Origin of the sequence: Streptomyces sparsogenes (assembly GCF_001704635.1) — a bacterium.
Lineage (GTDB): Bacteria > Actinomycetota > Actinomycetes > Streptomycetales > Streptomycetaceae > Streptomyces > Streptomyces sparsogenes.
The window spans coordinates 1-56,541 of sequence record NZ_MAXF01000141.1; the positions used below are offsets into that span (position 1 = coordinate 1).

The following is a 56,541-nucleotide window of genomic DNA, read 5'->3' on the forward strand; positions in this document are numbered from 1 at the left end:
TGCACGGCGGAGCCGGCCCATGCTGGCCGCGGCGTCGATGCCGTGCCCGACCACGTCGCCGACCGCCAGCGCCACCCGCGCGCCGGACAGCGGGATCACGTCGAACCAGTCGCCGCCCACGCCGTGGCGGACGTCCGTGGGCAGATAGCGCGACGCCACCTCGAGGGCGGGGCTCTCGGGCAGGTCGTGCGGCATCAGGCTCCGCTGGAGGGCCAGGGCCGCGGTGTGCTCGCGGGTGTAGCGGCGGGCGTTGTCCACGCACAGGGCGGCCCGTGCGACCAGCTCCTCGGCCAGCATCAGGTCGTCCTCCTCGAACGGGACCGGGTGGCGGGTGCGGACGAAGGAGGCCACGCCCAGGATGGTGCCGCGCGCGCTGATCGGCGTGACCATCAACGAGCGCATCCCGAACTCGCGGACCTTGCCGGCCCGGGCCGGATCGGGGTTGTCGCCGGTCCACGCGGTGACGGAGACGTCCATGACCGGGTCCAGGATGGCCTCACCGGAGAAGAAGCAGGAGGCGAAGGGGGAGCCGGGGGAGATGGCGATGACGTCTCCGGGCACCGCGATGGCCTCCGGGGTGCCTTCGTGGATGGAGGTCTGGCCCGCCCGCCGGAAGACCGGCAGCGTCCGGCGCGGTGAGGCCACCGGCTCCTCGCCGCGCAGCACCGACTCCAGCAGGTCGACGGTCACGAAGTCGGCCAGCCGGGGGACGGCGAAGTCGGCCAGCTCCTGGGCGGTCCGCAGCACGTCCAGGGTGCTGCCGATCTTCGCGCTGGCCTCGCTCAGCAGGGCCAGCCGTTCCCGGGCCCGCCATCGGTCGGTCACGTCCATGCCCATGTAGCACACGCCCACCGGGTTGCCGTCGGCGTTGTCGAGCCGGAAGAAGGAGGTGGAGTACGCGTGCTCGTGGTACGGATCGGCCAGGGTCCAGCCCCGGTACTCGTAGTCGATCACCGGTTTGCCGGTCTCCAGCGCCTTCCGCATCTGCGCTTCGAGGGCGTCGGTGTCCAGGCCGGGCAGGAACTCCCCCATCCGGTGGCCCAGCCGCTGCTCGCGCGGCACCCCGCCGTAGCGCTCCAGCATGTCGTTGAGCCACACGTACCGCAGGTCCGGGCTGAGGACGGCCATGCCGATGGGGGAGCGGACGAGAAACGCCTCCAGCAGCGATCCGCTCAGCGCCCACGAGGGGATCTTCGAGAGGTCGACCGCGGAGATCAGCCAGCACCTGCGGCCGCAGAAATCGGACATCGCCGAGATCCGCACCCCGGCCTCGACCGGGTGGCCGGCGCGGTGCCGGAGCGTCACCAGGCCGCCCCAGCTGCCCTGCCGGCGGCACTGGTCCGCGATGCCCTCCGCCTTCGCCGCGTCCTCGGGGGTCGCCAGCAGCACGGTGGCAGGCTTCCCCACCACCTCGGCCGCCGGATAGCCGAGGAGCTGCTCCGTGGCGGTGGTCCACCCGACGACGATGCCCGCCGCGTCGATCACCGCGGTCGCCGCGTCGGCCATGTCGAACGGGACGTGCGCTTCTGTGGGAACGATTCCCTCGGGACTGGTCATCGCCCGCCCCATCTGCGGAGACATTTCTGTTAATACTATGACTCCTGCGCCTCGCCAGTGGTGAGCCGGGCCACGATCAGGGCGAGCAGGATGATGCCGCCGTAGATCGCCTGGATCCAGAAGGACGACACCTGGGCAAGCGTGAGCAGGTTCTCCAGCATCCCCAGCAGCAGCGTGCCCAGCAGGGCGCCGAGCAGCGAGCCGCGGCCGCCCCGCAGGCTGATGCCGCCGATCACCGCGGCCGCGAACACGGTGAAGATCATGCCGCTGCCCTGGTCGGCGTTGACCGCGCCGACCCGTCCGGCGATGACCAGGCCCGCGACGGCCGACAGGGCCCCGCCCACCACCAGCACGGCCCAGCCCACCCGCGCCACCCGGATGCCCGCCGCGCGGGCGGCCGGGGCGTTGCCGCCGACCGCGTACACCGCGCGGCCGAAGCGGTGGTAGCGCAGGCAGAACCCGGCCACCGCGAAGCATCCGGCGGTCAGCCACACGCAGAGCGGCAGCCCCAGCCAGGTGTCGGAGCCCAGCGCGAAGAAGGCGGCCGGGGCGTCGAAGAGCGTCCTGCCCGAGACCAGTCCGATCAGCAGCCCGCGCAGCACGATGTTCATCGCGAGGGTGACGATGAAGCCGTTGAGCCCCAGCCCCACGATCAGGGCGGCGTTGACCGCGCCCACGCACGCCCCGGCCACCGGGATGATCAGCAGGCCGAGCCACGCGGGCCAGAGGGTGCCGAAGCCGCCGGAGGCGGCGGGCATGACGACCAGGAAGCCGAGCGCGGGCGCCAGGCCCGCGACGGACTCGAGCGAGAGGTCCATCCGGCCGCTGAGCAGGATCATCGCCTCGGCGAGCACCAGCAGCCCCAGCGCCGAGGAGGCGCCCAGGATGTTGATCAGGTTGTCCCGCTCCAGGAACGTGTGGTCGGTCACCGCGCCCACCACCACCAGCAGCACCACCGCGGGCAGCAGCGCCAGGTCCCGCACCCGGAACAGGGCGGCGCGGCGGGCCGGGCCGGCCGGCGAGGCGGCCGGGTCACCCATGGCCGGGCGTCACCCCTTCGACCGCGGCGAGCAGATCCGCGTCCCGCCACCCCGCCGGGTACTCGGCCGACACGAAGCCGTTGAACATGACCAGGACCCGGTCGCAGACGCGCAGGTCCTCCAGCTGGTCGGAGACCACCAGCACCGCGCGTCCCTCGGCCCGGGCCCGCAGCGCCGCCGCCAGCAGGGTCTGCTTGGCCCGTACGTCCACCCCGGCCGTCGGGTCGATGAGCACCAGCACCCTGGGGTCGGTGGCCAGGGCGCGCGCCAGGACCACCTTCTGCTGGTTGCCGCCGGACAGCCGGCTCAGCGGCTCGGCGGGCCCCCGGGTGCCGATGTCGAGATCGGCGATCGCCCGCCGGGCGACCGCGTCCCGGGCCCGGGGGCTGATCAGGCCAAGCGGCCCGAGCCGGCCGCTGATCGGCATGGTGATGTTCTCGGCCACCGACAGCCCCGCGACCAGCCCCTCGTGGTGCCGGTCGCGCGGCAGACAGCCGACCCCGGCGGCCAGGGCCGCGGGGACGCTTCCGGTGCGCAGCGGGCGGCCGAAGATCCAGGCCCGGCCGCCGGTGGTCCGGTGCAGCCCGGCCAGCGCGGCCCCGAGCTGATGGCTGCCCGAGCCGGCGAGCCCGGCCAGGCCCACCACCTCACCGGCCCCGACGGTGAGGCTGATGTCATGGAAGCGCGGGCTGCTGAGGTGCTCCAGGCGCACGGCGGCGGGGGCCGGGCCGGCCGGCCGCGGCCGCTCGGCGGGCGGGGCCGGCGGCCCGCCGCGCCCGCCGGTCATCGCCTCGATCAGCTTGCCCGGGGGCATCTCGCCGACCGGGGCGGTGACGATCCGCCGGGCGTCGCGCAGCACGGTCACGACCTGGCACACCTCGTACACCTCCCGCAGGTGGTGGGAGATGTAGAGGAAGGTGACCCCGGCCTCCTCGAGCCGCCGCATATGGGCGAACAGCCGGCCGGCCGCCCGGCTGTCGAGCTGGGCCGTCGGCTCGTCCAGGACGATGAGGCGGGTGCCGCGCGAGAGCGCCCGCGCGATCTCCACCAGCTTGGTGTCCTCGACGCTCAGCCCGCCGGCCCGGGCCGTCTCGTCCACCGGCACGCCCCACTCGTCCAGGAGCGCGCGGGCCCGGCGCCGCATCAGCCGCCGGCTGATCACCCGGCCCCGCGGGGTGACCGGCTGACGGCCCAGGAACAGGTTCTCCGCCACCGACAGCTCGCCGACGACCGTCGACCGCTGGTAGACGCACGCCACCCGGCGCCGCCAGGCCGCCCGGTCCGCGAGGGGTGGCGCGGGTTCGCCGTCGTACCGCACGGTGCCGCGCTCCGGCCGGGTGAGGCCGGTGAGGACCGACACGAGCGTGGACTTGCCCGCGCCGTTGCGGCCGACGAGGGCGTGGGAGGCGCCCGCCTCGACGGCGAGGTCCGTGTCCAGCAGGGCCACCGTGGGCCCGTACCGCTTGGTGATCCCACGGGCCTCGACGAGCGGGGGTCGGGCGCGGGTCATCGGCGGTTGCCCCACAGCGCCGGGTCGTCGACGTTCCGCCGGGTCACCAGGGGCGCGGGGAGCTGGTCCTGGAGGATGCCGCCGGGCAGCTCGACGACGGTGCTGCCGTGGCCCGTGCGGCCCGGGTGGAAGGTCTTCCCGGCCATCGCCCGCTTGATGTAGTACATGGCGTACTTGGCGTAGAGGTCGGCGGGCTGGGAGACGGTGGCGTCGAGGAAACCCTGGCGGATGGCCCTGAGTTCCTCGGGGATGCCGTCGTTGGAGACGATCGTGATGTGCCGGGGGCGGCCCGCGCGCACCAGAGCGTGGTGCCGCTGGAGGGTGCGCAGGGTCGGCGCCAGATACACCCCGCCGGCCTGCAGATAGATGCCCTTGATGGTGGGGTTGGCGCTGTACAGCGCCTCCAGGCCGGCCGCGGCCCTGTCCGCCTGCCATCCGGCGGGGATGTTCAGCACCTTGATCGCCGGGTGGTGCCGCGCCATGCACCGGGAGAAGGCGGACGTGCGGTCGCGGCCGTTGGCCGAGGCCAGGTCGCCCTGGATCTGCACCACCTTGCCCGTCCTCACGGCCCGGCCCAGGACCTGGCAGGCCTTGCGGCCGTAGGCGCGGTTGTCGGCCCTGACCACCATCGCCACCTTCCCCTTCTCGGGGGCCACGTCGACCGCGACCACGGGGACGTTCCGGCGCTGCGCGGCGCGCAGGCCCGCGACGACGGCGGCGGAGTCGATGGGCGAGACCACCAGGCCCTTGACGCCCTCGGACAGCAGGTTCTGGATGTCGGCGATCTGTTTCGCGGCGTCGCCGTCGGAATTGACCGTGGGGAGCACCCGCACGCCCTGGGCGGCGGCCTGCCGCGGGATGTCCTGGTTGTACGCCTGCCAGAACGGCGAGGTGAGGAACGGCAGCACCACCCCGACCCGGCCGCCGGCCGACCCGCCGCCCCCGCAGCCCGCGGCGGCCGGGGCCAGCGCCAGGACGAGGACCGTGGCGGCGGCCCGGCGGCGCCCCGCGCCCCTCACGCCACCCCCTGCGCCCGCTCGGCGAGCCAGACGGCGCCGTGGGGGTAGGCGTACGCGCGCAGCGACTCGGGGCGCAGGGTGGAGCTGAACCCGGGGACGGAGGGGGCCGTGTACCGCCCCCGGGCGATCACCGCGGGATCGGTGAAGTGCTCGTGCAAATGGTCCACGTACTCGACCGTCCGGTCCTCCCGCGTCCCGGAGACCGCCACGTAGTCGAACATGGCCAGGTGCCGCACCAGCTCGCACAGTCCCACGCCCCCCGCGTGCGGGCACACCGGGACCCCGAAACGGGCGGCGAGCAGCAGGATCGCCAGGTGCTCCGAGACCCCGCCGACGCGGCAGGCGTCCAGCTGGAGGATGTCCAGGGCCCCGGCGAGCAGCAGCTGTTTGAAGACCACGCGGTTGGCCGTGTGCTCGCCGGCCGCGACCTTCACGGGTGCGACGGCGCGGCGGATCGCGGCGAGGCCGAGAATCTCGTCGGGGGAGGTGGGTTCCTCGATCCAGTACGGGTCGAATCCGGCCAGCGCCTGGACCCACGCGACCGCCTCGCCCGGCTCCCACCGCTGGTTGGCGTCCAGCGCGATCCGGATGTCCGGGCCGACCGCCTCGCGGGCGATCCGGCAGCGCCGCAGGTCCTCCTCCAGGTCGGCGCCGACCTTCAGCTTGATCTGGGTGAAGCCCTCGGCGACGGCCCGGCGGGCGGCCGAGGCGAGCCGGGCGTCGGAGTAGCCGAGCCAGCCCGGGGAGGCGGCGTAGGCGGGATAGCCCTCGGCCCGCAGCCGGGCCTCGCGCTCGGCCTTGCCGGGTTCGGCGCGGCGCAGGATCCGCAGCGCCTCCTCGGGGGTCAGCGCGTCGGTGAGGTAGCGGAAGTCGACGAGGGCGACGAGCTGCTCGGGGGTGAGGTCGGCCAGCAGCTTCCACAGCGGCTTCCCCGCCCGCTTGGCGTACAGGTCCCACAGGGCGTTCATCACGGCGCCGACGGCCATGTGCGTGACGCCCTTGTCCGGGCCCAGCCAGCGCAGCTGGCTGTCGCCGGCCAGCGCCCGGTACACGGCGCCCAGGTCGGCCGGGGCGGCGCCCAGCTCCGCCCCGGTCAGGTGCGGGCGCAGGGCGTCGATCGCCGCGACCGCCACCTCGTTCCCCCGGCCGATGGTGAAGCAGAAGCCGTGTCCCTCCAGGCCGTCGGGGGCGTCCGTGCGCAGGATCACATAGGCGGCCGAGTAGTCGGGGTCGGGGTGCATGGCGTCCGAGCCGTCGAGCCGCCGGGAGGTGGGGAAGCGGATGTCGCGGGTGTCGACGGCCGTGATGCGCGCCCTGGTCAGCCGCTGTGTCATGCCTGATCACGCACCCGTCGCTCGTGCCCTCGGCAACGCCGCTACGCCTCGCGAAGAAACTCAACATAGAGCATAAACCCGGCAAAAGCCTCAGAGTGTGCGATCGGACGCTCCTTGTCGCGGAACTATTGACAACGGTTCCGTGGCGAGCTGAGGATCGGCCCGTGAACCTGTCAGACAGCCAGACAGCTCTATCCGTCCCCCGCCGAGTCAGCGCCTTGGAGGCCGTGCTCACGCACCTTCGCCAGGCCATCGAGGGGGGCGAGTACGCGGTCGGGGACAAGCTTCCGTCCGAGGCGGAGCTCTGCCGCCGGCTGGAGGTCAGCCGGCCGGTCCTCCGGGAGGCGCTGCGGGCCCTGCAGACCATGGGGCTCACCGCGTCGCGCACCGGCAAGGGTACCTTCGTCATCTCCAGCGGCCCGGTGGCGGACCCCACCTTCGGCGACTACACGGCGAGCGACCTGCTCGAGGTGCGGCGGCACGTCGAGATCCCGGTCGCCGGGTACGCGGCCACCCGCCGCACCGCCGAGGACCTCGACCACCTGGGCCATCTGCTGGACCGGATGGAGCGGGAGACCGACACCACCGCGTGGGTGGCGATGGACACACTTTTCCATCTGGCCATTGCCCAAGCGGCCCGGAACCCTGTATTCCGCAAGGTGATCGAGGAAATCCGCGACGCCCTGGCACGGCAGTCCGCGTTCCTCAACGAACTCGGCGGCCGGCGCGAGCAGGCCAACCGGGAACACCGGGCGATCGTCGAGGCGCTGTCCGACGGCTCCGAACCCGACGCCGTGGCGGCGATGACCCATCACCTCCAGCGCGTCGAAAAAACCCTCACCTCCATCGTGCGGGCCGCCCCCGGGGCGGACCGCACCGCAATACCCACGGAAGGCGGACAGCAGGAGTGAGCGAGCAGTCCCTCCGGCACGAAGAACGCCGTCAGCAGCACACCGACACGTCCCCCGCGCACATCGACGCGGGGGACGCCGGGTACAGCAAGTCCCTCAAGGCCCGGCACGTCAACATGATCGCCATCGGTGGCGCCATCGGCACCGGGCTCTTCCTCGGAGCCGGCGGGCGGCTCAACGACGCCGGACCCTCGCTCTTCGTCGCCTACGCGGTCTGCGGAGTCTTCGCCTTCCTGGTGGTGCGGGCCCTGGGCGAGCTCGTGCTGCACCGCCCCTCCTCGGGCGCCTTCGTCTCGTACGCCCGTGAGTTCCTCGGCGAGAAGGGCGCCTTCGTCGCCGGCTGGATGTACTTCCTGAACTGGGCCACCACCGGGATCGCCGACATCACGGCCGTCGCGACCTACACCCACTACTGGGGCATGTTCACCGACATCCCGCAGTGGGTGATCGCCCTGATCGCGCTCGCCGTCGTGCTGGCGGTGAACCTCATCTCGGTGAAGATCTTCGGCGAGATGGAGTTCTGGTTCGCGATCATCAAGGTCGGCGCGCTCGTCGCCTTCATGGCGATCGGCATCTTCCTGCTGGTCACCCGCCACCCCATCGACGGCAACGACCCCGGCCCCGCGATGATCTTCGACCACGGCGGCGTCTTCCCGCACGGGGTGCTCCCGATGCTGCTGGTCATCCAGGGCGTCATCTTCGCCTACGCGTCCGTCGAGCTCGTCGGCGTCGCGGCGGGGGAGACCGAGAACCCCGAGAAGATCATGCCCAAGGCGATCAACTCCATCATGTGGCGCGTCGCCCTCTTCTACGTCGGCTCCGTGGTGCTGCTCTCCATGCTGATGCCGTTCACCTCCTACTCCGCCGACCAGAGCCCGTTCGTGACCGTGCTGTCCAACATCGGCGTGCCCTCGGCGGGCGGGGTGATGAACCTCGTCGTGCTCACCGCCGCCATGTCCAGCCTCAACTCCGGGCTCTACTCCACCGGCCGCATCCTGCGCTCGATGGCCATGTCCGGCTCCGCCCCCAAGTTCACCGGTGTGATGAGCCGCACCCACGTCCCGTACGGCGGGATCCTGCTCACCGCCTTCTTCTGCGTGCTGGGCGTGGGCCTGAACTACGTGGTGCCCAGCAAGGCCTTCGAGATCGTGCTGAACTTCGCCGCGATCGGCATCCTCTCCACCTGGGCCATGATCATGCTGTGTCACCTGCTCTTCTGGCGGCGCTCCCGGGAGGGACTGGTCGAGCGCCCCGGCTACCGGCTCCCCGGATCGCCGTACACCGAGATCGTCACCATCGGCTTCCTCGCCTCCGTGCTGGTCCTGATGTGGGCCGACGGCGGGCCCAGCCGGCTGACGGTCATGGCGCTCCCGGCGATCGTGCTGGCCCTGGTCCTCGGCTGGTTCGGCGTACGGAACCGGGTGACCGGACGGCGATGACCGCCCCGGACCCCGGCGACCCCGCCACCTCCCCGCCCCCTTCCTCCCACCCCACCCCTACTACCGTCGCGAGCACCTTGAACACCTCCTCCGCCTCCGCCTCCCCGCACTCCGACACCCACCACCCGCTGCCCGCCGAGGCCCCCGAGATCCGCGAGCCACGCCACGTACCGCTCGTCCAGGTCATACGCGGCGGCCTGGTCGAGGGCGTCCACCACGGCTCGGCCGTGGTCCTGGCCGCCGACGGCCGGGTGCTCGTCCAGGCCGGCGACCCCGACGTCGCGTTCTACCCCCGCTCGGCCCTCAAGCCCGTCCAGGCCGTCGCCATGGCGCGGGCCGGGCTGCCGCTGGACGGCGAACTGCTGGCGCTCACCGCCGCCAGCCACTCCGGCCAGCAGCGGCACCTGGCCGGGGCCCGGCGCATCCTCGAGCAGGGCCGGCTGGCCGAGGACCTGCTGCGCAACGTCCCCGACCTGCCCTACGGCGCCCCCGAGCGCGAGGCCTGGCTGCGCGCCGGACGCGGCCCCTCCCGGCTCGCCCAGAACTGCTCCGGCAAGCACGCCGCGATGCTGCTGACCGCCCAGCTGTGCGACTGGCCGCTGGAGGGCTACCTCGACCCGGCGCACCCGCTGCAGCGGCTGATCGCCGAGACCGTCGAGGACCTCACCGGGCAGCGGATCGCCCGGGTGACGGTCGACGGGTGCGGCGCGCCGCTGTTCGCCGTCTCGCCGCGCGGGCTGGCCCGCGCCCTCGCCCGGATCGCCACCGCCCCCGCCGGCACCCCCGAGGGCCGGGTCGCGGCCGCCATGCGCGAACACCCCGAGATGGTCGCCGGGACCGGGCGGGACGTCGCCCGGCTGATGCGCGCGGTGCCCGGCCTCATCGCCAAGGACGGCTTCGAAGGCGTCCAGGTGGCGGCGCTGCCCGACGGGAGCGCGCTCGCCGTGAAGATCGCCGACGGCGCGGACCGCGCCCGGATGCCGGTGACCGCCGCGGCCCTCGCCCACCTCGGCATCGCCCCCGAGCGGCTCACCGAGTTCGCCGAGGCCCCCGTCCTCGGCGGCGGCCGGCCCGTCGGCACCCTGCATGCGCTGAACGTGTTGTCGCAGCGGCTCGCCTGACGCGCCCCCCACCCACGCCACCCTCACCCCCCACCCCAACCCTCACCCCGTCTCACCAAGGGATACCGCACACCGATGACTGCCACCGGCTTCCGCCGAGAACACGACCTGCTGGGTGACCGCGACGTGCCGGCCGGCGCGTACTGGGGGATCCACACCCTGCGCGCCACGGAGAACTTCCCCATCACCGGCACCACCATCGCGGCCTACCCGCACCTCATCGGTGCGCTGGCCGCCGTCAAGGAGGCCGCCGCCCGCGCCAACCAGGACCTGGGGCTGCTGGAGCCGCGCAAGGCCGACGCCATCGCGGCCGCCTGCCGGGAGATCCGCGAGGGCAAGCTGCACGACCAGTTCGTGGTGGACGTGATCCAGGGCGGCGCGGGCACCTCGACCAACATGAACGCCAACGAGGTGATCGCCAACCGGGCGCTGGAGATCCTCGGCCACGCCAAGGGCGACTACACCCAGCTGCACCCGAACGAGGACGTCAACCTCAGCCAGTCCACCAACGACGTCTACCCGACCGCCGTCAAGGTCTCCACCATCCTCGCCGTGCGGGGGCTGCTGGCCGCGATGGAGGTGCTGCGCGAGGCGTTCGCCGCCAAGGCCGAGGAGTTCCGCGACATCCTGAAGATGGGGCGCACCCAGCTCCAGGACGCGGTGCCGATGACCCTGGGCCAGGAGTTCTCCGCGTACGCGGTGATGCTGGAGGAGGACCAGAGCCGGCTGCGGGAGGCCCAGAGCCTGGTCCACGAGATCAACCTCGGCGCCACCGCGATCGGCACCGGCCTCAACGCCCCCGCCGGCTACGCCGAGGCCGCCCGCCGCCACCTCGCCGACATCACCGGCCTGCCCGTGGTCACCGCCGCCAACCTGGTCGAGGCCACCCAGGACTGCGGCGCCTTCGTCCATCTGTCGGGCGTCCTCAAGCGCATCGCCGTCAAGCTCTCCAAGAGCTGCAACGACCTGCGGCTGCTCTCCTCCGGCCCGCGCGCCGGGCTGAACGAGATCAACCTGCCGCCGGTCCAGGCCGGGTCCAGCATCATGCCCGGCAAGGTCAACCCGGTCATCCCCGAGGTGGTCAACCAGGTCGCCTTCGAGGTGATCGGCAACGACGTCACCATCACGATGGCCGCCGAGGCCGGGCAGCTCCAGCTCAACGCCTTCGAGCCGATCATCCTGCACTCCCTGTCGGAGAGCATCACCCACCTGCGGACGGCCTGCCTGGTGCTCGCCGAGCGCTGTGTGTCCGGCATCACCGCCAACGCCGAGGTCCTGCGCGCGGCGGTGGAGAACTCCATAGGCCTGGTCACCGCGCTCAACCCGCACATCGGCTACAGCGCGGCCACCGCCATCGCCAAGGAGGCCCTGGCCACCGGCCGCGGCGTGGCCGAACTGGTCCTGGAGAAGGGGCTGCTGCCCGCCGACCGGCTCGCCGCCGTCCTCAGCCCGGAGCAGGTGGCCGGCCGCGGCTGACCCCTCTCAGACCGGCTCCCGGAGACGGGCCACGGCCGGCGCCGCGCTGAACGGCAGCAGATCCTCGCGGCGGTCCGGGCGCCGTACGTCGACGCGGAGCTGGTCGGCGATGCGGTAGGGGCGGTGCGCGAGCACCGCCCCGAAGCTGCGGCGCAGCCGGGACATGGCGGCGCGCACCGTCACCGTCCGCGTCGGGTCCCCGAACAGGTCGTCGGCGAGCTGCGCCGCCGTCCGCCCGCCGGGGGACGCGGCGAGGACCAGCAGCACCTCGGCGTGGCGGGCGCTGAGCTGGTGGGTCCAGGTGCCCGAGGGCCCGGCGAAGGTCAGCGACCACTCGTGCGGGCGGCGTACGTCCAGCACCAGGCGGCCGGCGCCGCCCGGCTCGTACAGCTCGCCCGCCTCGTCCGCCCCGGTGTCCAGCACCCGCAGCAGATGGCCGCCCGGCAGCGGCTCCACCGCGCAGGCCCCGAGCGTGGGCAGCCATACGGGCCCGTCGAGCGCCGTCTTGGGCAGCAGCAGCCGGCGGTCCCGCGGGGTGACGCCGGTGACCCCGGCCACCCAGCCGTGCGGGTCGACCGCGACCGCCTTGCCCCGGATCCGCGCCAGCACCGGGGCGGCGACGGCCCGCAGCCGGTCCAGCTCCCGGCTGTGGGCCAGCCGCAGCTCGCCCTCCGCCCACCGGGCCGTCGCGGTGACCAGCGACAGTACGGTCGGGTGGGCGCCGGCGGCGGGGCCGCTGATGTCCACGATGCCCAGCAGCCGCCCGTCCCTGGGGTCGCGGACCGGGGCCGCGGCGCAGCTCCAGGTGTGGAAGGCGCGGACGAAGTGCTCGGCGGAGTGCACGCGCACCGGCGCCCGGACGGCCAGCGCGGTGCCGATGCCGCTGGTGCCGGCGACGTCCTCGGCCCAGTGGGCCCCCTCGGTGAGGGCGATGCCGTCGGCGTGCCGGCGTACGCCGCGGTGGCCGTCGATCCACAGCACCCTGCCGTCGGCATCGGTGATGATCATGATGTGGCCGGCCGCCTCCGCGGCCTCCAGCAAGCCACTGTGCAAGGTGGGCAGCACATCCGCGAGCCGGGTCCGCTGCCGCCGCCGCTCCAGCTCCTCGATGCCCAGCAGCCGCGGGGCGCTTCCCCGCTCGGGGTCCAGGCCCAGGCGCAGCATGCGGTCCCAGGACTGCCCGATCACCGGGCGCGCGGGCAGCGGCAGCCGGCCCCGGCTCAGCGCGGCCTCGCGCATGACCGACATGAGGCGGGCCGATTCGGCGGGGCTCAGGTCGGCCAGCGGACCGGTGCCGAGCGAGGCTCTGCTTCGCATGGAGATGCGGCCTTTCGTTCCTCGGGTGCCAGGCGCCGCGGCCGAACAGGCTTTGTTTCACCGGTGATTGTATGGCCCGCCCTCACTCGACCGGGCCCCGCAGCGGCTGTTCGGCCCAGATCGTCTTGCCGGTGGCCGAGTGGCGGCTGCCCCAGCGGCGGCTGAGCTGGGCGACCAGGAGCAGTCCGCGGCCGCCCTCGTCGAAGACGCGGGCGCGGCGCAGATGGGGCGCGGTGTTGCTGCCGTCGGAGACCTCGCAGATGAGGCTGCGGTCGTGGATCAGGCGCAGCGTGATGGGGCCTTCGGCGTGCCGGATGGCGTTGGTGACCAGCTCGCTGACGACCAGTTCGGTGGTGAACACCGCCCCGTCCAGGCCCCAGGCCAGGAGCTGGTCGGCGGCGTCCTGGCGGGCCCGGGCCACGGCGGCCGGGTCCGGGGGCAGGTCCCAGGTGGCCACCTGGGACGCGTCGAGCGCCCGGGTGCGGGCCATCAGCAGGGCCACGTCGTCGGCGGGGCGGCCGGTGACCAGGGTGGCGAGCACGGCCTGGCACAGCTCGTCCAGGGGCCCGGCGGGCCGGGAGAGCGCCGTGCGCAGCGCGGCCACCGCCTCGTCGACATCGCCGTCGGGGGCCTGGAGCAGCCCATTGGTGTAGAGGGACAGCAGGCTGCCCTCCTCCAGCTCCACCTCGCGGGACTCGAACGGCAGGCTGCCCAGGCCCAGGGGCGGCCCGCCGGGCAGGTCGAGGAAGTCGGCGCGGCCGTCCGGGCGGGTCAGCACGGGAGGCGGATGGCCGGCGCGGGCCAGGCAGCAGCGCCGGGACACCGGGTCGTACACCACATACAGACAGGTGGCCCCCAGGCCCCCCGCGGCGTCCGCGCCCGGCTCGCCCCCCGCCTCGGCCGACAACTGGGCCACCAGGTCGTCGAGGTGGGTGAGCAGCTCGTCCGGGGGCAGATCGACATCGGCCAGGGTGCGCACCGCCGTCCGCAGCCGGCCCATGGCGGCCGACGCCTGCACGCCGTGGCCCACCACATCGCCCACCACCAGGGCGACCCGGGCGCCGGACAGCGGGATCACATCGAACCAGTCGCCCCCGACGCCCGCCCGCGACCGGGCCGGCAGATAGCGGGAGGCGGTCTCGACCGCCGCGCGGCGCGGCAGCTGCCGCGGCAGCAGGCTGCGCTGCAGGGTCAGGGCGGTCTCGCGCTGCCGGGTGTAGCGGTGGGCGTTGTCGATGCACACCGCGGCCCGGGCCGTGATCTCCTCGGCGAGCAGCAGATCGTCCTGCTGGAACGGCTCGGGGCGCCGGTGGCGGGCGAACGCGGCCACGCCCAGCGTCGTCCCCCGGGCGCGCAGCGGGACGGTGATCGTGGAGTGGAAGCCGAACCGGCGCGTCGAGTCGGCCCGCGCGGGGTCGTCCCCGGCCCACCGGGCGACGGCCTCGGGGGTCACCTCCGTCAGCACCCCCCGCCCGGCGGCCAGGCACTCGGCCGCGGGGGAGCGCTCCGCATAGACGGCCAGCTCACCGAGTCCGATCACCACGTCCGGGCTGCCCTCCAGCACCGAGCGGGCGGCGACGCGGCGCAGCACGACCGTGCCGGGCACCGGCCCGGGGGGCGGCTCGTCGCCGCCGGGGTGGACGGAGGGCAGCAGATCCACCACGGCGAAGTCCGCGAACGCCGGGGCGGCCACCTCGGTCAGCTCCCGCGCGGTGCGCGCGATGTCCAGCGTCGAGCCGATGCGGAGGCTCGCCTCGTCGAGCAGCGCCAGCCGCCGCTGCGCCTCGTACCGCTCCGTGACGTCGTGCGCCGACAGGATCACCCCTCGCGGCCGGCCGTCGGCGCCGCACAGCGGGGCCAGCGAGGTGGACCAGGCCGGCCTGCCGGGGGCGGGTGGGAGCCGCAGCGAGCGCGGCAGGCCGCTGTCCAGCACCTGGCGCATCAGCCGCTCGGCCTCGGCGCCGCGCGAGTCGGCCACGATCTCCGACATGCGCAGTCCGCGCATCTGGTCCTGGGTGAGCCCCATCGCGCGTTCCATGTCCGCGTTGGCCCACCGCAGCAGCAGCCGCCGGTCGTAGACCGCCATCGTGCAGGGCCCCTGGGCGAACGAGGCCTTGACCAGCCAGTCGTCCCCGGCGGTCGGCACCGTCCGGTCCAGCGGCGAGACCAGCAGCCACTCGGCGCCGCCGCCCGCCGCCGCCCGGTGGTGCGCCAGCAGACGGACCCGCAGGGGGTGGCCGTCGCGGTGGAGCAGCGTCAGCTCCCCGGCCCACCGGCCCAGCCGCCCCCGGGCGCCGGGGAGGTCGGGGCCCGCCCCGCCTACGAGCAGCAGCGAGGCAGGCCTGCCCAGCACCGCCGCGCTCGGGTGGCCGAGGAGCCTGCGGGCCCCCTCGCTCCACCCGGTGACGATGCCCCGCTCGTCGAGGGTGGCCCTGGCCGTCGACGGCTCGTCAACGAGGCCGTCCCACCGGACGGGGAGATCCCGCACGGTGTCCGGTCGCCTCATGGTCGTTCATCCCACGCTGCCTGGTAGATCCGGCCGAGATCGTGAGGTCATGCGCGCCGTCGCCGCGCCCGCGGCGGAAGAAACGCCTGGATGCTCACATCTTCAAGTATGACTCGGCTGCCCATCCACCTCCCTCCAGGGAAACACCCCCGGCCGGCGAACGCGCCCGTCGGCCCTCAGGAACGCGGCGCGGGGCCGGGGCGTCGGTGCTCCGCCCCGGTCAGCCCCTGTCGCCCATCGCCTTGCGGATCGTGTCGCGGGCGCGGTCCATCACGGCGGCCACGGGCCCGGCCATGATGTTTTTTGGCGCGGTCTCCACCCCGGGGTGGGGACGGGTGGGGGCCATGGCCTCGGCGGCCTTGACCGCCTTGGCCATGGCGGCGAGCCGGCGGGGGTCAGAGCGGCGGCGCAGCTGGGCGAACTCGTAGCGCTCCTCGGCGCGGGCGTGCCGCATCACCTCGGTGCGCAGTTCCCGCAGGGCGGGCAGGAAGTCCGGCTCGGCCGGGTCCATGTCGTCCAGCCGGCTGAGCCTCTCCTTGGCGTCCCTCTCCTCCCGCAGCCGGTCCTCCACCACCTGCTCGCCGCCGTCGAAGGCCCGGCGGGCCGAGGGGTGGACGACCTCCTCCTCGGCCGTCTCGTGGACGGCCAGGAGCTGGACCAGCCTGCGGAACGCCGCCCGCCGCTCCTCGCCCTCCGCCCGCTCCACCTCGTCGAAGAGATTGCGGATGTCGCCGTGCTGCCGCATGAGCAGCGCGACCACGTCCTCGCCCCCGCCGGTGACATCGCTCCTGGCTTCGTGCGTCACGCCGGCCTCCCCGCGCTCTCCACCCGGTAGTCCCGGCCGTACAGGTGCTGGTGCTGCTCCATGACCAGCTCGCTCGGCGGCCCGCCGTCGCTGTTGACGGTCCGCTGCATCGCCTCGAACCGCTCGTGGGCCTCGCGCACATAGCCCGCGCCCAGCGTGGTCAGGTCGATCTGGGTGTCCAGCAGCCCGCGCAGGTACTCCTTGTTGGGCTCGAAGGTGAGCACGTCGGGCAGGCGCGGGGCCACCACCTGCTCGGGGTCCCGGCCGTCGTGGCGGCGCATCAGGTCGCAGGCGATCCGCAGGTGCTCCAGCTCCATGCCGAGGTGCAGTTCCCAGATGGCCTTCACCCTCGGGTCCGGCTCCTGCTCCATGAAGGAGTAGTAGAGGTAGCACTCGTTGTACTCGTGGTTGACCAGCTGCTCCCACCAGGTCTCGCCCGGGTCGACCAGGGACTCGTAGTGGGTGACGTGCTCCTCCTCGACCAGCCCGATCTCCTGGTACAGGCGGCGGGCGATCGGCTCCATGTACTGCGGGCCGACGTTCATGTAGAAGTTCATCGTCTGCTGCTCGGCCGACATGATCGTCAGCGCGTGGAGCTTGGAGAGCGGGTCGGCGCGGTCCCGGTCGTACGGGTCGCGCACGTTGTCCACGGCGTCGCGGTGGTGGTACGGGGTGGGCCGGCCCGGCATCACCTCGGTGAGGCCCTGGACGATCTCCTCCGCCTTGCGGTGCTCGATCATCTCGTACAGGTTCGCGTACCGGTAGAGATGGTCGAAGTCCTCCAGCACGCCGAACTGGTAGGCCTGCTTCAGATACGGATCGGGCTCCATGCGGGCCACCCACGCCGTCAGGTCCACCGCCACCTGCTCATAGGCGATGGTGGTCTCCAGCACCGAGGACACGCCCGGCAGCAGCCAGTTCACGACCTTCTGCTGCTGCTGTTCGATGTACCGGGTCCGCGCCAGTTGCCGCCTGACGTCCTGGTCGGGGCAGTGGCGGGCCATCTGGTGGCTGAACAGCACCGCCTCGATCTCGATGCCGTTCATGGTGATGATCCGGCACCGGGTGTAGGGGTCGCAGCGGTCGGGGTCGATGGGGGCGACGTCGAGCTCTCGCCAGTTGCGCAGCTGGCGGTCCAGCGGGATGCCCCGCTGTTCCAGCGGATTGAACGTCATGGGCGTCTCCTGGCAGCGGGGTGGGGGCTCGGGGGCCGTGGAGCGGAGGCCGGGTGCCCCGCGGCACAGGGCACCAACCAGAGGGCCGGGAGGACTCCCCGAATGGCCGAATCCGGCGCGCCGGGCCCCGGGACGTCCGGTAAGGAGCCCGGGTCAGCGGCCCGGCACGGCGGTGCCGGGCGTGGCGACGCGCGGGCCCGGCCCCGCGATGACGCGCCCTCCCCGGGGGCAGTGGACGAGGCGCGGGCCGAGCCCGCGGCGCCGGGCCTCGGCGAGGAAGTGGCCGAGGGGCGACTTCATGACGGTGTACTCCTCGTAGTGGACGGGCAGCACCAGCGGCGGATCGAGCAGCTCCACCAGATCGCAGCCCATGGCGGCGTCCATCGTGACCAGGAAGCCGCCGGGGAGCGTGGTGCCGCCCAGGTGGACCACGGCCAGATGGATGTCCGGGTGGTCCTCGGTGATCATCTCCAGGCCCTCGAACGGGAGGGTGTCGCCGGAGAGGTAGAGCCGCAGGGTGACCTGCCCGTACGCGTCCATGAACTCCACCACGCTGCCCATGACCGGCGGCAGGAACGCTTGCAGCGCCCCGCGCGCGTGCCGCCCGGGGACGGCCGTGACCCGGACCCGCGCGCCGTCCTTCACCAGGTCGTGGCTCTGCCGGTTGCGCAGCCCGGTGGCCCGGTGGAAGCCGTGGAACGCCTGGAGCCGGCGTGCGGCGTGCGGGGTGGTGATGACGGGCACGCCGCGGTCCAGGTGGCGGCGGGCGACCCGGTCCCAGTGGTCGCCGTGCAGATGGGACAGGACGACGGCGTCCAGCCCCACCGGCAGCCGCGTCACGGGCAGCGCGGGCTCGGTCAGGCGGCGCGACAGCAGGCCGTGGCCGAGGTACGCGTGCTGCCCGCGGTGGAGGAAGTTCGGATCGGTCAGCAGGGTGAAGGGCCCGTAGCGCAGCAGCAGGGTCGCGTTGCCGATGAAGTGGATCTCCACGGCGCCTTCGGGAGGGCTCGTGTTCATGGCGTGACCTCCGGCTCGTCCGGACGACGGCAGGGCGACCGAGTACCCCGGATGCGCGCCCCTGCCCTGCGGTAGGGTGGGAGAACGATAGTTCTCGTGTGTTCGGGTGCGGCCGTCGGCCGCTGGCGGCCGGGGCAGGGTGGATGAGGCAGGGGTCGACGACGCTGGAACTCGAGGCGACGAGGGAGCGGGTCCTCGACGCCGCCGAGGAGCTCTACTACGGCCGCGGTGTCCAGGCCGTCGGCATGGACGCGGTACGGACCGCCTCGGGCGTCTCCCTCAAGCGGCTCTACCAGCTCTACCCCTCCAAGGCCGCGCTGGTCGAGGCGTATCTGCGGCGCCGCGACGCCCGCCTGCTCGACGGGCTCGCGCGGTACGTCGAGGCGGCGCCGGGGCCGCCCGAGGAGCGGGTGGCGGCGGTCTTCGACTGGCTGTACGAGTGGTTCAGCGAGCCGGACTACCGGGGCTGCGCCTTCATCAACTCCTACGGCGAACTCGGCGCCACCACCCCGGAGGTCGCCGCGGCCGCCCGCGCCCACAAGGAGGCGTTCCAGCGGTATCTGGCCGGTCTCGTGGAGGCCGCGGACCTGCCCGCCGCGCTGGCCGCCCAGCTCGCCCTGCTGGCCGAGGGCGCGATCACCACGGCCGCCATATCCGGCACCCCCGAACCGGCCCGCCAGGCCCGCGCGGCCGCCCGGGTCCTGATGGACGCCGCCCGGGGCGCTGTCGGACCCCCGCTGTAGGGTCCTGCGCAGTGACAAGCGTGACCCGGCGCGCCGGGTCGTCAGCGGTGCGGGGGAAGCGTGACAGCGGAGGTCATCACGGTGCCTGAGGGCAAACTGCCCCCGGCGATCACCGACGAGCACACCCGGCGGTGGCTGAGCGGCGGGGGCCTGCCGGGCGGCGGCGATCTGATGCGCTTCCGCCCGCTGGCCGAGGGCCCGCCGGTGCCGGTCCCGCGGCTGCTCGCCGACTCCGCCGACCCGGCCCAGCTCGACCCGCACATCAGCGGCCTGCTGGCCATCGGCCACCTCCTCGTCGAAGGCGAGGAGGCCGATGTCGTCGTGCTGGACGGGGCCACCGGTCGCGTCTCCAGCATGCTGCTCTTCGAGGAGGACCCCGGCCTGCTCGAGGTCCTTCCCCTGGCGCCGTCCGTGGAGGCCCTCGCGCGCTTCCTCGACGCGGCGGCCGACCTGGCCGGGCTCCGCGGCCGGTTCGCCCACCTCGCCGGAGGCTACGGGACGCGGGCGGTGGCGGAGGCGTCCGCGCTGTATCTGTCGGTCCTCGAAGCCGAGGACTGGGACGGCGGCTGGGGGAGCGCGGGCGACGTGGCGGAGTGGGACCACGCCCTCCCCGCGTTCTGGCGCACCGTCGCGCTCATACGGCCGTTCGCGCTGCTCGCGGGCCCGGGCGGCGGTCTGCGGCTCGATCTGCCCGAGGGGGTGCTGGAGGAGGAGTTCGGGGCCGAGGAGATCGTGCGCTTCGACCCGGCCGAGCTGCCCGACACCCTCGTCCACGAGCCGACGCGGCGCTTCCTGGCCCGCACCGGGCTGCCCGAGGACGGCCTCATGTTCCGCCTGGACACCGAGGCGCCGACGCTGCCCACCCTCGCCCGGTGCCGCGAGGAGCACGAGCGGGGGGAGGCCTTCTACGGCTTCCCCGAGGACATGGCCGTGGCCCCCGAGCGGCTGCTGCGCCTGGGATACCTCGTCGAGGACACGGACGTCGTCATCGACGGGGACAGCGGCGCGATCCACGCCTGGAACATCCCCGACGCCGCCCTGCGCCCGCTCAACGCCGACGTCTCCACGCTGGCCTTCACGGCCTGGGCGCTGCACCGCGAGCGCGCCATCGACGAGGAACACAAGCTGACCGACGACATGTACCAGCCCCTGGCCGACACCATGACGGCCGTGCTGGCCTCGGTGGACCCGGTGGCCTGCCGGCCGACGGGCGAGCCGGACGACTGGCGCTACTGGCCGGAGGTCTTCCACGACGAGGCGGGCGGGGTGCTGTAGCGGGGAGGTCCGCCGCGAAGCGACGCCCCTAGGCTGCACGGACCGCGGCATCGGCCGCATCGCGGCCCGAACCGCCGCGTCGAGCAAGGAGAGTGAGCCCCGCGTGCCCCACGACGACGACCTCTGCTTCCTGCCCGCCCTCGAACTCGCCGACCTCCTGCGCCGCCGCGAGGTGTCCGCGCGCGAGCTGCTGCGGGCCCACCTGGACCGGATCGAGCGGGTCAACCCCGCCGTCAACGCGATCGTCACCCTCGTCGCGGAGCGCGCGTTCGACGCCGCGAAGGCCGCCGACGAGCGACTCGCGGCCGGGGCCGGCCCGGGAGATGTCGGCCCCCTCCACGGGCTGCCGATCGCCCACAAGGACACCCACAACACCGCCGGCATCCGCACCAGTCACGGCTCGCGGCTCGCCGACGGCGTGCCCGACCAGGACGACCTGGTCATCGAGCGGATCAAGGCCGCCGGGGCGATCACCCTCGGCAAGACCAACGTGCCCGAGTTCGCCGCCGGTTCGCACACCTTCAACCCCATCTTCGGCGCCACCCACAACCCGTACGACCTGGGCCGCAGCGCGGGCGGCAGCAGCGGCGGCGCGGCCGCCGCGCTGGCCTCCGGAATGGTGCCGCTCGCGGACGGCAGCGACACCGGCGGCTCGCTGCGCAACCCGGCCTCGTTCTGCAACGTCGTGGGCCTGCGCCCGTCGCCCGGCCGCGTCCCCACCTGGCCCACCGCGGCCGCCTGGAACACGCTGCCGGTCAAGGGCCCCATGGCCCGCACGGTCGGCGACGCGGCGCTGCTGCTGTCCGCCATGGCGGGCCCCGACCCGCGCTCGCCCATCGCCCTGGAGGAGCCGGGCGCCCGCTTCGCCCGCCCGCTCGACCACGATCCGCGCGGACTGCGGGTGGCCTGGTCGCCGGACCTGGGCGGGCTGGTCCCGGTCGAGCCGGCCGTGGCCCGCGCCGTCGAGTCGGCGGTCACGGTGTTCGAGGACCTGGGGTGCGTGGTGGAGGAGGCGTGCCCGGACCTGGCCGAGGGCGAGGAGGTGTTCCGTACGCTGCGCGCCTGGCTCTTCGAGATCTCCTTCGGCCCGCTGATGGACCGCTGTCCCGAGGACCACCCCGACGCGCTGAAGCGGACCATCCGGGAGAACACGGAGGAGGGCCGCCGGCTGACCGGGCCCGCCCTCGGCCGGGCCGAGGTGGCGCACGCCAGGCTCTTCCACCGGGTGCGCGAGTTCTTCGAGCGGTACGACGCGCTGCTGCTTCCGGTCAGCCAGGTGGTGCCGTTCGACGTCACCGCCGAATACCCGACCGAGGTGGCCGGAGTGCCCATGGAGGACTATCTGGACTGGATGCGCTCGGCCTATCTGATCTCCTCCACCGGCAGCCCCGCGCTGTCCGTACCGGCCGGGTTCACCCCCGAGGGGCTGCCGGTCGGCCTGCAGATCGTCGGCCCCCACCGGGCGGACTTCGCGGTCCTCCAGCTCGGCCACGCCTTCGAACAGGCCACCGGGCACTGGCGGCGGCGCCCGCCGCGCTGAGCCGCACGCCGCGCTGAGCCGCCCGCCCCGGAAACCGGCCGGCGGAAATCCGGGGGGCCGGTGACTGGCGGGCCGGCGGCGGGCAACCCGTGCCGAGCGCGGTCCCCGCGACGCGGACCGCCGACGGGACGGAGGTGAGCGATGTCCACCACCGCGGGCGAGGCCCGGCCCGCCGCGCCCCCCGGCCTCCGGCTGCCGGGGATCGTGCTGGGCGTGGGCATGGGCGGGTTCGTCGACGGCATCCTGCTGCACCAGCTCCTGCAGTGGCACCACATGCTGACCAGCACAAACGACGACAACATCGGCGTGAAGTACTACTCGGCCCACACCGTGTCCGGACTGCGGATGAACACCGTCTGGGACGGCGTCTTCCACACCGTGTGCTGGCTGGCGGTCCTCACCGGACTGGCCATCCTGTACGCCCGCGTCACCCACGACCGCCGCCGGGTGTGGACCTCACCCGTGCTGTGGGGCTGGATGCTGGTCGGCTGGGGGCTGTTCAACCTGGTCGAAGGGGTCCTGGACCACCACGTCCTCGGTATCCACCACGTGCGCGCCGGGCCCGGTCAGATCTGGTGGGACCTCGGCTTCCTCCTCCTCGGGGCGCTCCTGGTCGCCCTCGGCTCGCTGCTGCGCCGCCGGGGCCGCCCCCTGGACCCCGAACCCGCCGGCGCCCCGGCCGCCCCGGGACCCCCGGGTCGGCCAGGGCGGTCCGGGCCCCCGGGTCAGCCGGGTCGGCCGGGGCGGTCCGGGCCCCCGGGGCAGCCGGGCCGGCCGGGGCAGTCCGGGCCCCCGGGACCCCCGGGACGCCCGGGGCCTGCGGGGCAGACGCGAGGGCGCCCCTGATGCCCGCCCACCATCCCGCCACCCACGAGCCGCACACGGGCGCCGAGGCGCTGGAGACGCTGCTGCCCGTGGCGGCGGTCCTGGTGCTCGCCTGCGGCTACCTCCTCCTCGCCCGCCGGGCCCGCTCCCACCACCCGGGCCGCCCCTGGGCGCGGTGGCGGACGGCGAGTTTCCTGGCCGGCTGCGCGCTGCTCGCCGTGGCCCTGCTGCCGCCCCTCGCTCCGTTCGCCCACGGCGACTTCCGCGGCCACATGGCCCAGCACCTGCTCATCGGCATGTACGCCCCGCTCGCCCTGGTCCTCGGCGCGCCGGTCACCCTGCTGCTGCGCACCCTGCCCGCCCACCGGGCCCGGTGGGCGGCCGGTCTGCTGCGCAGCCGCCCCCTGCGGCTGCTCGCCCACCCGGCCACCGCGCTGGCGCTGAGCACCGGCGGCCTGGTCGTGCTCTACTGCACCCCGCTGTACGACGCCACCGCCCACCGGCCGCTCGCGCACGGGCTGCTGCACGCCCACTTCCTGCTCTCCGGCTACCTGTTCGCCTGGGCCGTCGCCGGGCCCGACCCCGGCCCGACGCGCCCCGGGGTCCCCGTCCGGCTGGTGTTCCTCGGCGTCGCCGTCGCCGTCCACGCCACCTTGGCCCAGCTGATGTACGGCGGGTTCCTGGTCTCCGTGCACGCGCCGATCCCGCAGGTCCGGGGCGCGGCACAGCTCATGTACTACGGCGGCGACATCGCCGAACTCCTGCTCGCCGCGGCCCTCGTCGCCACCTGGCGCCCGGCCCGCCGGCGGCCCGGGGCGCGGGCGCCGGGCCCGTCCTACCGCGCGGCCGGGGCGTGATGTCCTCGGAAGGCCGGGTGGTCGCCCAGGCGGCGCACATAGGACCGGAGGCGGTCGTGCCGGGACACCAGGCGGGCGGCGTCGGCCGTCAGGCGGGGCCGGTCCACCGCGTCCAGGTGGACCAGCGCCACCCACAGGTCCACGTCCGCGGCGGTCAGCTCGTCGCCCAGCGCGTACGGCCCCCCGGCCAGCCGGCCGTCGAGCTGGTCGAGCGCCCCGAGCAGCGTCTCCAGCGCCTCCGCCCGGCCCTGGGGCGCCCGGTCCGTGGCGGCACGCCGGGCGGCCTGGACGATCCGGGTGTCGATGAGTTCCCCGAGGGCGTCGATGTCCGCGGCGAGGGCCCGCGGGCGCAGCCGGGGAAGGCCGGCGCCTCCCTGGTCGCCCAGGTGGTCGGCGAGGTCGCGGAGGATGTCGGGCGTGTGGTTGCTGACGACCCGCCCGCTCCACCTGTCGCACAGCGCGGGCACGGTCAGCGGGCCGTCGTAGCGGTGCCGGGTGGCTTCGTACGCGCCGCGCAGGCTCCCGGTGGCCGCGGGGGAGGGGAGGAAGACGGTGGTGACCGAGTCGCCCAGCCGGAGCAGGTCCAGGGTGAGGGAGACGCGCAGCGAGCGCGGACAGCCCCGGGAGAGGAACACCTGATAGCGGTGCGGCGCGGGATAGAAGCCGCCGGCGACATCGACGCCGATGCGGCTGCTGAAGTCGTCGGGGCGCGGGCGGGTGGCAATGAGGGGGCCGGCCTGGGCGGGCCAGCGGTCGAGCAGCGCCGCCGGGGCCGAAGCGCGCGGAATCGTCTCGGGCATGGCTCTCCAAAAGCGTGATGGCGCCCCGGTGGCCGGTGCGGCGCCGGTGGCGGGATGGCCTGGAGGGAGCGGGGTGGCCTGGAGGGAGGAGGGCGGGAGGAAAGCCCGGCGTCCGGCCACATCCGGCCCCGGGCTCGGTGACCGCGCGCTCCGAAGAGCGCCGCCGACCGGTCTCCGTCGACCGGTCTCGGTCAGACGGCCGGACTGCCGGCGGTGCAGACGCGCAACAGGTCGATGTGCAGGCGCCGGGTCAGGGAGCGGGAGAAGGGCGGGAACGTCGGCCGCGGAAGCCGCCGGGCTTCCTCGTTTCCGCCGACAGTCGAGGGCATCTCCACCGGTCCCATCATCGAGGCTCGCGAGGCGCGAAACCGTCGCCCACAGTGTCGTAGTGCCGCGCGAGGCCGTCAAGGAGTGAGGCCGGGCCTCTGAGAAGTGGCCGAGCGGCGGCGCAACCGTCCAGCATGCGACCGGCGGTTGACGTGGCGAGCGATGTACTGCTGAATGATTGCCATGAACGCCGAGCAGCGTCTGGTCACGCGCGGCCACATCGACTTCGGTCGGGTGTGGTCCGCGGCGTGTTGCGCCTGACCCGGTAGCGGTCCGCCGTAGCGGTCCGCCTCCGCTCGTGACCGTCGCGGTCCGAGCCTTCCCCCCCGCGTCGCCCCCGTACGTGAGCTCCGCCCCGCGTGCGTGCCGCGCCGCCCTCCCGTACCCGCGCCGGGCCTGCCTCGTGGTGTCGGCGCGTCAGGGCCACTCCCGTGTTCCGCGCCGCCCCTGTGGCGCCGTCATGTCGCCCGGCGCCCAGGGCAGTCGCGGGCCGCCCGCGTGCGCTCCCCGTCCACCTCCCCGAAAGGCCATTCCCATGCCCGTGGAACTCCTCGGCACCGCCGCCACCCCTGACGGATCCGGGACCACCTGCGCCACCCGTGCCGCCCGTGCCTCCCGCGCCGCTTGCGGCAAGGGCGACCGGGGCCGGACCGCCGTACGGGAACTGGCCCGGGAGCGCGGATGACTTCCGTCACGCGACCGCCCTCCTCCGCCCCGGCCCCGGCTGGCCTGACGGTTATTCAGGTCTCGGTGTCCGATCCGCGCGTACGACCGCTGCTGCGCGAACTGGGCCACGAGTACTCGACCCGCTACGGCAAGGACGCCCACGCCGAGCTCGCCCGCTACCCCGACGAGGAGTTCACCACGCCGCGCGGCGGGGTGCTGCTGCTGTTGCTGGAGGACGGGGAGCCCGTCGCAGGCGGGGCGTTCCGCCGGTACGACGGGACCACGGCCGAGCTGAAGCGCATCTGGACGCACTCCGCGCACCGGCGGCGCGGCCTCGCCCGCCGGGTGGTGGCCGAGCTGGAACGCGAGGCGGCCGCCCGGGGCTACCGGCGGATCTACCTGACCACCGGGCCGCGCCAGCCCGAGGCCCGCGGGCTGTACCTGGCCACCGGCTACACACCGCTGTTCGACACGGAGGCCGACCCGGAGACCATCGGCCCGCTCCCCTTCGAGAAGCACCTCACCGCCGCGGCCGCGGCCGACCGGGGCCGCCCCGACGCCATCGAGGCCGACGCCATCCCGCCCGACGCCATCCCGATCGACGCCATCGAGGCCGACCGGGCCCGCCCCGACCACGCTCGCCCCGACCACGCTCGCCCCGACCATGACGAGCTGGCCTCGCTGAAGGTCGTGCCCACCCGCCACTACGCCCGCTGGGCCGCCGCGCTCGCCGTCCTCGTCGTCAGCGTCCAGTTCCTCCACGGGCTGGTCACCAACCCCGTCTGGCAGTGGCGGGTCTTCGGCGAGTACGTGCTGTCCGAGACCATCGTCACCGCCGTGGGGGTGACGTTGCAGCTCACCGTCTATTCGATGCTGCTCGGCTTCGCCCTCGGCACCGTGCTGGCGTTCATGCGGCTGTCGGCCAGCCCCGTGCTGCGGACGGTGGCCTGGACCTATGTGTGGATCTTCCGGTCCATCCCGATGATCGTCCAGCTGGTGTTCTGGTTCAATCTGGGCGCCCTCTACCGGGAGTTGGGCATCGGCATCCCCTTCGGCCCGGTGTTCTGGTCCGTCAGCAGCAACGACCTGATCGGGACCATCGGCGCGGCCCTCATCGGCCTGTCGCTCCACCAGGCGGCCTACTGCGCGGAGATCGTCCGCGGCGGTGTCCTCTCGGTCGACCAGGGCCAGCTCGAGGCCGCGGCGGCCCTCGGGATCCCCAGGCTGCGGCAGATCCGGCGGATCGTGCTGCCCCAGGCCATGCGGGCCATCCTGCCCACGGCGGGCAGCGAGATCATCAGCCTCCTCAAGGGCACCTCGGTGGTGTACGTGATGGCCATCGGCGAGCTCTTCTACCAGGTCAAGGTCATCTACGGGCGCAACGGCATGGTGATCCCGCTGCTGATGGTCGCCACCGCCTGGTACGTGTTCCTGACCTCCGTGCTCTCGGTGGCGCAGTACTACGTCGAGCGCCACTACGCCCGGGGCGCCGAGCGCACCCCGCCCCCCACGCCGCTGGAGCGCGCCCGGCGCTTCCTGGCCGGCCTGCGGGCCGCCGCCGCACAGCGCCGCCGCCCGGCCGCACCCCTGGGAGGCGGTCATGGGTGAGGTGATGGTGGAGGTGCGCGGGGTCCACAAGAGCTTCGGGCCGCTGGAGGTGCTGCGCGGCGTGGACCTCCGGGTGCGCGCCGGCGAGGTGACCGTGATCCTCGGCCCCTCCGGCTCCGGGAAGTCCACCCTGCTGCGCACCATCAACCACCTGGAGAAGGTGAACCGCGGCTGGATCAGCATCGACGGCGAGCTGATCGGCTACCGCAGGTCCGGGAACAGGCTGCACGAGCTGAGGGAGCGGGAGGTCCTGCGGCAGCGCACCCACATCGGCTTCGTCTTCCAGGACTTCAACCTCTTCCCGCACCTCACCGTGGAGGAGAACCTCGTCGAGGCCCCGGTCTCGGCGCTGCGCCGCCCGCGCAGGGAGGCCGTGGCGAGTGCCGCGCGGCTGCTGGAGCGGGTCGGCCTCGCCGACAAGGCGGGCGCCTATCCCCGGCAGCTGTCCGGCGGGCAGCAGCAGCGCGTGGCCATCGCCCGCGCGCTGGCCCTGGAGCCCAAGGTGCTGCTGTTCGACGAGCCCACCTCGGCACTCGACCCGGAACTGGTCGGTGAGGTCCTGGACGTGATCAAGGATCTGGCGCGGACCGGTACGACCATGATCATCGTGACCCACGAGATCGGCTTCGCCCGCGAGGTCGCCGACACGGTGGTGTTCATGGACGGGGGCGTCGTCGTGGAGCAGGGACCGCCCGCGACCGTCCTCGACGCCCCGCGCCACGAGCGCACCCGCGCCTTCCTCTCCAAGGTCCTGTGACGGCCTCCCTCCCCGCGGCCGCCCCCGTTTCCCCCGAAGCAAGGAGAACCACCGTGTCAGCCAGCCTCACCCGCCTCACCCGCCTCACCCGCCGCTCCGCCGCGGCCGCCCTCCCGCTCGCCGCGGCCCTCGTCCTCACCGCCTGCGGCAACCCCTCGGACGGCGGCACGGCCGAGGTCAAGGCCGGGAACGGCACCCGTACGAAGATCAACCTGAGCGCGGACCAGAAGCGCGTCACCACCCCCAAGGTGGACTCCATCGCCGCGCAGGTGCCCGCCGGGATACGCAAGAGAGGCACCCTGGAGATCGTCGACTCCTCCGACTCCTCGGCGCCGCTGACCTTCTACGCCACCGACAACAAGACCGTCATCGGCGTGGAGCCCGACCTCGCCTACCTGGTGGCCGATGTGCTGGGCCTCAAGCCGCACCTCAACACGGTCTCCTGGGAGAACATCTTCGTCGGCCTGGACAGCGGCAAGTACGACGTCGGCTTCAGCAACATCACCGACACCGAGGAACGCAAGGAGAAGTACGACTTCGCCAGCTACCGCAAGGACGACCTGGCCTTCGAGGCGAAGAAGGGCAGCGGTCTGAAGGTGACCGGCCCCGAGGACGTGTCGGGGAAGACCGTCGCCGTGGACACCGGCACCAACCAGGAGAAGCTGCTGGTCGAGTGGAGCAAGGAGAACGTGAAGGCCGGCCGCGAGCCGGTGAAGATTAAGTACTACCAGAACCAGAGCGACACCTACCTCGCGCTCGCCTCCGGCCGGATCGACCTCTTCCTGGGCCCCAACCCGACCGCCGCCTACCATGTGGCCTCCGCCGGTCAGACCGAGGTCGTCGGCACGTACTCCGGCGCCGGCGAAACCCTCCAGGGCCTCATCGCGGCCACCACCAAGAAGGACAACGGACTGGTCAAGGCGGTGAACTCGGCGCTCAACGAGATCATCGACAACGGCAGTTACGCGAAGGTGCTGAAGCGCTGGGGCCTGTCGGGCGAGGCGATCGAGAAGTCGGAGATCAACCCGCCGGGCCTGCCCAAGACCAACAAGTGATGCGATCCGGGGCGCGAGGGCGCACGGCTCTCGCGCCCCACCTCGATTTGGCACCGGTCAGTTACAGAACGGCTATCCCAGGCACACTGTTGTGTACAAGGATTTGGGGGTGTCGCCACCGATCTGATTTCACGGAATGTACGGGGGATTCCATGCACCGTTCCATCGCTGCCGCCGCGGCGGTCGTCGCACTCACCGCCACTCTCACCGCTTGTCATGGGTCGGACGGGGACGGCGACAAGGCCGGGACGACAAAGAAGGGCACCCACTCCAGCGCCGCCGCCGAACCCGGCGGTGAGAAGTCGCCGGAGGCCGCGCCCAGCCAGGCGAGCTCGACGACCGGCAAGCTCGGCGACACCCTCTCGCTCGTAGGAATCGTGGGCCTGGGTGAAACGACCGCCCCCACGGCCGAGGTCACGCTGAACAAGTTCGTGGACAACGCGAAGGCCCAAGGCCCCTACTTCGATCCCGCCAACGGAAACCGCCTGGTCGCAGCGGAGTTCACGATCGTGAACACTGGCACGGTCACCTACAGCGACGCCCCGTACACCCCCCCGACGGTCGTCGACACGACAGGAACGGCGCACAACGGCAAACCCGGGGATCCCACCGTCGGCGAGTCCCTGAGCATCACGATGACTCTCTCGCCGGGGGAACGGGCCACCGGCTGGGTGATCTTCGACGTGCCGAAGAGCGCGAAGATCGCGAGCGTGACGTGGCAGATGGACCGCACAGGGCTCGACGCGGAACGCATCGGGACGTGGACCCTCTAGGGGCACGGCCCGCCGTGATCCGCCCAAGGGCCGGGTGAGGCCGCGAGCCGCCCTTGGGGTGGCCTGCCGTGGGTGCGGATACTGGGCGGTATGCGTATCGAATTCGAGCCCGAGGCCGTAGGCCGCACTCCCTTCTACAAGCTGCTGACCTCGGTGGTCGTGCCCCGGCCGATCGCCTGGGTGTCCACCCTCTCGGCGGCCGGGACCTGCAATCTGGCGCCGCACTCCTTCTTCACCATCGCCTGCGTGTCCCCGCCGATCGTGCAGTTCACCTCCGTGGGGCGGAAGGACTCGCTGCGCAATGTGGAGGAGACCGGCGAGTTCGTGGTCAACTTCGCGCCCGAGCAGCTCTTCGAGCAGATCAACGAGACCGCTACGGACTTCCCCCGCGACATGGGGGAGTTCGAGGCGGTGGGCATCGCCCGGGAGCCCAGCCTGCGGGTGAAGCCGCCGCGGGTGGCGGCGTCGCCGGTGGCGCTGGAGTGCGAGCTGCACAGCACGGTGCGGCTGGGGGACTCCACCGTGGTGTTCGGCCGGGTGGTGCACGCCGTGGTCGACGAGCAGGTCATGGACGACGGGCACCCCGAGGTGACCAGGCTGCGCCCGCTGGCGCGGCTGGGCAAGGACGAGTGGGGGACGCTCGGGGAGGTGTGGGAGCGGTCCCGGATCCGGTACGCGGACTGGGAGGGCGGCGCGGGCGGCGGCGCGCGGAGTGGTTCGTAGCCCGGTGCCCGCGGCGATCGTCTTCGACGTCGGTTCGACCCTGGTGCGCGAGGACCGGTACTGGGCGTCGTGGGCCGACTGGCTCGGCGTCCCCCGGCATACGCTGTCCGCGCTGGTCGGGGCGGTGGTCGCGGAGGGGCGGGACGACGCGGAGGCGATCCGGCTCGCCCGGCCGGGGGTGGACGTGCGGGCCGAGCGGCGGGCGCGGGAGGCGGCCGGGTGCGGGGAGCGGCTCGAGGAGTCGGATCTGTATCCGGATGTCCGGGAGGCCCTGGGCGCGCTGCGGGCGCTCGGGATGCGCGTGGCCGTGGCCGGGAACCAGTCGGCGCGCGCGGGCGAGTTGGTGCGCGCGCTGGGCCTGCCGGTGGACGAGGTCGCGACCTCGGGTCAGTGGGGCGTCGCCAAGCCGGATCCCCGGTTCTTCGCCCATGTCGTGGACCTGGCCCGCGCCGCGCCCCACGAGACCGTCTACGTCGGCGACTACCCGGCCCTCGACATCCGCCCCGCCAAGGCCGCCGGGCTGCGGGCGGCGCACCTCCGGCGCGGGCCGTGGGGACATCTGTGGGCGCGCACGGCCGACGCGGCCCTGGCGGACTGGCGCGTCGACTCGCTGACCGAGCTGGCCCGGTTGATGGGGACGGGGACGGGGGCGTCGCGGAGCGTTGGGTAGAGCTCGCACGGAGTGTGATCCATTCACACCCCGTGTGATCAGAGTGCATGCATATATCTACCGCACACCCTCCCGCGCCGCGCGACGCGGTGGTTGAGTCTTCGTACAGCCCGTCCAGGTGCGCCAGACCTGGGCGAAGGGGCCGCCGGACTCCTCCCTCCTCGGCCGGCGGCCCACCTCCTCCTTGATCGTTTTAATCGCTCGGCGGCGGCCACGCGGGCGGCTAGAGTAGGCGCCGCGCCTCCCGGTGCGCAGGCCGGCGGTTACTTCTTTCTGGCAGAAACGCGTTCGCGCGTACGGGGATCGAACCCCGTAGGACCGCTACCGCTCCGATCTCGGGAGGCGTGCCCTCCGGGCCGGCGGATCCAGGGCCCGGAGTCAGGGGGCCCGGTTCCGGTTGTAGATATATGCGACGTGTACCGCCCGAATCGGGTACTTCGCCGCCCGTCCCGTGTCACACTGGTCGTGCCCCTCGCTGCTCCCCCGTCGGCGAGGGGCATTCGCGTTCAAGCGCGGAATTCGGGACGGAACGGCCGCCGCCCCCGGGCTTACGCGGTCTCGGGCAGCCGGCCCCGCTGGGCCTCGGCCCATACGGCGAGCAGCCGTGTGTACTCCCGCCGCTCCGCCGGCCAGAGGGGACGCCCGATCCGCGCCGCCATGAACCGCCGGATCGCCTCATTCGCCGCGTCGGCGGCGCGCGGCGACTCCAGGGGTATGGGCATCTCGGGCATAAGAACAAGACTACGGGCGGCTGGGGACAAGGCGGGCCCATGCCGCGCGTGGCCCTCACCACAGCGGTGAGGGCCATGCCCTGTCCTGTCCCACGGGTCCTGCGCGCGGGAGGGGAGTGGGAGAGTGGGAGACGATCTTGATTGACTGAGCGGCCGTCAGCCCGCGGACTCGGCCGCGTGGGCGCTCAGCACACCGAATCCGACGAGGGCGAAGAGCGCCAGGCCCAGCAGCACGCGGTAGATCACGAAGGGCATGAAGCTCTTCGTGGTGATGAACTTCATGAACCACGCGATGACCGCGTAACCCACGACGAACGCGACAACCGTGGCGAAGATGGTCGGACCCCACGCCGTGTGCCCGTCCGAGGCGTCCTTCAGCTCGAAGAGACCGGAGGCCAGCACCGCGGGCACCGCGAGAAGGAAGGAGTACCGGGCCGCCGCCTCGCGCGTGTAGCCCATCAGCAGACCGCCGCTGATCGTCGCCCCCGAGCGGGACACGCCCGGCACCAGCGCCATCGCCTGGCAGATGCCGAAGATCAGGCCGTCCTTGACGCCGAGTTCGCGCAGCGTCTTGCGCTGCACGGGCGCGCGGTGCCTGCCGCCGGTCTCGTCGCGCGCGGCCCGCCGGTCCGCGAAGCCCAGCACGAGACCCATCACCACCAGGGTGGTGGCGATCAGCCGCAGATCGCGGAAGGGACCCTCGATCTGGTCCTTCAGGCTCACCCCGAGCACACCGATGGGTATCGAGCCGACGATGACCAGCCACCCCATCTGGGCGTCATGGTTGCCGCGCCACTCCTTGCTGAAGAGGGAGCGGGCCCAAGCCGAGACGATGTTGGCGATGTCCTTGCGGAAGTAGATCAGCACGGCCAGCTCGGTGCCGATCTGGGTGATGGCGGTGAAGGCGGGGCCGGGGTCGCTCCAGCCCGCGAAGGCGGCGGTGAGCCGCAGATGGGCGCTGGAGGAGATCGGCAGGAACTCGGTCAGCCCCTGGACCAGTCCGAGAATGAATGATTCGAACCACGACATCGCGTCTACATATCCAAAGGCTGATCATGCGCTGACCGGCGCAGCGGCGGGTCAGGCGGGGTGGCCGACGGGAAACCGGCCGCTGTGGATCAGCGCCGGTCGTCGGGCAGCGTACCGTCCCCGGGTAAGAGGGCCACGAGGACCCTGGTCCTCAGGCCCCCGACGGGCCCGGTTCCGTCGCGGGCCGGCCCGGCTCGCCCGGCCGCCCGGGCCCGGCCGTGTCCCGGGCCGCGCGGAGCCGGCCGCGCTTGCGCCAGGCCACGGCGCACCCGGCGAGGGCGGGCAGGGCGACACAGGCCAGCGCGGCCAGGAACACCGGGGAGGTCGGGGTGGTGGCGTGGCTGCCCGCCACCGCGTACGCGGCGGTGTTCGGGACGCTGCCGAGGCCGGTCGCGAGCAGGAACGGAAGCCAGCCCATCCGTGACACCGCGGCGCAGTAGTTGGCGGCGGCGAACGGCACACCCGGGAACAGCCGGATGGCCAGCATCGACCGGAAGCCGTGCCGGCTCAGCTGCCGGTCGGCCGCCGCCAGCCAGCGGGCGCGCAGCAGCGGCCGCAGCGCGTCCTGCCCCAGCAGCCTGCCCAGCCCGAAGGAGACACCGGCGCCCAGCACCGTCCCGGCCACCGCCGCGGCCAGCCCCGCCGGAGCCCCGAACAGCGCGCCCGCCGCCAGGTTCAGCAGCGGCCGCGGCACCAGGGCCGCGGCACAACCCCCGTACGCGAGCGCGAAGATCACCACGGCCGGGCCGCCGGACAGCCGCGGCGGCCACCCCTCGGCCAGCAGCCGGTGCGGCTGCCATGCCCACACCGCGCCCGCCGCTGCCGCCAGCAACAGCACCAGCAGGCACAGCCGCAGCCGCGGCGAGAGCAGCGCGCGGGCGCGGCGCGCGGCCGGTGTGGTGGCCGGTGTGGCGGGCGGGGCGGCATCGGGCATCGAAGGAGCGTAACCGACCGACCACGGAAACCAGGAAAAACCATTCGACGCACGCGAAGGCGATGCGCGACGATCAACGGCATGTTCCGGCAGCCCTTCCTCGAGCCCACGTCCGCGGTCGCGGACGCGCTCAAGGCTGCCTTCACCCCCGCGGCGGCCCGCGCGGCCGCCTGCCCGGGCGGCGCCCGACTCTGACCCTCCTCGGACAGCTCCGACGGATCCCACCAGGGGAGGGTCGGTTCGTCCCTGGGGTCCTCCTGCACATCCCATCGCTGTTCCGGGGAGGAACGGGAGCATGTCCAAGCAGACCTACGCGCGCACCAAGCCGCATCTGAACATCGGCACCATCGGCCATGTCGACCACGGCAAGACCACGTTGACCGCCGCCATCACCAAGGTGCTCAGCGAGCGCGGCGCCGGCGGCGCGTACGTCCCCTTCGAGCGCATCGACCGGGCGCCGGAGGAGGCGGCGCGCGGCATCACCATCAACATCGCGCACGTCGAGTACGAGACCGACACCCGCCACTACGCCCACGTCGACATGCCCGGCCACGCCGACTTCATCAAGAACATGGTGACGGGCGCGGCCCAACTCGACGGCGCGGTGCTCGTCGTCTCGGCGCTCGACGGCGTCATGCCGCAGACCGCCGAGCACGTGCTGCTCGCCCGCCAGGTCGGGGTGGACCACATCGTGGTCGCCCTCAACAAGGCCGACGCGGGCGACCCCGAGCTCACCGACCTCGTCGAGTTGGAGGTGCGCGAGCTGCTGTCCGCGCACGGCTACCCCGGCGACACCACGCCCGTCGTACGGGTCTCCGGGCTGGGCGCGCTGGCCGGCGAGCCGCGCTGGACCGCCTCCGTCGAGGCCCTGCTGGACGCGGTGGACACCTATGTGCCGATGCCGGTGCGCTACACCGACGCGCCGTTCCTGCTCCCGGTGGAGAACGTCCTGACCATCACCGGGCGCGGCACGGTCGTCACCGGAGCGATCGAGCGCGGCACGGTCCGCGTCGGCGACCGCGTGGAGGTGCTGGGCGCCGACACCGCGACGGTGGTCACGGGCGTCGAGACATTCGGCAAACCGATGGAGTTCGCCGAGGCGGGCGACAACGTGGCCCTGCTGCTGCGGGGAGTGGCGCGGGACGCGGTGCGCCGCGGCCATGTGGTCGCCGCGCCCGGCAGCGTGGTGCCCCGGCGGCGCTTCACCGCGCGGGTGTACGTCCTGTCGGCGGCCGAGGGAGGGCGGCGCACCCCGGTCTCCACCGGCTACCGGCCGCAGTTCTACATCCGTACGGCCGACGTGGTCGGCGATGTGGACCTCGGCGCGGTGGGCGTGGCCCGGCCCGGCGACACCGTCACCATGGAGGTCGAGCTGGGGCGCGCCCTGCCGCTGGAGCCCGGCCTGGGCTTCGCCATCCGCGAGGGCGGCCGGACGGTGGGCGCGGGCACGGTGACCGCCGTCCACCAGGCCTGAGCGGCCGCCGACCGGCCCCGAGCCTGCCCCGCCTCCGGCAGACGCCTGCCGGAGGCGGGGCGGGCCGGGGCCCGGGCGCCGGGCGGCACAATGAGAGCGTGGACCAGCCGACACCCACCGAGCCCAGATCCGCCGAACCGATACCCGCCGAGCCGAAAACCGCCGGACCGACCCCCGCCGAGCCGATCCCCGTGATCAGGGACGTGGACGGCGGCACCGCCAAGCTGATGCCGGACGTGGACCGCCCGCGCGCCTGGCTGCTCACGGTGGACGGCTCCCCCCAGTCGTACGTCGACCTGGACGACCCCACCCACCTGGAGTTCGAGTACGCGCGGCGGCTCGCACACGTCCTGGAGCTCACCGGGGCCGCCGGCACCCCGCTGGACGTGCTGCACCTGGGCGGCGGGGCGCTCACCCTGCCGCGCTTCGTCGCGGCCGTCCGCCCCGGCTCGCGCCAGGAGGTGATCGAGGCCGACGGCGCGCTGCTGGAACTGGTCGCCGAGCGGCTGCCGCTGCCCGCCGGGTCGGGGATCGCGGTGCGCCGGGCGGACGCCCGTACCGCGCTGGAGGCCGCCCCCGCCGCGTCCGCCGACGTCGTGGTCGCCGATGTCTTCGGCGGCTCGCGGATCCCCGCGCACCTCACCTCCGTCGAGTACGCGCGCGCCGCCGCCCGGGTGCTGCGGCCGGGCGGCCGCTACACGGCCAACCTGGCCGACAGCGCGCCCTTCACCTTCCTCCGCTCCCAACTGGCCAATCTCCGCGCCGCCTTCGCCCAGGTGTGCCTGATCGCCGAGCCCGCCGTGCTGCGCGGCCGCCGGTTCGGCAACGCGGTGGTGGTGGCCTCGGACGCCGAGCTGCCGGTCAGCGCCCTGGCACGGCGCACCGCCGCCGACGCCTTCCCCGCGCGGGTCGAGCACGGGGCGGCGCTGGCGCGCTTCGTCGGCGGGGCGGCGCCGGTGCGGGACGTGGACGCGGTGCCCTCGCCCACGCCGCCGGGCGGCGCGTTCAGCATCGGCTGACCGGGCCCGGCCCGTCCGCCTGGCCGGGCACGCCGGGGAGGCCGCCGGGTACGCCCGGGAGGCCGGCGGCGACGACGCCCTCCGCCACGGGCGCGCCGGTGCGCCGCCGCAGCCGCCGTACCTCCGGCACCGCCAGCACGGCCACCGTCAGCAGCACGATCAGCGCGGAGCACCCCCACAGCGCGGCCGTGCGGCCGAAGGCGCTCTCGGCCGGGCCCGCGAGCGCCGTGGCGAGCGGCACCATGGACACCGAGCCGAACCAGTCGTACGCGGCGACCCGCGACAGCTTGTCCTCGGGTATCTCCTGGTGCAGCGCGGTCATCCAGGACACCCCGAACACCTCGATCGAGACCCCGGCGCCGAACATCACCGCGCACAGGGCGGGCACGGGCAGCGGGACGGCGAGGGCGGCCGAGGGCAGGGCGAACGGGAACACGCACACCGTGCCCACCAGCAGCAGCCGGCGCGGTTTCCAGCGCGTCATCAGCAGCCCGCCCAGGAGGGTGCCCGCGCCGAACGCGGCGAGCGCGAGCCCCCAGGGCCGCGCCCCGCCCAGGTGCTCCTCGGCGACCAGCGGCCCGTACACCGACTCGGCCGCCGCCACCACGGCGTTGACCACCGAGAACTGCACCACGATGCCCCACAGCCAGGGCCGGCCCGCCACCTCCCGCCAGCCCTCGCGCAGATCCCGCAGCATTCCCGCGCTCTCGCGCCTGGCGGTGCGGCCGACGTCGAGGAAGGCGCGCAGGGCGCCCGCGACGGCGAAGGCGGCGGCGTCCACGGCCAGCACCCAGCCGGGGCCGAAGGCCGCGATGAGCGCCCCGCCGAGCGCCGCGCCGCCGATCTGCGCGCCGTTCATGCCCATCCGGAAGATCGCGAAGGCGCGTCCGGCCTGTTCGCCGTCGACCGTGGACAGCAGCATGCCCTCGGCGGCGGGGGAGAAGAAGGCCTGCCCGGTGCCGCCGAGCGCGGAGAGCACGGCCATCTGCCACAGCCGTGCCTCGCCGGACAGCACGAGCGCGGCGAAGGCGGCCTGGGACAGGCAGTTGAGGGTGTTGGCCGCGACCATGACCCGGTGTCGCGGCAGCCGGTCCGCGACCGCGCCGCCGATCAGCAGGAAGACGACGAGCGGGACGGTGCGGGCCGCGGCGACGAGGCCCACGTCGCCGCCGTCCCCGCCGGCCTCCAGGACCGCGAACGCCGCCGCGATCAGGGCTCCGGCGTTGCCGAGGCCCGTCACCACGGCGGCGGCGGTCAGCAGGGTGTAGTTGCGGCCGGCCCAGGCGGGACGGCCCGGTCGGCGGCGCGAGGCGGAGGGGATGGTCACCCGCGGACTATCCCTGGGGGCGGGCCCCGGCGCCAACCCTATTTCGGCCAGGCGGCCTTCGGCCGGGCCCGCTCGGGAGGCCCGGACGGCTCAGGAGCCGGACTTCAGCGGCCGCAGAGTGTTCATGATCTTCTTGATGGTCTCGTCGGAGATCTCGTCCTTGACGCCCTTGGCCGAGTACAGGACCCAGGTCGCCCAGTCGCCGTTGACGTCCGTGTAGGTGACGGTGAACGCCTTGCCGTCCGACGAGCACTTGTCGGTCTTCTTCACACCGGTGACGGTGGCCGAGGAGGAGTAGCCCTTGACGCCGTACTCGCTGGTGAACTTCTTGGGCGTGGTGGACTTGAAGTCGCCGGTCTCGTCCTGGTCGAACACGGCGTAGAGCCAGTTGAGCGCCTCGGTCTTGGCGGCCTGGGCCTGGGTCTTGGCGCCCTGGGCGCCCTTGGTGCCCGCTCCGGCCAGGGGGCTGGAGGTGGTGAAGCCGGTCTTCTTGTCCTTGACCGTGCAGCGGTCCCGCTTGTAGTAGGCGGGGCCGGTCATCGAGATGATCGGCTTGCCGTCCTTGGAGTACGAGCTCATGGTGTCGGGGGACGCCACGTACCAGCCGGCGGGGACGTCGAAGGCGTTGTGGCGCTTGGGGTTGGTGACCGTCTTCCAGCCGGGTATGACCGGCTCGACGGTCTGGCCCGCGCGCGGATTGTCCTCACCGCTGCTGTCACCGCTGGTGTCGTCGCCGCCCTCGTCGCCCTGCGCGGGGGAGGACGAGGACGCGGCGGCCGAGGGCTTCTTGCCGCCCTTCGCCTCCTTCTTCCCCCCGTCGTCGTTGTTCGTCACCAGCACGGCGGTCACCGCCGCGGCCGCGACCACCGCCACCGCCGCGACGACGGCGATGACGGTCGTGCGGTTCTTCTTCCGCGGCGGCTCCGGCGCGCCGGGCGGCTGGACGGCGGGGGAGCCCCAGGCCTGGGTGGGCATGTCGTGCGCCTGCGCCTGCTGCGGGTATCCCTGCTGCGGCGGGCCCTACGGCTGCCCCTGCTGGGGCTGCTGGGGCTGCTGGGGTTGCTGGGGTTGCTGGTAGGGATTCGGCTGGTGATATCCCGGCTGCTGGTACGGGTTGGGCTGGTGATACCCCGGCTGCTGATAGGGGTTCGGATTTTGCGGGTTCTGCTCGCCCCCGGGCGGCTGCTGTCCTGGCCACATGGCCAGTAACCATAAGGGGGGACAGGGGTGGCGGCCACGGCCGCCCCTCGGTGCCGCACCGCTTCCGGCGGGCGGGAACCATGTCGGCGCCGCGGCCGTCTCCGGGGGAGGGGACGCCATGCCGCGGCGCCGCATGCCGCGATCATCGGTGTGATCATCGGTGTGGCATGTGGGATGTGGCCACCGCGCGCTGATTGAGTAGGCTTCCCGGCGTGCGCCGAATCGGCGCACGCCGGGAAGAGTACGGGCATATGGGGAGGAACCGGCGTTGCATATCGAGGAGTGGCTCGAGACCGTACCCGCGGTCAGCGTCTATCTGCTGGTGGGTCTGGTCATCGGCCTGGAGAGCCTGGGCATCCCGCTTCCCGGAGAGATCGTTCTCGTCAGCGCGAGCCTGCTGGCGGCCTCCCAGGACCACATCAATCCGTACATCCTGGGCGGCTCCGCCATCGCGGGCGCGGTGATCGGCGACTCGATCGGCTATCTGATCGGCCGGAAGGGCGGTCAGCCGCTGCTGAACTGGCTGGGGCGCAAGTTCCCCAAGCACTTCAGCGCCGAGCACGTGGCCACCGCCGAGCGGTACTTCCAGAAGTGGGGCATGTGGGCGGTCTTCGTGGGCCGCTTCATCGCGCTGCTGCGCATCTTCGCCGGCCCGCTCGCCGGATGCCTGCGCATGCCGTACTGGAAGTTCCTCATCGCCAATGTGCTGGGCGGCATCGTCTGGGCGGGCGGCACCACCGCGGTCATCTACTCGGTCGGAAAGGTCGCCGAGGACTGGCTCAAGCGCTTCTCCTGGCTCGGTCTGGTGGCGGCCCTGCTGTTCGGCCTCGGCTCGATGCTCGTGATGAAGCGGCGCGCGAAGAAGGCCCAGGCGGAGGCGGTCGAGGCCGAGCAGGCCGGCCCCGGGGCGGCCGAGCAGCAGCCCGTCCCGGCGGCCGACTGACCTTCCGCCCGGCCCCCGCCCGACCTTCCGCGCAGGCCTCCCGCCAGGGCCTCCCTCGCATCTCCCGTCAGGGCTGCCGGTCACACCTCTCGCGGAGGTGTCCCGTTCAGGCCCGCCGCTCCCGCCCCTCCCGCTCCAGGGTGGCGTCGCGGTGGTGGCGGGCCAGCTCCGTATAGCCCGCCGCGTTCAGCCGGATGCCCTCCCGCTCCTCCTCGGTCAGCTCCCGCCGGACCTTCGCGGGCACCCCCGCGACCAGCGACCCCGGCGGCACCCGCATCCCCTGCGGGACCAGCGCCTGGGCGGCGACCAGGGAGCCGGCGCCGATATGGGCGCCGTTGAGGACGGTGGCGCCCATGCCGACGAGCACGTCGTCCTCGATGACGCAGCCGTGCAGCACCGCGTTGTGGCCCACCGACACCCGCTCGCCGACGGTGACCGGGAAACCGGGGTCGGCGTGCACCGTGCAGTTGTCCTGGATGTTGCTCCCGGCCCCCACGCTGATGGCCTCCGCGTCGCCGCGCAGCACCGCGTGGTACCAGACGCTCGCGCCGGCGCCGAGCGTCACCTCGCCGATCACCACGGACGTCGGGGCGGTGAACGCCTCCGGATCGACCTTCGGCTCCTTGCCGCCCACGCTCGCGATCAACGCCCGCTCCGCCACAGCCCCACTCCCTGTCTCATCCGTCACCGCCGCGTCGCGCGGCGCCGGAGGGCACGGTAGTCCCAGCGGCCCCGGCGCCCACAGGGCGGCCGCTCATCCCGTCGCGAGCAGCAGCGACCCCACCAGCGCCAGCCCGGCGCCGGTGGCCTGCACCGCGCGCAGCCGCTCGCTGAGGACCGCGCGCGCCGCCAGCGCGGTCACGACCGGGTACAGGGCCGCGAGCACCGCGGCCACGGTCACCGGACCGGTGTGGGCGGCCACGCTGTAGGTGCCGTTGCCCGCCACGTCGGCCAGGCCCACGAAGGCCAGGGCGGGCAGCGCGGCCCACAGCGCGCGTACGCCCCCGGCGGCCGGGTCGAGCGCGGGGGTGCCGCGGCGCGTGGACGCGTACAGCGCGGCGCCGCCGACCACCGCGCTGCACGCCCGCTGGACGAACAGCGCCAGGAACAGCCCGGTCACGGTGGTGGACGCCTCGGCGATCAGCGTCATGACCGACCCGAAGCCGACCGCGGCGACCAGGGTGAGCAGCAGCGTCTGCCGCGGTACGGACGTGCCCCCGGTCTGCGGTCCGCTGGCGAGCACCACCCCGGCCACCGCGACCGCGATCCCGGCGAACTGCGGCAGGCCGGGCCGCTCGCCGAGGGCGAGCCCGACGCCGAGGGGGACGGCCACGCTGCCGAGCGCGCCGATCGGCGAGACGACCCCCATCGGGCCGAGCGCCAGCGCCCGGTAGAAGCACAGCATCCCGACCGGCCCCACCACGCCCGCCGCGACGGCGTACCACAGCCGCGGATCGGCCTCGGCCCAGCCGCCACCGGCCGTGACGACGCAGCCCAGCACGGCCACCGAGATGCCCTGTGAGACGACGACCACGGTGAGGGCGGGGATGCGCCGGGTGAGGAGCCCTCCGCCGAAGTCGGCCAGCCCCAGCAGGAGGCTGGTGGCCAGAGCGAAGAGTGCGGACATGGGGAGACCTCGCCGTACAGTGTGATGGACGTTGGAGTACACCACACCGTAGTTCAGTATGTTCGACTTCGCCATTTAAAATATTGGACGGACCGTTGACGGACCTCGACCACCTCACCCAGTCGCTCGCCCGCAACCTCAAACGCTGGCGCAATGAGCGTGGCTTCACCCTCGACGCCCTCGCGGCCCGCTCCGGGGTCAGCCGCGGCATGATCATCCAGATCGAGCAGGCCCGCACCAACCCGAGCGTCGGCACCACCGTCAAGCTCGCCGACGCCCTCGGAGTGAGCATCACCACCCTGCTCGACTACGAGAGCGGCCCCCAGGTCCAGCTCGTCCCCGCCGAGCAGGCCGTACGCATGTGGTCCACCGACGCCGGCAGCTACACCGCCCTCCTCGTCGGCACGGAGGCGCGCGGGCCGCTGGAGCTGTGGGAGTGGCGGCTGACGCCGGGGGAGGGCAGCGACTCCGATCCGCATCCGCCCGGCACCTTCGAGCTGCTGCACGTCACGGCGGGCGAGCTGACACTGACCGTCGGCGGCGAGACCTACCCCGTGCCGGCCGGTTCCTCGGCGGCCTTCGAGGCGAGCGTCCCCCACGGCTACCGCAACGACGGGACGGAGACCGTCACGATGACCATGGCCGTCTCCGTCCCCCCGGCACGCTGAGCCACCGGGCGCGGAGGCCGTCGGGAGCGGAGGCCGCCGGGCGGGCTGTTAACTTGACCGCATGAGTACGCCGATGGACGCCTTCGACGACGCACGTCCCGCCGTCGAATGCCTCGACCTGCTGACCGCGCCGGTGGCCGAGGCGCTGCGCGCCTGGCGCGGCCCCGTGCCCGTGGAGCAGGTGCTGTACGTGGACACCGACCCGGACAAGGCCGACACGGCCGCGCTCGTGGAGCACTACGGGGCCCGGCTGCTGGAGCAGTCCGCGAACTGCGTGGTGGTCGCGGGCAAGCGGGCCGGCGAGACCTCCCTCGCCGCCTGCGTGGTCCTCTCCCACACCCGGGTGGACGTCAACGGCGCGGTGCGCCGCCGACTCGGCGCCCGCAAGGCCTCCTTCGCCCCCATGGAGACGGCGCTCGGCGTGAGCGGCATGGAGTTCGGCGGCGTCACGCCCATCGGCCTGCCCGCCGACTGGCCGGTGCTGGTCGACGCGGCCGTCGCCGACATCCCGTACGCGCTCATCGGCAGCGGAAGCCGCCGCGGCAAGCTCATCGTGCCGGGCAAGGCGATCGCCGGGCTGCCGGGGGCGGAGGTTCTGGAGGGCCTCGGCATCTGAGGACCGGTCGCCGCGAGCCCCGGCGTCCGACGACCGGTCGCCGCGGTCTGATGACCGGTCGCCGCGGGCGTCGGCCTCTGACGCCCGTCGCCGCGCGCCCGGCTCAGCCCCCGCGCCCGGACACGTCCAGGGACAGCGCGCGGGAGTGCTCCGCGAACCCCAGACTGCGGTAGAGGTGCTCGGCGTCGGGCGTGGCATGCAGATCGACGCGGGTGACGCCCTGCCCGGCGAACCAGTCGAGCAGCGCCTCGGTCAGCGCGCGGGCGTATCCGCGGCCCCGGTAACGGGGGTCGGTGCACACGTTGAAGACGAAGCCGAAGCGCCCCGAGGGGTGCCCGGGCGCGGGCAGCCGCTCCTCGACACTGCCGACCGCGCACGCGGCCAGGTGCGGGGCGCCCGGCTCGTCGCCGTCCACGACGAACGCGCCCAGCCGTCCCTCCGGCCCGGTGAGCAGCCGCACGACCGCCTCCCGCGCGCTGACCTCCCACGCGCCGGGCCGGTCCCGCCCGTGCATGGCCTCGAACATCACACGGCGCAGTCGTACCAGTTCAGCGGCGTCGGCGGGGCGGGCGGCCCGTATGGCGATCACGGTCCGACGCCCCCACCCGGACCCCGCCCGGGTGGGGGCGGCCGGAGGCAGGGGATCACCCCAGCCGAGGCAGCTCGATGGCCGGGCAGCGGTCCATGACCATGGCGAGCCCCGCGCCACGGGTGCGCTCGTACGCCGCCTCGTCCACCACGCCGAGCTGGAACCACACCGCCTTGGCCCCGATGGCCACGGCCTCGTCGGCGACCGCCCCCGCGAGCCGGCTGTTGACGAAGACATCCACGACATCCACCTCGAAGGGGATGTCCGAGAGCGAGCGGTACCCCTGCTCCCCGTGGACCGTCTCCGCCTTCGGGTGCACGGGGATCACCCGCTTGCCGTGGCGCCTCAGCACCTCCGCGACCCCGTACGCCGCCCGCGCCCGGTTCGAGGACAGGCCCACCACCGCCCAGGTGTCACCGAGCTCGGTCAGGATCTCGCGGATCACCGCCGGATCGCCGTACACGCCTGCCTCCCGAGGGTCGGATGCTCGTTCACCGTGCGCAACGAACACCGGCGCCCGGGCATTCCGAAGCCACCCCGCGCCACCGCGCGCCGAGCGGCCCGGTCCACCGCATAGGGTGGTCCGATGCAGGAGCGGTACCGGACGGTCGCGCGCGAGGGCGTGCACGAGATCGAGATCAGCAAATCGCGTTTCCTGTGCTCCCTCGCGCCCGCCGCGACCGAGCAGGAAGCCCAGGACTTCGTCCGGCGCGTCCGCGGGGAGCACCCCGCCGCGACCCACAACTGCTACGCCTATGTCATCGGCGCCGACGGCGGGGTCCAGAAGGCGAGCGACGACGGGGAGCCGGGCGGCACGGCGGGTGTGCCGATGCTGCAGATGTTGCTGCGCCGCGAGGTGCGGTACGTCGTGGCGGTGGTCACCCGCTACTACGGCGGTGTGAAACTCGGCGCCGGAGGGCTGATCCGCGCCTACGGCGGGGGGGTCGGCGAGGCCCTGGACGCCCTGGGCACCGTCACCCGGGAGCGGTTCCGGCTGGCGACCGTCACCGTCGGCCACGAGCGGGCCGGACGGCTGGAGAACGACCTGCGCGCGACCGGCCGCGCGGTGCGCGAGGTGCGCTACGCGGAGGCCGTGACGATCGAACTGGGGCTTCCCGACGCGGACGTGGACGCCTTCCGCGCCTGGCTGGCGGACGCCACCGCGGGCACCGCCACCCTCGAGCTGGGCGGCGAGGCGTACCAGGACGCCCCGGGCGGCCGACCCGTCTGACGTGGGCGCATGCTCGGATGTCGTATGTACGAGGTTTGCAACAGTGGACGGCGCGGGTGCTGATCATGCCGCTGGGCGACGGTAACGTGGCCGGGGATGCCGTTGAGGACACAGGAACGGGGGGCCGCCCTGATGGAACTGGCTGAGCACATCGCCGCGGTGCGCGCGGGGGCGGGTGATCCCGCCGCGATGGTCGGCGAGTTCCGCCGCACGGCCGTACTGGTACCCGTGGCCGACGGCGGTTTCATGACGGCCGAATACGGCGGCATCCGCTGGATCTACGCCTTCACCGACGAGTCCGCGCTGGCCCGCTTCGCCACCGCGCGCGGCTCCGACCCGGGCCAGGAGTGGGAGTACGCCGCCGTGCTCGGCGCGCGGCTGCTGGATGTGATGGTGCCGGAGATGGGCCGCCCCGCGGGCGTCGCGGTGGACGTGGCGGACGAGGACGGGTCGATGATGTTCCCGCCGGTGCGGGGCATCGTCCCGGACGAGGTCGCGGTGGACGTGGACGACGACGAGAACGGGAACGGCAACGAGGGCCGGAACGGCACCGGGAACGAGCGGACACAGGGGGCCGGGCAGTGAGCGCGGACGGGGATCTGAATGTCGGCAAGGACTCCGTGGACCTGATCACCAAGGGTCTGCGGGCGGCGATCGGCGAGCTGAGGGACGTCGGGGACAACACCGGCGCGCTGCAGGGCTCCGGCTTCTCGGACATGACGATGTCCAAGATGGAAGCCGGGGGCAAGGGGCTGGCCGACGCGTTCGAGGGGTTCTGCGACCGCTGGGAGTGGGGGGTCCGGGCGCTCGTCCAGGACGCCAACGAGATAGCCAACCGGCTCGGTCTGGCGGCGGGTTTGATGTGGGAAGAGGACCAGTACTGGGGCAACACCCTCAAGGTCACCGTCAACGCCCTGTCGCCCACCGGCAATCCGCACCTGTCGGAGGAAGAGGTCGCCAAGCAGGGCTGGGGCGACATCTTCACCCCCGACGCGCCGGACTACAGCGCGGCGTCCTGGCAACAGGCCGGTGACGAGATGGGCCAGACCTGGAAGGACACCGGGCGCGCCCTGCTCACCGAGGGCAACGGCGGAATGCGCACCAGGATGATGAACGATCTGCTCGGGGTCGACGACCAGCAGTTCAACCAGGCACTCGACCAGACCTTCGGCCCCTCTCCGGAGGCGCGCGCCCAGCAGCAGGCGCAGCAAGAGGGCCAGTAGCGGTCGGCCGCGGCGGGGACGGCCGCGGCACACCGCGGCACACCGCGGCACGATCCACCCCGACACCGCGCCCCGCTTCCCGGACGACGGCTGGAGATGGCACCGGCCGGCCTCCCGCTTTCACAGGGTGTGCGGGCGGGCGGGCGGCCGAGGGGGCTACGGTAGGGCGGTGCCGGCCGCCGTGAGGCGGGCGCGGCGCGGCGAACAGGAACGACGGGAACCAGGGGCGGAGAGAGGGCGAGCGTGCGGGTCGGAGCGAGCCGGTGAGATTTCTGCACACGTCCGACTGGCACCTGGGGCGGTCCTTCCACCGCGTCAACCTGCTCGCGGCGCAGCGGCGGTTCATCGACCACCTGGTCGCCACCGTGCGCGAGCGGCATGTCGACGCCGTCCTCGTCGCGGGTGACGTCTACGACCGGGCGGTGCCGCCGCTCGCCGCCGTCGAGCTGTTCGACGACGCCCTCCACCGCCTCGCCGACCTCGGCGTGCCGACGGTCATGATCTCCGGCAACCACGACTCGGCCCGGCGGCTCGGCGTCGGCGCCGGGCTGATCGAGCGGGCCGGCATCCACCTGCGCACCGACCCCGCGGGCTGCGCCACCCCGGTTGTCCTCGCCGACGACCACGGCGACGTCGCGTTCTACGGGCTGCCGTACCTCGAGCCCGCCCTCGTGCGGGAGGCGCTCGGCGCCGACGGCACGGGGCACACCGCGGTGCTGCGCGCCGCCATGGCCCGGGTGCGCGCCGACCTCGCCACCCGGCCCCCGGGCACCCGCTCGGTCGTCCTCGCGCACGCCTTCGTCACCGGCGGCGCGCCCAGCGACAGCGAGCGCGACATCACCGTCGGGGGCGTCGCCTCCGTGCCCGCCGAGGTGTTCGACGGCGTCGACTACACGGCGCTCGGGCACCTGCACGGTTGCCAGGCCATCACCGAGCGGGTTCGCTACTCGGGCTCCCCGCTCGCGTACTCCTTTTCCGAGGCCCGCCACCGCAAGTCCATGTGGCTGGTCGACCTCGGCCCCGGCGGCGCCGTGACCGCCGAGCGCGTGGACTGCCCGGTGCCCCGGCCGCTGGCCCGGATCCGGGGCCGGATCGAGGACCTGCTCGCCGACCCCGGCCTGGCCCGGCACGAGGACGCCTGGGTCGAGGCCACCCTCACCGACCCCGCGCGCCCCCACGAGCCGATGCCCCGCCTGACGCGCCGCTTCCCCCACCTGCTCAGCCTGGTGTTCGACCCCGAGCGGGGCCCCGAGGACCCCCTCGCCTCGTACGCGCAGCGGCTGCGCGGCCGCACCGACCGGCAGATCGCGGAGGACTTCGTGGCCCATGTGCGTGGCGGGCGCGGTCCGGACGAGGCCGAGCGCGCGGTGCTCGGGGCGGCCCTGGACGCCGTACGGGCCGCGGAGACCGAATCCGCCACAGCCGAATCCCCCGCAACCCGATCCCCCGCAGCCGAGTCCCCCGCTATCGGATCCCCCGCTACCGGATCCGCGGGGGCGGGGGCCGTCGAGGCGGCTCCCTCCTCGCGGGAGGTCGCCCGATGAGGCTGCACCGCCTCGCCATGACCGCCTTCGGCCCCTTCGCGACCACACAGGAGGTCGACTTCGACGAGCTGTCGGCCGCCGGGCTCTTCCTCCTCCACGGGCCGACCGGCGCGGGCAAGACGTCCGTCCTGGACGCGGTCTGCTACGGGCTGTACGGCCAGGTGCCCGGCGCCCGGCAGGGCGGCGGGCCGTCCCTGCGCAGCGACCACGCCGACCCGCACACCCCCACCGAGGTCCTCCTCGAACTCACCGTCGGCGGACGGCGCCTGGAGATCACCCGGAGCCCCGAGCAGCCGCGCCCCAAGAAGCGCGGCACCGGCTTCACGCGGGAGAAGGCGCAGAGCCGGCTGCGCGAATACCTCCCCGGGGCCGGGGAGTGGAAGGCCCTCAGCCGCTCGCACCAGGAGATCGGCGAGGAGATCAGCCAGCTGCTCGGCATGAGCAAGGAGCAGTTCTGCCAGGTGGTGCTGTTGCCCCAGGGCGACTTCGCCCGCTTCCTGCGCGCCGACGAACTGGCCCGCGGCAAGCTGCTCGGCAAGCTCTTCGACACGGGCCGCTTCGCCGCTGTCGAGGAACGCCTCGCCGAGCTGCGGCGCGCGGCGGAGAAGCAGGTCGTCGCCGGGGACGAGCGGCTGCTCGCCCTCGCCCACCGCATGGCCCAGGCCGCCGGCGCCACCTCGCCCTCCCCCTCGGCCTCCGGCGGTGAGGAGCATCCGCTGCCGGAGCTCGCACCGGGGGAACCGGGGCTGGCCGGCGCCGTCCTGGAGTGGGCCGCCATCGCCCGTACGACCGCCCGCGAGCGGCAGGACATCGCGCTCGCCGCGGTCCAGGCCGCCGAGACCGCCCACCACGCCGCCCGCCGGGCGGCCGACACCGAACGCGAGCGCGCCCGCCTCCAGCACCGCCACGCCGAGGCCCGACACCGCGCCGAAGAGCTGGAGCGGCAGCGCGCCGACCACGACCTGGCCCGCGAACGCCTGGACCGCGCCCGCGCGGCCGACGCCGTCGTCCCCGCCCTCGAACTCCACCCCGCCGCCGAACACGACCACGCCGCCGCCACCGCGGCCGAACGCGCCGCCCGCGCCGACCTGGCGACCGCCCCCGACCTGCGTTTCGACGCCCCCGTACCCCACCCGACCGAACTCCCGCGCCCCCGCCACGCCGCCGACGACGCGGAACCCGCGCCGGTGGCGTCAGGGCAGGGTGCGGGGCAGGCGCCGCGCGTGGTCGGGGCCGGTGCGGGGCTGGAGGCGCGGGGGGAGTTCCCGGGCCGCCCCGAGGCGGACGAGGAGCGCGCCGCTGCTGGGCAGGCGGGGGTCGCGGTGCCCGGGCAGGGCCCCCGCGAGGGCGCCGGGCCGGTCGGCGCGGATCCCGGGCCGCGGTTCGGGATGCCGGGGCTCGCGGGAGCGGACGCCGCGGTGCTGGCCGCCGCCGAGCGGCGGGTGCGGGAGGAGCTCGGTTCGCTGGGGGCGGCCCGCCGCGCCGAGCGGCGGGCGGGGGAGGTGGCCGACGAGGTCGGGCGGCTCGACCGGCAGGCGCGCGCCGACGAGGAGGCGGCCGAGGAGGCCGGGCAGTGGCTCGCCGGGTGGGAGGAGGTGCGCCAGGCGCACACGCGGCGGATCGAGGCCGCGCAGGAGGCCGCCACCCGGGCCGAACAGCTCGGTGGGCAGCTCGCCCCCGCCCGGCAGCGGCTCGAGGCCGCCCGGCGGCGGGACCTCCTCGCCGGGCAGGCGACCGAGGCCGAGGAGCGGCTGCTGCGCTCCCGCGAGGAGGCCGCCGCCGCCCACGAGAGATGGCTGGACCTCAAGGACCGGCGGCTGCGCGGCATCGCCGCCGAACTCGCGGCGGCGCTGCGCGACGGCGAGCCGTGCGCGGTGTGCGGGGCCGCCGACCACCCCGCCCCCGCGCGTCCGGGAGCCGGCCATGTGGACCGTGCGACGGAGGAGGCCGCGCTGGAGGACTACCGCGGGGCCGAGGCCGGGCGGGAGGAGGCCGAGCGGCGGCTGCAGTCGCTGCGGGAGGCGCTGGCGGGCGCGGAGGCCGCCGCGGGCGGCGGTACGGCGGACGAACTGGACCGGGCCCTGGCGGACGTGGAGACCGCGCTCGCCGAGGCCCGCGGCGCCGCGGCCGGGGGCCACGCCGCGCGCGAGGCCCTGGCCCGTGCCGAGGAGGAGCACGAGCGGCGCCTGACCCAGCGGCAGGAGGCCGAGCGCCGCGCCGCGGCGCGCACCTCGCATCGCGAGGCCCTGGTGGCGGAGCGGGCCGCGCTGCTGGAGGAGCTGGAGCGGGCCCGAGGCGGCGCCGCCACCGTGGCCGAGCGGGCGGCCCGGCTGGAGCGGCACGCCGGGCTGCTTGCCCGGGCCGCCGAGACGGCGCGGGAGACCGAGGCCGCCGCGCGGCGGCTGGAGGAGGCGAGGGCGCGGCTCGCCGAGGCCGCGCGCCGCGCGGGCTTCGAGACGCCGCACGCCGCGGCCCGCGCCGTGCTGCCCGCGGCGGACCAGCGCGGGCTGCGGCACCGCCTGGAGCAGTGGCAGACGGAATCCGCGGCCGTCGCGGCCGAGCTGGCCGATCCGCAGGTGGCCGCGGCCGCGCGGGAAGCCCGCGCGGACCCCGCCGCCGCGGAGGCGGCGGCCGAGGCGGCCACCCGGCTGCTGCGCGAGGCCTCGGCCCGGGACGCGGCGGCCCGTACCCGCTGCCAGGAGCTCGACCGGCTCTCCGCCCAGGCCGTGGCCGACGCCCGGCGGCTCGCCCCGCTGCGCCAGGAGCACGACCGGCTGGCCCGGCTGGCCACGCTCGCGGCGGGCACCTCCGCCGAGAACGAGCGCCGGATGCGCCTGGAGGCGTACGTCCTGGCCGCCCGGCTCGAACAGGTCGCGGCCGCGGCCAGCGCCCGGCTGCGCCGCATGTCCTCCGGCCGCTACACCCTCGTGCACTCCGACGCGCGCACGGGCGGCCGCGGCAGGTCGGGCCTGGGCCTGCACGTCATCGACGCCTGGACCGGCGGCGAGCGCGACACCGCCACCCTCTCCGGCGGCGAGACCTTCTTCGTGTCGCTCGCCCTCGCCCTCGGCCTCGCCGACGTGGTGACGGACGAGGCGGGCGGCGTCCGACTGGACACCCTCTTCATCGACGAGGGCTTCGGCAGCCTGGACGAGCAGACCCTCGACGAGGTCCTGGACGTGCTGGACTCGCTCCGCGAGCGCGACCGTACGGTCGGCATCGTCAGCCACGTCGCCGACCTGCGCCAGCGCATCCCGGTGCGGCTGGAGGTGGTGAAGGGCCGGGACGGCTCGACGGTGCGGCATCACGCGTCTGCGCGCTGACCGCCGGGAGGTCGGTCGCCCTGACGTATCGTCGGCCGCCCGGATGGCTGCGACGGGCGAGTCGCCGGCCGAGCCGCCGCGCCGCGGGCGCCCGCCACCGCCAGCGCCTCGAACAGCGGCTCCGGGTCGGCGTCCCGGGGCAAGCCGCTGACCTGACCGTCCCCGACCTCCACGACCCGCCACCGCCCGTCCTCGCGCAGCGCCAGATCGGTGGTGACGAACCGGCAGCCCAACTCCCGTACGGCCGGGGCCACCGCCGACAGGTCGGGGGAGGGGCGCAGCCCCGGCGAGTCGGGGTGGGCGCCGACGAGGACGGGGGCGCCGTCCACCCACCAGACGCGGGCCTCGCCCACCGGCTGGTACGGCTCGTACGCGCGCAACACCACCCCTCCGGTGAGGAACTCGCCCTGCAACTCCACGAAGCGGGCGACCACGGCGGCCAGTTGGCGGGTATCGGCCAGGTCGGGGACGTAACAGGCCTCGAGCCACTCGTGCTTGCGGGACTTGACCCAGTCCTTGACGACGGCCGGGCCGCCGCCGCCGAGCCGGGCGGCCAGGTGCGCCAGATCGGCCTCGGGCGGCACCCGGCCCGGGGGCGAGGGGAGCCACGCGATGCGCGGGGTCAGTGCGGCGAAGGTGTCGTACCAGCCGGGCAGCTCGTGCGCGGCGCGGTAGCGCTCGGGGGAGGTGAGCAGGGCGCAGCCCCGGTCGGCGAGCGCGGTGGACAGCTCGGCATAACGGTCGGCCGGCACCATCCAGCCGCGGTACCACGCGGACCCGGCGTCGCGCGGCACCCGGGCGACCGCGTCCGCCGCGCCCTGGGACAGCAGCGCGTCGTGGTCGATCAGGGCCACCGTCACCCCCGAGGCGCGGGCCGCCCGCGCCTCCTCGGCGAACTCGGGGTCCACGCGCCGCGGCGCGAGCGGATCGCAGGGGAAGAGGAAGACGGTGGTGCCGGCGGTGCTCATGGCAGTCGACCTTAGGGAGCCGGACGGCCGTTCCACAACGGCGATTCGCCCGGCCCCCGGGCGGGGAGCCGGACCCCGAGCCGAGAGTCAGCCCCCGCGCCGAGACCCGGCCCCGCAGGCCCGGCCCCGAGGCCCGGATCAGATCGCCGAGAGCTCGGCCACCAGGTCGTCCAGCCCCAGCGAGCCCTGCGAAAGAGCCGCCATGTGCCAGGACTTCGCGTCGAACGCGTCCCCGTGCGCCTTGCGGGCCGCCTCGCGCCCGGCGAGCCAGGCGCGCTCGCCCAGCTTGTAGCCGATGGCCTGGCCCGGCATGCCCAGGTAGCGCACCAGCTCGCTCTCGATGAAGTCCGCGGGCCGGCCGCTGTGCCGGCCGAAGAACTCCTGCGCCAGCTCCGGCGTCCAGCGCTCCCCGGGGTGGAACGGGGAGTCGGCGGGGATCTCCAGCTCCAGGTGCATGCCGATGTCGATGATCACCCGCACCGCGCGCATCATCTGCGCGTCGAGATAGCCCAGGCGCTGCTCGGAGTCGGTGAGGAAGCCCAGCTCGTCCATCAGCCGCTCCGCGTACAGCGCCCAGCCCTCCGCGTTGGCGCTGACCATGCCGACCGTGGCCTGGTAGCGGGAGAGCCGGTCGGCCACGTGCGTCCACTGCGCGAGCTGCAGGTGGTGGCCGGGCACGCCCTCGTGGTACCAGGTGGAGACCAGGTCGTAGACCGGGAAGCGGGTCTCGCCCATGGTGGGCAGCCAGGTCCGGCCGGGCCGCGAGAAGTCCACCGACGGCTGGGTGTAGTACGGCGCCGCCGCGCTGCCCGGCGGCGCGATCATCGACTCGACGCGCTTGACCCGCTCGGCGAGGTCGAAGTGGGTGCCGTCCAGCGCCTCGATGGCCTGGTCCATGAGCCCCTGCAGCCAGGCGCGGGTCTCCTCGACGCCCTCGATGGCCTGGCCGTGCTCGTCGAGGTGGCGCAGCGCCTCCCAAGGGGTGGCGCCGGGCAGGATCTTCTCCGCCTCGGCCCGCATCTCGGCGTACAGCCGGTGGTATTCGGACCAGCCGTACGTGTACGCCTCGTCCAGGTCCAGGTCGGTGCCGTTCCACATCCGCGCCCACCTGCGGTAGCGCTCGCGCCCGACGACGTCGGGCGCGCCCTGGACCGCCGGGCCGTACACATCGCGCAGCCAGTCGCGGAGCGCGGCGAAGGCGGCGGTCGCCTCGGCGGCCGCCCCGTCCAGCTCGGCGCGCAGCGCCTCGGGGCCGCCGGCCGCGAAGTCGGCGAACCAGCCGCGGCCGGCGCCGGCGGTGCCGACCCACTCGCCGAGCTGGCCGACGACCGTGGTCACCTGGCGGGGGCCGGCGGGCAGGTCGCGCCGCAGCCCCTCGGCGAGCGAGGCGCGGTACCCCTCCAGGGCGGCCGGTACGGCGCGCAGCCGCGCGGCGACCGCGGCCCAGTCGTCCTCCGTGTCGGTCGGCATCACGGTGAAGACGCCGCGCACGGCGTGCGCCGGGGAGTGGAGGTTGCTGACGGCCCGCAGGTGCTCCTGCGCGTCGTGCACGGCCAGCTCGGCGGTCAGCCGCTCCCGCAGCAGCCGGGCGCAGCGCCGCTCGTTGTCGTTGTCCGCACCGGGTCGTGCCTCCGCCTCACCGAGCCGGTCCAGGGTGGCGCGGGCGAGGTCGGCGAGCGCCTCCTGGCCGGCGGGCGAGTAGTCGGGCAGGCGCCGGGCGCTGTCGGGCACCCCCAGGTAGGTGCCGGTGATCGGGTCGAGTTCGATGAGGGCGTCGACGTAGGCGTCGGCCACCTGGCGGGGCAGGGATGCGTCATTGGTGTCGGACATGCGGCCATCCTCGTACGGAGGGAGGGGCCGCGTCACGCGCATCGGATGTTACGTACCTGACCGAGATCGTTCCGCGCCGACGAGAGCCGCGCCGACGGGATCCGCGCCGATGAGAGCCGCGCCGACGGGGCCCGCGCCCATGAGCGGGGCGCCGGCGGGGTCAGCCCGTGCTCGAGGGGATCACCGCGGGGGAGAGCCGGGCGGTGATGACGAGCGTGCCCTCCTCGATCTGGTAGTCCAGCGGCAGCTCCAGCGCGCGCATCGCCGCGACCATGCCGGTGTTGGCCGACCGGGTGACGGCGTAGACGCATGCGCAGCCCGTCTCGGCGGCCATCGCGACCAGCCGCCGCAGCAGCTCCCCGCCGATGCCCCGGCGCTGCCACTCGTCCTCGACGAGCAGCGCGACCTCGGTCTCGTCCCCGTCCCACAGCAGGTGGCCGAGGGCGACCAGCCGTCCGGAGGCGGTGTGCGCGGCGAGGGTGCGGCCAAAGCGCGGGCTCAGCAGGTGGTCGAGGTAGCGATCGGCGTCGCCGACCGGGCCGTGGTAGCGCTGGGCGAGCGTCGCGGCGGAGCAGCGCTGGTGCATGGCGCGCGCCGCGTCCAGGTCGCGGGTGTCGGCGCGGCGCACGGTGATCTCGTTGCCCTCGGGCAGCGTCAGGACGTCGCGGCGGCGCGGGACGCGCGGGCCGAGCCGGGAGTCCAGCTCGACCAGCGCGCGGGCGCGCGCGAACTCGGTGGGGGTGAACGGGAGGTACGGGCGCTCGATGACGATCGCGCCGCCGGACGGGTCCCGCAGCCGCATCACGGTCTCCTCCAGCACGCCCTCGAGCGGCGGCAACCCCTCCAGCGGGCGGCCGGCCAGGGACTTGGCGGGCAGCGACCGGATGGCGCAGCGGCCGAGGAGGGCGCGCAGCGCGAGGGGGAGTTCGGCGGCGTCCAGGGCGGTGCGGGTGGCCAGGGACAGGATCCGGGTCGGCGCGTCGACCAGGTCGTGGGCGTCGGCCCGCTCGATCCAGGTGTCGCGGCCGCCCCCGTCGGTCACCGTGCGGGTCAGCTCGGCGGGCGGCAGGTCGGCGGGGGCGCGCAGCAGGAACTCGTCCACGGTGCCGTCCCCGAGCGGGTGGGTCTGCAGCGCCAGGATGTCGACCCGGTGACGGGCGAGCGCGGTGCACAGCGCCGCGAGGGTGCCCGGCTCGTCCCGGACGGTCGTCCGCATCCGCCACAGGGTGGTGTCCGTCCGGGACGCGCCCCCGTCGCCCTCGCGGTCCGGGAGGTCCGTGACCGGGGCGTCCGTGGCCGGGGTGGCGGTGGTGGCGGTCGGGGGCTCCGGCTCCGCGGGGCCGGAGCCGTGGCGCCGTGACCACCGGGCGGCCAGCTCCACCAGGTCGCGCCGCCAGCCGTGGGAGCGCCGGGTGTGGTCGTGAGGGGTCGCGTGGGTCATGCGTCCACCCTTGCGGAGCGGTGTTGCGTGATCACGAACGCATTGTGACCGATGGGTTAAGAGGGTATTTGCGGAACGAAACCGTTTTTGTCCGGAATGGAACAGTTGAAAGTGGCGGTGTCAGGGGTGGGGCCGGGGCTGACAGGCCCGCACGGGTCAGGCCCGCAGGGGACAGGCCCGTACGGGACAGCGCGTACGGGACAGGCCCCGGCCCCCCCGGCTCACTGGCCGACGCGCCCGGGCTGGAGCACCTTGGTGAAGAGCACCGCCCCGCCCAGCTCGCGCAGCCGGACCGTGAGCTCGCCGCTGTGCCCGTCGATGTCCACCTCGCCGAAGAACTGGAAGCCCTCGGCCGGCGAGACGTTCGCCCGGGTGGGAGCCTTGACGAAGGGCTGCTCGGGGCCGAAGGTGCCGTCCAGCCTCACCGCCGGGAACGCGCCCGCGTTCAGCGGCCCGGAGACGAACTCCCAGAACGGGGCGAAGTCCTTGAACGCCGCCCGCGACGGGTCGTAGTGCTGGGCGCTGGTGTAGTGGACGTCGGCCGTCAGCCACACCGTGCCGGTGATCTTCCGGTGCTTGATGTGCCGCAGCAGCTCCGCGATCTGCAGCTCACGGCCGAGCGGCGCCCCCGGGTCGCCCTGCGCGACCGCCTCGAAGTCCGTCGCCCCGTCCGGGACCACGAGCCCCAGTGGCATGTCGCAGGCGATGACCTTCCACACCGCGCGCGACGCCGACAGCTCCCGCTTGAGCCAGGCGAGCTGCTCGGCGCCGAGGATGCCCTGGGCGTCGTCGGGCTGCCGGCCCGGCGAGTTGGCGTTCCGGTACGTACGGCAGTCCAGCACGAACACGTCGAGCAGCGGGCCGTGCCGCAGCACCCGGTACACCCGGCCGTCGCCGTCCGGGCGCAGCGTGCTGATCGGGAAGTACTCGCTGAAGGCCCGCCGCGACCGCGCCGCCAGCACGTTCACGTCCTTCTCGGTGTAGCGGGCGTCGGTGAGGATCTCGCCCGGGTACCAGTTGTTGAGGACCTCGTGGTCGTCCCACTGGACGATCGTCGGCACCTGTGCGTTGAACCGGCGCAGATTGGCGTCCAGCAGGTTGTAGCGGAAGTTGCCCCGGTACTCCGCGAGCGTCTCGGCGACCTTGGACTTCTCGTCGGTCGTGACGTTCCGCCAGGTGCGGCCGTCCGGCAGGGCCACGCTCTGGGCGAGCGGGCCGTCGGCGTAGATGTTGTCGCCGCTGCACAGGAAGAAGTCGGGGTCCAGCCGCCGCATCTCCTCGAAGATCCGGTAGCCGCCGAGGTCCGGGTTGATGCCCCAGCCCTGCCCCGCCAGATCGCCCGACCACACGAAGCGCACGCCCTGGCGGCGCGCCGGCGCGGTGCGGAACGTGCCGTACACCGGCTCGCCGGTGCGGCGCGGGTCGTCCGGGTCGGCCAGCAGCACCCGGTAGTGGACCTGGGTGCCCGGCGGCAGCCCGTGCAGCGGGGTGGTGCCGGTGAAGTCGCTGCCGGCCCCCAGCAGCGGGCCCCGCCAGCGCCGAGGCCTCGCGAACGACTCGGTCGCGGAGGTCTCGACCACCATCCGGGCCGGACGGTCGGAGCGCACCCACACCAGGCCCGAGGACGTCGTCACATCGCCCACCTGTACGCCCCACTGGGCGCTCGGCCGGCCGGACAGCGCCTGCGCGGGCGCCGCCCACGCCGCCGACGCCAGCGTCGGCACCGCCAGCGCGGCGGAGGCCGCCGCCGAACCGCGCAGCACCTGCCGCCGCCCGACCTCCCGCCGCCCGATCTCTGTGCCCGAATCCCGCGCCATGCCGAACCTCCTGTTGCTCATGGAACCGCTGTGCGGTCCTGTTGCTATCGGTGCCAGATGCCTCGCGTTCGAACGGACAGTGAACAACTCACTGAGGGGTGCCGGGAAGGCCCGGGCCGCCGGCGCGGGCGATCGCGGCCACGGCCCGGGCGATCCGGGCG

At 74.0% G+C, this 56,541-nt stretch carries 50 protein-coding genes and 2 pseudogenes (1 of these 52 only partly in view); 27 read left to right on the forward strand and 25 right to left on the reverse strand.

Annotation, left to right across the window (positions count from 1 at the left end):
• The 5 genes from BBH68_RS29425 to BBH68_RS29445 all read right to left on the reverse strand — a co-directional run.
• Positions 1–1,557: SpoIIE family protein phosphatase (locus BBH68_RS29425; protein ID WP_170066609.1), on the reverse strand; the 1,557-nt coding region annotated here is incomplete at its 3' end.
• 35 nt (positions 1,558–1,592) lie between these two features.
• Complete coding sequence (locus BBH68_RS29430) at positions 1,593–2,597, reverse strand: ABC transporter permease (protein WP_065966768.1); 1,005 nt, start codon at positions 2,595–2,597, stop codon at positions 1,593–1,595.
• Entirely contained in the window at positions 2,590–4,107 is a 1,518-nt protein-coding gene (locus BBH68_RS29435) for a sugar ABC transporter ATP-binding protein (RefSeq protein WP_065966769.1), read from the reverse strand. The genes BBH68_RS29430 and BBH68_RS29435 overlap by 8 nt, the downstream gene beginning before the upstream one ends.
• Entirely contained in the window at positions 4,104–5,126 is a 1,023-nt protein-coding gene (locus BBH68_RS29440) for a sugar ABC transporter substrate-binding protein (RefSeq protein ID WP_065966770.1), read from the reverse strand. The genes BBH68_RS29435 and BBH68_RS29440 overlap by 4 nt, the downstream gene beginning before the upstream one ends.
• Positions 5,123–6,460 carry an enolase C-terminal domain-like protein gene (locus BBH68_RS29445; RefSeq protein ID WP_065966771.1) on the reverse strand — a complete coding sequence of 446 codons (1,338 nt, stop codon included), beginning with the start codon at positions 6,458–6,460 and terminating at the stop codon, positions 5,123–5,125. Before BBH68_RS29445 ends, BBH68_RS29440 begins: the two co-directional genes overlap by 4 nt.
• Before the next feature lie 164 nt (positions 6,461–6,624).
• Here BBH68_RS29445 and BBH68_RS29450 point away from each other — a divergent pair, with 164 nt between their 5' ends.
• The 4 genes from BBH68_RS29450 (at position 6,625) to aspA (ending at position 11,407) form a co-directional block, all read left to right on the forward strand.
• A complete protein-coding gene (locus BBH68_RS29450; protein ID WP_076972084.1) occupies positions 6,625–7,371 on the forward strand; it encodes a FadR/GntR family transcriptional regulator in 747 nt (248 codons plus the stop codon).
• Positions 7,368–8,810 carry an amino acid permease gene (locus tag BBH68_RS29455; RefSeq protein WP_065966773.1) on the forward strand — a complete coding sequence of 481 codons (1,443 nt, stop codon included), beginning with the start codon at positions 7,368–7,370 and terminating at the stop codon, positions 8,808–8,810. The genes BBH68_RS29450 and BBH68_RS29455 overlap by 4 nt, the downstream gene beginning before the upstream one ends.
• The gene (locus tag BBH68_RS29460; protein WP_079151264.1) at positions 8,807–9,931 is read left to right on the forward strand and encodes an asparaginase; all 1,125 of its coding nucleotides are present in this window, start codon (positions 8,807–8,809) and stop codon (positions 9,929–9,931) included. Before BBH68_RS29455 ends, BBH68_RS29460 begins: the two co-directional genes overlap by 4 nt.
• A 75-nt stretch (positions 9,932–10,006) precedes the next feature.
• A complete protein-coding gene (gene aspA / locus BBH68_RS29465; RefSeq protein WP_065966774.1) occupies positions 10,007–11,407 on the forward strand; it encodes an aspartate ammonia-lyase in 1,401 nt (466 codons plus the stop codon).
• 6 nt (positions 11,408–11,413) lie between these two features.
• Here aspA and BBH68_RS29470 read toward each other — a convergent pair whose 3' ends face one another.
• The 5 genes from BBH68_RS29470 to BBH68_RS29490 all read right to left on the reverse strand — a co-directional run bounded on the left by BBH68_RS29470 (position 11,414) and on the right by BBH68_RS29490 (position 18,227).
• A complete protein-coding gene (locus BBH68_RS29470; RefSeq protein ID WP_065966775.1) occupies positions 11,414–12,724 on the reverse strand; it encodes a GAF domain-containing protein in 1,311 nt (436 codons plus the stop codon).
• An 82-nt stretch (positions 12,725–12,806) separates the two neighbouring features.
• Positions 12,807–15,230 carry a SpoIIE family protein phosphatase gene (locus BBH68_RS29475; protein WP_065966776.1) on the reverse strand — a complete coding sequence of 808 codons (2,424 nt, stop codon included), beginning with the start codon at positions 15,228–15,230 and terminating at the stop codon, positions 12,807–12,809.
• A gap of 220 nt (positions 15,231–15,450) precedes the next feature.
• The gene (locus tag BBH68_RS29480; protein ID WP_065966777.1) at positions 15,451–16,035 is read right to left on the reverse strand and encodes a hemerythrin domain-containing protein; all 585 of its coding nucleotides are present in this window, start codon (positions 16,033–16,035) and stop codon (positions 15,451–15,453) included.
• The gene (locus BBH68_RS29485) at positions 16,032–17,210 is read right to left on the reverse strand and encodes a hypothetical protein (protein WP_065966778.1); all 1,179 of its coding nucleotides are present in this window, start codon (positions 17,208–17,210) and stop codon (positions 16,032–16,034) included. Before BBH68_RS29485 ends, BBH68_RS29480 begins: the two co-directional genes overlap by 4 nt.
• A gap of 153 nt (positions 17,211–17,363) precedes the next feature.
• Positions 17,364–18,227: an MBL fold metallo-hydrolase gene (locus BBH68_RS29490; protein WP_065966779.1), complete on the reverse strand. Its 864-nt coding sequence runs from the start codon at positions 18,225–18,227 to the stop codon at positions 17,364–17,366.
• 143 nt (positions 18,228–18,370) lie between these two features.
• Here BBH68_RS29490 and BBH68_RS29495 point away from each other — a divergent pair, with 143 nt between their 5' ends.
• From BBH68_RS29495 to BBH68_RS29515, 5 genes and pseudogenes are all read left to right on the forward strand, one after another.
• Positions 18,371–18,970 (forward strand): TetR/AcrR family transcriptional regulator, encoded by a 600-nt coding sequence (locus BBH68_RS29495; RefSeq protein WP_104531432.1) that lies wholly within the window; start codon positions 18,371–18,373, stop codon positions 18,968–18,970.
• Positions 18,971–19,051: 81 nt separating this feature from the next.
• A complete protein-coding gene (locus tag BBH68_RS29500; protein ID WP_245738359.1) occupies positions 19,052–20,245 on the forward strand; it encodes an SUKH-4 family immunity protein in 1,194 nt (397 codons plus the stop codon).
• Between the two features lie 103 nt (positions 20,246–20,348).
• Positions 20,349–21,785, forward strand: coding sequence for an amidase (locus BBH68_RS29505; RefSeq protein ID WP_065966781.1), 1,437 nt, complete (start codon positions 20,349–20,351; stop codon positions 21,783–21,785).
• A gap of 141 nt (positions 21,786–21,926) precedes the next feature.
• Positions 21,927–22,475, forward strand: a pseudogene (locus BBH68_RS43440) (DUF2243 domain-containing protein); the annotation flags it as partial.
• A gap of 155 nt (positions 22,476–22,630) precedes the next feature.
• Positions 22,631–23,467 carry a cytochrome c oxidase assembly protein gene (locus tag BBH68_RS29515; protein WP_065966782.1) on the forward strand — a complete coding sequence of 279 codons (837 nt, stop codon included), beginning with the start codon at positions 22,631–22,633 and terminating at the stop codon, positions 23,465–23,467.
• Here the strand turns inward: BBH68_RS29515 and BBH68_RS29520 are convergent.
• The gene (locus tag BBH68_RS29520; RefSeq protein WP_065966783.1) at positions 23,446–24,267 is read right to left on the reverse strand and encodes a glutathione S-transferase C-terminal domain-containing protein; all 822 of its coding nucleotides are present in this window, start codon (positions 24,265–24,267) and stop codon (positions 23,446–23,448) included. The two genes, BBH68_RS29515 and BBH68_RS29520, sit on opposite strands and share 22 nt — an antisense overlap.
• Before the next feature lie 862 nt (positions 24,268–25,129).
• Here BBH68_RS29520 and BBH68_RS42220 point away from each other — a divergent pair.
• The 8 genes and pseudogenes from BBH68_RS42220 to BBH68_RS29550 all read left to right on the forward strand — a co-directional run bounded on the left by BBH68_RS42220 (position 25,130) and on the right by BBH68_RS29550 (position 30,846).
• Positions 25,130–25,279 carry a hypothetical protein gene (locus tag BBH68_RS42220; RefSeq protein WP_158080386.1) on the forward strand — a complete coding sequence of 50 codons (150 nt, stop codon included), beginning with the start codon at positions 25,130–25,132 and terminating at the stop codon, positions 25,277–25,279.
• Positions 25,276–25,722, forward strand: a pseudogene (locus tag BBH68_RS43450) (GNAT family N-acetyltransferase); the annotation flags it as partial. The gene BBH68_RS42220 and the pseudogene BBH68_RS43450, both read left to right, overlap by 4 nt.
• Positions 25,723–25,866: 144 nt before the next feature.
• Positions 25,867–26,868, forward strand: a complete 1,002-nt coding sequence (locus BBH68_RS43455) for an amino acid ABC transporter permease (RefSeq protein WP_065966811.1) — start codon at positions 25,867–25,869, stop codon at positions 26,866–26,868.
• Positions 26,861–27,625 carry an amino acid ABC transporter ATP-binding protein gene (locus BBH68_RS29530; RefSeq protein WP_065966784.1) on the forward strand — a complete coding sequence of 255 codons (765 nt, stop codon included), beginning with the start codon at positions 26,861–26,863 and terminating at the stop codon, positions 27,623–27,625. Before BBH68_RS43455 ends, BBH68_RS29530 begins: the two co-directional genes overlap by 8 nt.
• Positions 27,626–27,678: 53 nt before the next feature.
• Positions 27,679–28,680, forward strand: a complete 1,002-nt coding sequence (locus BBH68_RS29535) for an ABC transporter substrate-binding protein (protein ID WP_065966785.1) — start codon at positions 27,679–27,681, stop codon at positions 28,678–28,680.
• Positions 28,681–28,832: 152 nt separating this feature from the next.
• On the forward strand, positions 28,833–29,453 hold the full coding sequence (locus tag BBH68_RS29540; protein WP_065966786.1) for a DUF4352 domain-containing protein: 621 nt from the start codon (positions 28,833–28,835) through the stop codon (positions 29,451–29,453).
• 90 nt (positions 29,454–29,543) lie between these two features.
• Positions 29,544–30,176, forward strand: a complete 633-nt coding sequence (locus BBH68_RS29545) for a flavin reductase family protein (protein ID WP_065966787.1) — start codon at positions 29,544–29,546, stop codon at positions 30,174–30,176.
• Positions 30,177–30,180: 4 nt separating this feature from the next.
• Positions 30,181–30,846, forward strand: a complete 666-nt coding sequence (locus BBH68_RS29550) for an HAD family hydrolase (RefSeq protein WP_104531433.1) — start codon at positions 30,181–30,183, stop codon at positions 30,844–30,846.
• Positions 30,847–31,394: 548 nt separating this feature from the next.
• Here BBH68_RS29550 and BBH68_RS29555 read toward each other — a convergent pair.
• From BBH68_RS29555 to BBH68_RS29565, 3 genes are all read right to left on the reverse strand, one after another.
• Complete coding sequence (locus tag BBH68_RS29555) at positions 31,395–31,577, reverse strand: hypothetical protein (RefSeq protein WP_065966789.1); 183 nt, start codon at positions 31,575–31,577, stop codon at positions 31,395–31,397.
• A 156-nt stretch (positions 31,578–31,733) separates the two neighbouring features.
• A complete protein-coding gene (locus BBH68_RS29560; protein WP_065966790.1) occupies positions 31,734–32,606 on the reverse strand; it encodes an undecaprenyl-diphosphate phosphatase in 873 nt (290 codons plus the stop codon).
• A 151-nt stretch (positions 32,607–32,757) separates the two neighbouring features.
• Positions 32,758–33,540: a TVP38/TMEM64 family protein gene (locus BBH68_RS29565; RefSeq protein ID WP_065966791.1), complete on the reverse strand. Its 783-nt coding sequence runs from the start codon at positions 33,538–33,540 to the stop codon at positions 32,758–32,760.
• Positions 33,541–33,835: 295 nt separating this feature from the next.
• Between BBH68_RS29565 and tuf the strand changes: the two genes are divergently transcribed.
• Positions 33,836–35,014 carry an elongation factor Tu gene (gene tuf, locus BBH68_RS29570; RefSeq protein ID WP_065966792.1) on the forward strand — a complete coding sequence of 393 codons (1,179 nt, stop codon included), beginning with the start codon at positions 33,836–33,838 and terminating at the stop codon, positions 35,012–35,014.
• 227 nt (positions 35,015–35,241) lie between these two features.
• Positions 35,242–36,033 (forward strand): spermidine synthase, encoded by a 792-nt coding sequence (locus BBH68_RS29575; protein WP_065966812.1) that lies wholly within the window; start codon positions 35,242–35,244, stop codon positions 36,031–36,033.
• On the opposite strand, the gene BBH68_RS29580 is transcribed toward BBH68_RS29575, so the two are convergent.
• Together BBH68_RS29580 and BBH68_RS29585 are read right to left on the reverse strand one after the other, a co-directional pair.
• A complete protein-coding gene (locus BBH68_RS29580; protein ID WP_065966793.1) occupies positions 36,020–37,360 on the reverse strand; it encodes an MFS transporter in 1,341 nt (446 codons plus the stop codon). The genes BBH68_RS29575 and BBH68_RS29580 overlap by 14 nt on opposite strands.
• A gap of 90 nt (positions 37,361–37,450) precedes the next feature.
• The gene (locus BBH68_RS29585; RefSeq protein WP_245738360.1) at positions 37,451–38,335 is read right to left on the reverse strand and encodes a DUF8017 domain-containing protein; all 885 of its coding nucleotides are present in this window, start codon (positions 38,333–38,335) and stop codon (positions 37,451–37,453) included.
• 493 nt (positions 38,336–38,828) lie between these two features.
• Here BBH68_RS29585 and BBH68_RS29590 point away from each other — a divergent pair, with 493 nt between their 5' ends.
• Positions 38,829–39,503 carry a DedA family protein gene (locus tag BBH68_RS29590; RefSeq protein WP_065966794.1) on the forward strand — a complete coding sequence of 225 codons (675 nt, stop codon included), beginning with the start codon at positions 38,829–38,831 and terminating at the stop codon, positions 39,501–39,503.
• Between the two features lie 106 nt (positions 39,504–39,609).
• On the opposite strand, the gene BBH68_RS29595 is transcribed toward BBH68_RS29590, so the two are convergent.
• Positions 39,610–40,164, reverse strand: a complete 555-nt coding sequence (locus tag BBH68_RS29595) for a gamma carbonic anhydrase family protein (protein WP_065966795.1) — start codon at positions 40,162–40,164, stop codon at positions 39,610–39,612.
• 93 nt (positions 40,165–40,257) lie between these two features.
• Positions 40,258–41,130 (reverse strand): EamA family transporter, encoded by an 873-nt coding sequence (locus BBH68_RS29600; RefSeq protein WP_065966796.1) that lies wholly within the window; start codon positions 41,128–41,130, stop codon positions 40,258–40,260.
• Between the two features lie 95 nt (positions 41,131–41,225).
• On the opposite strand from BBH68_RS29600, the gene BBH68_RS29605 reads away from it, so the two are divergent.
• Together BBH68_RS29605 and BBH68_RS29610 are read left to right on the forward strand one after the other, a co-directional pair.
• Complete coding sequence (locus BBH68_RS29605) at positions 41,226–41,798, forward strand: helix-turn-helix domain-containing protein (RefSeq protein WP_065966797.1); 573 nt, start codon at positions 41,226–41,228, stop codon at positions 41,796–41,798.
• A 61-nt stretch (positions 41,799–41,859) separates the two neighbouring features.
• A complete protein-coding gene (locus BBH68_RS29610) occupies positions 41,860–42,414 on the forward strand; it encodes a YbaK/EbsC family protein (RefSeq protein ID WP_065966798.1) in 555 nt (184 codons plus the stop codon).
• A gap of 103 nt (positions 42,415–42,517) precedes the next feature.
• On the opposite strand, the gene BBH68_RS29615 is transcribed toward BBH68_RS29610, so the two are convergent.
• Positions 42,518–43,003, reverse strand: coding sequence for a GNAT family N-acetyltransferase (locus BBH68_RS29615; RefSeq protein WP_065966799.1), 486 nt, complete (start codon positions 43,001–43,003; stop codon positions 42,518–42,520).
• Between the two features lie 55 nt (positions 43,004–43,058).
• Positions 43,059–43,466, reverse strand: coding sequence for a CoA-binding protein (locus BBH68_RS29620; protein WP_065966800.1), 408 nt, complete (start codon positions 43,464–43,466; stop codon positions 43,059–43,061).
• A gap of 123 nt (positions 43,467–43,589) precedes the next feature.
• On the opposite strand from BBH68_RS29620, the gene BBH68_RS29625 reads away from it, so the two are divergent.
• The 5 genes from BBH68_RS29625 to BBH68_RS29645 all read left to right on the forward strand — a co-directional run bounded on the left by BBH68_RS29625 (position 43,590) and on the right by BBH68_RS29645 (position 50,324).
• Entirely contained in the window at positions 43,590–44,234 is a 645-nt protein-coding gene (locus tag BBH68_RS29625) for a YigZ family protein (RefSeq protein WP_065966801.1), read from the forward strand.
• A gap of 132 nt (positions 44,235–44,366) precedes the next feature.
• Positions 44,367–44,819: an SseB family protein gene (locus BBH68_RS29630; RefSeq protein ID WP_065966802.1), complete on the forward strand. Its 453-nt coding sequence runs from the start codon at positions 44,367–44,369 to the stop codon at positions 44,817–44,819.
• The gene (locus BBH68_RS29635) at positions 44,816–45,457 is read left to right on the forward strand and encodes a hypothetical protein (protein WP_065966803.1); all 642 of its coding nucleotides are present in this window, start codon (positions 44,816–44,818) and stop codon (positions 45,455–45,457) included. Before BBH68_RS29630 ends, BBH68_RS29635 begins: the two co-directional genes overlap by 4 nt.
• 263 nt (positions 45,458–45,720) lie before the next feature.
• Positions 45,721–47,001: an exonuclease SbcCD subunit D gene (locus BBH68_RS29640; RefSeq protein WP_065966804.1), complete on the forward strand. Its 1,281-nt coding sequence runs from the start codon at positions 45,721–45,723 to the stop codon at positions 46,999–47,001.
• Positions 46,998–50,324, forward strand: coding sequence for an AAA family ATPase (locus tag BBH68_RS29645; RefSeq protein WP_065966805.1), 3,327 nt, complete (start codon positions 46,998–47,000; stop codon positions 50,322–50,324). The genes BBH68_RS29640 and BBH68_RS29645 overlap by 4 nt, the downstream gene beginning before the upstream one ends.
• Here the strand turns inward: BBH68_RS29645 and BBH68_RS29650 are convergent.
• The 5 genes from BBH68_RS29650 to pdxR all read right to left on the reverse strand — a co-directional run.
• A complete protein-coding gene (locus tag BBH68_RS29650; protein WP_158080384.1) occupies positions 50,306–51,292 on the reverse strand; it encodes an ATP-grasp domain-containing protein in 987 nt (328 codons plus the stop codon). The two genes, BBH68_RS29645 and BBH68_RS29650, sit on opposite strands and share 19 nt — an antisense overlap.
• 138 nt (positions 51,293–51,430) lie before the next feature.
• Complete coding sequence (locus BBH68_RS29655; RefSeq protein ID WP_065966806.1) at positions 51,431–53,122, reverse strand: DUF885 domain-containing protein; 1,692 nt, start codon at positions 53,120–53,122, stop codon at positions 51,431–51,433.
• A gap of 160 nt (positions 53,123–53,282) precedes the next feature.
• Complete coding sequence (locus BBH68_RS29660) at positions 53,283–54,563, reverse strand: GNAT family N-acetyltransferase (RefSeq protein ID WP_065966807.1); 1,281 nt, start codon at positions 54,561–54,563, stop codon at positions 53,283–53,285.
• Between the two features lie 221 nt (positions 54,564–54,784).
• Positions 54,785–56,380, reverse strand: a complete 1,596-nt coding sequence (locus tag BBH68_RS29665) for an alkaline phosphatase D family protein (RefSeq protein ID WP_065966808.1) — start codon at positions 56,378–56,380, stop codon at positions 54,785–54,787.
• Positions 56,381–56,468: 88 nt separating this feature from the next.
• A protein-coding gene (pdxR, locus tag BBH68_RS29670; protein ID WP_076972081.1) for a MocR-like pyridoxine biosynthesis transcription factor PdxR crosses the window boundary here: on the reverse strand, positions 56,469–56,541 show its 3' end. 1,454 nt of this gene lie beyond the right edge of the window; 73 of the gene's 1,527 nt are visible here — the last part of the coding sequence; the start codon falls outside the window, past its right edge; it ends in the stop codon at positions 56,469–56,471.

What these genes read in the sequence shown, in the direction of transcription:
- BBH68_RS29430 (WP_065966768.1), bottom strand. Translation starts at nt 2,597, where the DNA reads ATGGGTGACCCGGCCGCCTCGCCGGCCGGCCCGGCCCGCCGCGCCGCC.
- BBH68_RS29435 (WP_065966769.1), bottom strand. Translation starts at nt 4,107, where the DNA reads ATGACCCGCGCCCGACCCCCGCTCGTCGAGGCCCGTGGGATCACCAAG.
- BBH68_RS29445 (WP_065966771.1), bottom strand. Translation starts at nt 6,460, where the DNA reads ATGACACAGCGGCTGACCAGGGCGCGCATCACGGCCGTCGACACCCGC.
- BBH68_RS29460 (WP_079151264.1), top strand. Translation starts at nt 8,807, where the DNA reads ATGACCGCCCCGGACCCCGGCGACCCCGCCACCTCCCCGCCCCCTTCC.
- aspA (WP_065966774.1), top strand. Translation starts at nt 10,007, where the DNA reads ATGACTGCCACCGGCTTCCGCCGAGAACACGACCTGCTGGGTGACCGC.
- BBH68_RS29470 (WP_065966775.1), bottom strand. Translation starts at nt 12,724, where the DNA reads ATGCGAAGCAGAGCCTCGCTCGGCACCGGTCCGCTGGCCGACCTGAGC.
- BBH68_RS29475 (WP_065966776.1), bottom strand. Translation starts at nt 15,230, where the DNA reads ATGAGGCGACCGGACACCGTGCGGGATCTCCCCGTCCGGTGGGACGGC.
- BBH68_RS29485 (WP_065966778.1), bottom strand. Translation starts at nt 17,210, where the DNA reads ATGACGTTCAATCCGCTGGAACAGCGGGGCATCCCGCTGGACCGCCAG.
- BBH68_RS29490 (WP_065966779.1), bottom strand. Translation starts at nt 18,227, where the DNA reads ATGAACACGAGCCCTCCCGAAGGCGCCGTGGAGATCCACTTCATCGGC.
- BBH68_RS29495 (WP_104531432.1), top strand. Translation starts at nt 18,371, where the DNA reads ATGAGGCAGGGGTCGACGACGCTGGAACTCGAGGCGACGAGGGAGCGG.
- BBH68_RS29515 (WP_065966782.1), top strand. Translation starts at nt 22,631, where the DNA reads ATGCCCGCCCACCATCCCGCCACCCACGAGCCGCACACGGGCGCCGAG.
- BBH68_RS29520 (WP_065966783.1), bottom strand. Translation starts at nt 24,267, where the DNA reads ATGCCCGAGACGATTCCGCGCGCTTCGGCCCCGGCGGCGCTGCTCGAC.
- BBH68_RS42220 (WP_158080386.1), top strand. Translation starts at nt 25,130, where the DNA reads ATGCCCGTGGAACTCCTCGGCACCGCCGCCACCCCTGACGGATCCGGG.
- BBH68_RS29530 (WP_065966784.1), top strand. Translation starts at nt 26,861, where the DNA reads ATGGGTGAGGTGATGGTGGAGGTGCGCGGGGTCCACAAGAGCTTCGGG.
- BBH68_RS29540 (WP_065966786.1), top strand. Translation starts at nt 28,833, where the DNA reads ATGCACCGTTCCATCGCTGCCGCCGCGGCGGTCGTCGCACTCACCGCC.
- BBH68_RS29545 (WP_065966787.1), top strand. Translation starts at nt 29,544, where the DNA reads ATGCGTATCGAATTCGAGCCCGAGGCCGTAGGCCGCACTCCCTTCTAC.
- BBH68_RS29555 (WP_065966789.1), bottom strand. Translation starts at nt 31,577, where the DNA reads ATGCCCGAGATGCCCATACCCCTGGAGTCGCCGCGCGCCGCCGACGCG.
- BBH68_RS29560 (WP_065966790.1), bottom strand. Translation starts at nt 32,606, where the DNA reads ATGTCGTGGTTCGAATCATTCATTCTCGGACTGGTCCAGGGGCTGACC.
- BBH68_RS29565 (WP_065966791.1), bottom strand. Translation starts at nt 33,540, where the DNA reads ATGCCCGATGCCGCCCCGCCCGCCACACCGGCCACCACACCGGCCGCG.
- tuf (WP_065966792.1), top strand. Translation starts at nt 33,836, where the DNA reads ATGTCCAAGCAGACCTACGCGCGCACCAAGCCGCATCTGAACATCGGC.
- BBH68_RS29575 (WP_065966812.1), top strand. Translation starts at nt 35,242, where the DNA reads ATGCCGGACGTGGACCGCCCGCGCGCCTGGCTGCTCACGGTGGACGGC.
- BBH68_RS29585 (WP_245738360.1), bottom strand. Translation starts at nt 38,335, where the DNA reads ATGCCCACCCAGGCCTGGGGCTCCCCCGCCGTCCAGCCGCCCGGCGCG.
- BBH68_RS29600 (WP_065966796.1), bottom strand. Translation starts at nt 41,130, where the DNA reads ATGTCCGCACTCTTCGCTCTGGCCACCAGCCTCCTGCTGGGGCTGGCC.
- BBH68_RS29610 (WP_065966798.1), top strand. Translation starts at nt 41,860, where the DNA reads ATGAGTACGCCGATGGACGCCTTCGACGACGCACGTCCCGCCGTCGAA.
- BBH68_RS29625 (WP_065966801.1), top strand. Translation starts at nt 43,590, where the DNA reads ATGCAGGAGCGGTACCGGACGGTCGCGCGCGAGGGCGTGCACGAGATC.
- BBH68_RS29630 (WP_065966802.1), top strand. Translation starts at nt 44,367, where the DNA reads ATGGAACTGGCTGAGCACATCGCCGCGGTGCGCGCGGGGGCGGGTGAT.
- BBH68_RS29645 (WP_065966805.1), top strand. Translation starts at nt 46,998, where the DNA reads ATGAGGCTGCACCGCCTCGCCATGACCGCCTTCGGCCCCTTCGCGACC.
- BBH68_RS29650 (WP_158080384.1), bottom strand. Translation starts at nt 51,292, where the DNA reads ATGAGCACCGCCGGCACCACCGTCTTCCTCTTCCCCTGCGATCCGCTC.
- BBH68_RS29655 (WP_065966806.1), bottom strand. Translation starts at nt 53,122, where the DNA reads ATGTCCGACACCAATGACGCATCCCTGCCCCGCCAGGTGGCCGACGCC.
- BBH68_RS29660 (WP_065966807.1), bottom strand. Translation starts at nt 54,563, where the DNA reads ATGACCCACGCGACCCCTCACGACCACACCCGGCGCTCCCACGGCTGG.
- BBH68_RS29665 (WP_065966808.1), bottom strand. Translation starts at nt 56,380, where the DNA reads ATGGCGCGGGATTCGGGCACAGAGATCGGGCGGCGGGAGGTCGGGCGG.